This is a genomic window from Arcicella aurantiaca (genome assembly GCF_003148625.1).
GTDB classification, from domain to species: domain Bacteria; phylum Bacteroidota; class Bacteroidia; order Cytophagales; family Spirosomataceae; genus Arcicella; species Arcicella aurantiaca.
In genome coordinates this window covers 57672-115342 of record NZ_QGGO01000014.1, presented here as the reverse complement: position 1 = coordinate 115342, position 57671 = coordinate 57672, and the positions used below count along the sequence as shown (strand labels likewise).

Here is a 57671-nt window from a genome sequence, read left to right as displayed (position 1 = left end):
ATTGGCAAACCAACCATCATCTAATAAAAATAAATCAACGCCTAATTTTTTACCATCTTTAAATAAACCTGTTAATTTTTGTTCATCAAAGTCGAAATAAGTGGCTTCCCAGTTGTTTAAAAGTGTTAATCTTGAACCTTCACCGTCTAAAATTCGATATTTTCTTGCCCAATTGTGCATATTTCTACTGGCTTCGCCTTTTCCATTATCTGAAAAAGTAGAAATAAATGACGGTGTTTTAAATTCTTGATTTGGAGCAAGAGAATATTCAGAAGCGTGAGGGTTAATACCTGCCAATAATCTTAAATTATGATAAGAATCAACTTCAAAATCAATTTTGAAATTACCTGACCAAGCTAACGTTCCTAACATTACCTTACCTTCATCTTCAGTAGCCTGACGGTCGAATGAAAGCATAAAAGTTGGTGGTTGAAATAAATTGGCTCTTGTTCCTAATTTTGAATCCAAAGTTTTAATCCCTGCTGTCAAAAGGGTTTCTTCGGTTTTCATTTCTTCAGCCCAACCACCATGATAATGATGTAACACGTAATTATCAGCCGAGAAATACATATTTGCCGAAGCATATTTTTGCATCAAAATGTTCTTTTTCTCCTGATGTTTTATTAAACTCCATTGCTCAATTACATTTTCTTTGGCATAAACTTTATAACAAAGCGTTACTTCAACAGGATAATTGGGGTCTTTCAATAAAATATTGGTTTGCGTTACGTTATCATCGATTTTTATGGTTTGATGACTCACATATTTTAATTCCAAAGACGAATTTCCATCTGCGTGCGTTATTTGAATGGCAGGTTCTACCAAATTCCAAGTTCCGCTTGGCGTGTACGGAGAGTTATAAATTCCTGCGTTTGAGTCATTGTAACGCAACTCTTGCGAGATAAGGGCATTGTCGGAAGTTTTAAGTAATTTTTTTCCAAAATGAACAATTCCTAAACGATTATCCTTATCAGTTTGTAAGACTAATGAATTTTTAGCGGTTTCAATCGGAATGGTAACATTTTGCTGGGCTTGCACAAAATAATTGGTACAAGTGAAGGCAATTAAGGAAATAAAGAGTTGGGATTTTTTGAACATAGTTTTGATTTTGAGAGTCATTGGATTTTAATTGACCCGAAATTACGATATTTTATCCCATTCTTTATCTGTGTTTAATTAGATTATTGTAGGAATAATTGTAACAAAATCTCAGCGACCTAAATGAGAAAAGTCATATTAGTTAGTTAATCATTCATAAAGAATTATTGATTTCTTGGCTTTATCTTTGGGGAAATATCAAGAATTATTGAAAATGGTAAGGACTTTAGATAAAATATTTGAAATTATACAGGAGAACGCCAACGAAAAAGAACTTGCTTGGCTCAATGAAAAAATAAGCAATGCAAAATCTACCCAATTGGCATTTGTATCAGCTCCAAGATTTATTGGGAAACGATTGATAAGTTTTGAAATTGAAGGAAATCAAACCCAAAATTGGACATTTGACCGCTTGGTGAGAGTTTATTTGTTATTGAAATTAGAGGAAATGAATCCAGAAGGTTTTGAAGAACAAATAAATATGCTTTTTGATACTGCCGAAATCCACGAATCTATTGCTCTTTATTCAGCTTTACCATTGTTTCAAAACCCAGAAAAATGGCTTTTAAGAGCAACTGATGCGGTTCGTTCAAACGTAGGAGATATTTTTGATTCAATTGCTTTCAATAATGTTTATCCCGTAAAATACTTTTCTGAATTAGCATGGAATCAATTGGTTTTGAAGTGTATTTTCAATGAGAAACCAATTCATCAAATTATTGGATTGGATTCACGAGCTAATCAACATTTAGCTGATACACTTTCAGATTTTGCCCATGAACGTTGGGCGGCAGGACGAAGAATTCCATCACAAGTTTGGCGTTTGGTAACTAATTTTTTAAATGAAATTATTATTAAAGATTTAGAAAGTTTATTTCTTTCAAATGACCTTCAAAATCAAATTGCTGCCACTTTAGTTTGTTCCCAAACGACAAATTCTGAAGCGAAAGATTTACTAAATAAATATTCATTAGCGATAAATCCAGAAATGTTGTCTTGGGAATATTTAGAAAATCAATCAGCTATTTGTTATGGGTAGTTCAGTTTTGAATGAGTGAATTGTGAGTTAGTGATTTATTCACGAACGTATTAGAAGTTTTTATTTTTCTCAGTTTTTCGTGATTTTTTCTGTTTGAGGACAACTTCTCGAAAGTTCTAAAACTTTCGAGAAGTTTCTTATCCGAGTTGAAACTGGAAATTCTTTGAGTTTTAAAACTTTCGTAAAGTTACTATCTCAAATATGCTAAACTGACCCAACAATCATAAATAAGGTCATAAATTATTGCAAAAAATATCATCTTTGAACTTTCGTTAAAACGTGTTTGGTAGAAATCTACGAAGGTTTAAATAATCATGAAATGCTTTTTGTTGGAATGTTCGTTATTCGCAAAATTGCTATTTCTTTTAAAATAAAATAATCATTACAATGTGTCTTAATCACGATGAAATAAAGCAGAATCCTTCACATTTTGAAGAATCGCAAGCCAATATAATTTCTTCCAATACTGAATTTAGTAATTACAAGGATTTAATTGCGGACATGAAGTTTTTTGACCCGCATATCCACATGACTTCCCGTACTACCGACGACTATCAGGCGTTGGCAGATGCAGGTGTTGTGGCAATTATTGAACCTGCTTTTTGGTTGGGTCAGCCACGTACAGGTTTGGCTACTTTTAAAGATTATTACAGTAGTTTGGTAGGTTGGGAACGTTTCCGTTCTTCGCAATTTGGTATTAAACATTATTGCACTATCGGATTAAATTCTCGTGAAGCTAATAATGAAGCATTGGCGGAGCAAGTAATGGAAATATTGCCATTGTATTTGATGAAAGAAGGCGTTGTGGGCGTTGGTGAAATTGGTTTTGACGACCAAACGGCTGCCGAAGAAAAATACTACCGCTTGCAGTTAGAATTAGCCAAAGAAATGAGTTTGCCTGTGCAAGTTCACACGCCACATCGTGATAAAAAGAAAGGAACAGAACGCAGTATGGCAATTGCTTTGGAACATGGAATCGACCCTAAAATGGTTATCATCGACCATAATAATGAAGAAACCGTAAAGTCGGTACTTGACCAAGGATTTTATGCAGCTTTCACGATTTATCCATTTACCAAAATGGGTAATGAACGCATGGTGGAAGTGGTAAAACAGTACGGTTCAGAGAGAATAATGATTAATTCTGCCGCAGATTGGGGCATTAGCGACCCATTAGCCATTCCGAAAACGGCTGCTTTGATGAAATTGAAAGGAATTTCAGATGAAGATATTCGTTTGGTAACTTACCAAAATGCCATTGATGCTTTTGCCCAAAGTGGACAAATAAATGTGGCAGATTTTGAAGAACCTGTGGTGATTGACCAAACGCAAAAATTCAACGGAAATACTATTTTAAGAGGAGGACAACAACCAAGAATCGACAAAGATGCGATTGTGATTCGATAAGAAATTAAGAAATGAAATATTACTTACAACTGATGCGACCAGCCAATTTGATTACGGCTATTGCGGATATTATGGCAGGTCTTTCAATTGCAAAATTTGTGTTTTCGACAGATGCTTTATCACTTCAAACTATACTTTTACTAAGTCTTTCAACGGTTGGTTTATATGGTGGAGGCGTTGTTTTTAATGACGTTTTTGATGCTGAATTAGATGCTATTGAACGCCCCGAAAGAGCAATTCCAAGTGGGAAAGTTTCCAAACAAAATGCTACACTTTTAGGTAGTATTTTGTTGATTTTAGGCGTGTTTTGTGCCTTTTTAGTAAGTTTCAATAGCATGGTAATCGCCATTGTAGTAGCCATTTTAGCGTTAGTTTATGATAAATTTGGAAAACATCATGCTTTTTTAGGACCAATCAATATGGGGCTTTGTCGGGGAGGCAATTTGCTTTTGGGTATGAGTGTCATCATGTCGTCCTTTCAAGATTGGTGGTGGATTGGTATTTTTCCTGTTTTGTACATTGCTGCCATTACCATGATTAGTAGGGGAGAAGTTCACGGAGGAAGTAAATCAATTTTATATTTTGCTGGCTTTCTTTATAGCATTGTGAGTATTTCACAAATAGCTTTGTCTTATCAATTCGGGAATGTTCTCATAACACTTCCTTTTGTGCTTTTACACATTTATCTTATTTTCAAACCGCTATTTACGGCTATTCAAAATCCAATTGGGGCAAATATTGGCAAGGCTGTAAAAGCGGGCGTACTTGCGTTAATCGTGATGGATGCGGCTTGGGTAAGTGTTTCTGGTAACTATCTTGTGGCAATTATGGTTTTGTTATTATTACCTTTGTCCATTAAAATCGCAAAACTTTTTGCGGTAACTTAGTAAAGGTTTTAGGTTTCTGGTTTTAGTTTTCTGTAACTATTTTAGACATTCTATTGTAGAAAATTCGAAATACTAACCACTAACCCCTAAATCCTAATCCCTAATATAAAATTCAACAATGACTCAAATACAACAATCATTTCAAGTGCCATTTACGTATAATGTTATTTTTACGGAAAATATGTTTTCACTTGAAAATGAGACTTTTATCAACTTTTTGAAAAATTTTGGCAATGCCAATTTCCGCAAGAAGATATTGTTTTTAGTAGATGCAGGAGTAGCTGAAAACCACGAATATTTACCCGAAGCCATTAAAAACTATTTCGCTAATCAAGATGCTTTAACTTTAGTACCTGAGATTTTAGTTTTTGAAGGTGGCGAAAAAGTAAAAAATGACCCACAAGTTTTAGAAACTATTTTACAAGCCATTGACAAACATGGTATTGACCGTCATTCGTTTGTGGCTGCCATTGGTGGAGGAGCATTTTTAGATGTTACAGGTTATGCTTCTGCCATTGCCCATCGTGGAGTAAAACATATCAGAATTCCAAGTACCGTTTTGTCGCAAAATGATTCAGGTGTTGGCGTAAAAAATGGCGTAAACTACTTCGGGAAAAAGAACTTTTTAGGCACATTTGCACCCCCAATTGCAGTATTTAATGATTCCAATTTCTTGCGAACACTCAGTGATAGAGATTGGCGTTCTGGTATTTCAGAAGCGATAAAAGTGGCTTTGATTAAAGATTTAGCTTTTTTTGAGTGGTTGGAAGGGAATGCAGAGGCAATGGCAAAACGTGATGAAGCAGTGATGTTTCATCAAATTTTTAGAAGTGCGGAGTTACACGTTCAGCATATTTCAAGTGGCGACCCTTTTGAATTAGGTTCTGCCCGACCCTTAGATTTTGGACATTGGGCGGCTCATAAATTGGAATATTTAACCAATTTTGAAATTCGTCATGGAGAAGCCGTAGCCATTGGAATTGCCCTTGATTCAGTTTATTCGCATTTAAAAGAACAAATTACTGCCGATGAACTCGCTCGAATCATCACATTATTAAAAACTTTAGGCTTTGAAATTTATCATCCTGCATTGGCAGAAAATGATAAAATAAATCTTTGGAAAGGACTTCAAGAATTTCAAGAACATTTAGGTGGAGAATTGACAATTACCCTTTTAGTAGCACTTGGAAAAGGCGTAGAAGTTCACGAAATCGACTTTGAATTAATGAAACAATCTGTTGATATTTTGAAAATCTCGTAGTTTAGGGAAATTTTAAGATTAAAAGTATCATTCGACGCTGAACTTCCCGAAAGTTTTAAAACTTTCGGGAGGTTTGCCCAAGTCAATTATGGTGCGTTTTTTTGAAAATCTCCCTTCAAATAATATTACAAACCCTCGGAAGGGTTCTTCAGAAACCATGCAAACTCCCTTTGGACATTTAACTTATTGTAGTAACATTCATACTGGCGAAGACTGGCAACATCATTTTGCTGTTTTGCAAGAAAATATCCCTAATATCAAGGCGAAAGTCTCTCCTGATGCTCCAATGGGAATCGGTTTGAGATTAGCAAACTTGGCAAGTATTGACTTATTCGACCCTAAAAATTTTGAATTATTCCAAAATTGGTTGACTGAAAAAGATTGCTACGTCTTTACAATGAATGGTTTTCCGTATGGTGGATTTCATGACGTAGTCGTAAAAGACCAAGTTCACGCTCCCGATTGGACGAGTGATGAACGTGTTGCCTATACCATAAGAATGTTCCAATTATTGTCAAGATTATTGCCAAACCACTTGACTGAAGGTGGAATTTCTACTTCTCCATTATCGTATCGTTTTTGGTGGAAAGATGAAACGGCTTTGACGGAGGCTATTCAAACGGCTACGCAAAATATGCTTACTGTGGTGGATGAATTGCTTTTGATTGCACAGGATACAGGTAAAATTCTTCATTTGGATATTGAACCCGAACCCGATGGAATTTTAGAAAACTCTGCCGAATTTCTGGATTGGTACCAAAATACCTTAATTCCGATGGCAATTGAACATTTTGCTCAAAAGTCGATTTCGGAAGAAAAAGCCATTGAAATTATTCATACGCACATTCAATTATGCTACGATATTTGTCATTTTGGCGTGAGTTACGAAGAACCACAACCAGCCATTGATAAATTAAATGAGTTAGGAATTAAAGTGGGTAAAATTCAGATTAGTTCTGCTATAAAAGTCGATTTCACAAGTGATGCACAAGCGAAATTACAAGCAATTGCCCAATATGACGAACCAACTTATTTGCATCAAGTTGTGGCTCTTCGTTCAGATGGAAAATATGATAAATTCCCAGATTTGAAACAAGCCATTGATGGTTTTGAAGAAGGGAAATATACCCAATGGCGAGTACATTTTCACGTGCCTTTGTTTTTGGATACTTATGGATTATTAGACTCAACACAGTCTGAAATTATAAAAACCTTAGCTATCCAAAAAGCACAACCATTTACCAATCATTTAGAAATAGAAACTTATACTTGGGGCGTTTTACCTTCAGAAGTTCAAGTGCCTTTAAATGAGTCGATTATCCGTGAAATTGCTTGGGTTCAAAGCATTTTGAAGTAACTCAGACTTTAGTCTGAAACACAATAAAACTTAACTTACAGACTAAAGTCTGTGGTACACACTCATCAACTATTATGCAAAAAACAGTAGTTATAGATATTGTCGGGCTAAGTACCAGTGTCATTGGTGAACATACACCATTTATACAAAAATATCTTGCAGAACATCAATTAACACATATAAAACCAGTTTTTCCTGCCGTTACCACAACTGCTCAAAGTTGTTATGTGACAGGGAAAAATGCTGATACTCACGGAATTGTAGGAAATGGTTGGTACGACCGTGATGAAAGTGAAGTGAAATTTTGGAAACAATCTAACAAATTGGTAAAAGCAGAAAAAATTTGGGAAGCCGCAAAAAAACAGAATCCTAAGTTTACTTGTTCCAAAATGTTTTGGTGGTATAATATGTATTCTTCGGCTGATTTTAGCGTTACGCCACGTCCGCAGTATCACGCAGATGGCGTTAAAGCTCCTGATTGTTATTCATATCCAGCAGATTTACGAGATAAATTACAAGCCGAATTAGGTACATTTCCATTGTTTAGTTTTTGGGGACCCAATGCCAATATTAAATCTTCAAAATGGATTGCAGATGCTTCAATTTGGGTTGATAAAGCTGAAGACCCCACTTTGTCGCTCATTTATTTGCCTCATTTAGATTATTGTTTACAGAAATTTGGCGTTGATTTTTCAAAAATTAGTAAAGAATTAGGGGAAGTCGATAAATTGGTGGAGGATTTGGTAAAACATTATCAAAGTAAAAATGCCAAGATTATTTTACTTTCTGAATATGGTATCAATAACGTAAATCGTCCTGTTCATATTAATAGAATTTTACGAGAAAACAGTTTGATTTCCGTTCGTATTGAACAAGGTTTAGAACTTTTAGATGCAGGTGCTTCAAAGGTTTTTGCTACGGCAGACCATCAAATTGCACATATTTATTTTAATGATTTGTCTGAAAAACAACGAGTTAAAACTATTTTAGAAAATACCGCAGGCATTGCTTTGGTTTTAGACGAAGAAGGAAAAAAAGAATATAATCTTAATCACGAACGCTCAGGAGATTTAGTAGTAATGGCAGAAGCTGATTCATGGTTTACGTATTATTATTGGTTTGATGATGCGAAAGCACCAGATTATGCGAGATTAGTGGATATTCACCGAAAACCGGGTTATGACCCTGTTGAAATGTTTATGAATCCGAAAAATCCATTTATCAAACTTCGTGCAGGATACAAATTGGCTCGTAAATTATTAGGTTTCAGATATTTAATGGACGTAATTCCTTTAGATGCTACTTTGATAAAAGGTTCACATGGTGGAACTTTAGCTGCTAAAGAATATTATCCAATTCTAATTTCAGATGAAAAAATAGGAGAGGGCGATATTCAAGCAACAGACGTTTATGAGGTAATTTGGAAATCTGTTTTTGGAAAAAACTAAAGTTTTTGTTTAATAATTAAGATAGAAACGACCGAGTAAAAAATTACAGGAATCCACAAAATTGAAATACTGGTAAAATAAAAAGCCGTTATTCCTCCCAAAACAAAGCCCAAAATATTTAATGTTTTAGTAATGAAAGAAGACCTAATCGTCTTCTTTATTGCTTTTGTAGCGTCTGAAAAGAAATATTTGGCAAAATCCAATCCCGAAGCCATCACCACCCCTGTTATTTGCGAAGGTCTGATTTCATTTTTACTATGATTGGCTCCAAATGAATTTTGTATGCTCGTAGCCAAGAAAAATAATGTTATTGGTAATGTGCCTGTAAAAATTGTAAATAGCATCAAACCCAAATTAATTAAGGTAGGAATTGCTTTTATAATTGATTTTTCTCTTCTATTGCCCAAAATAAAGCAAGTTGATGCAAAGACAGAGCCTAACCAATAAGTAACAATATATCCTAAAATTCGGAAGGAGTCATGCCATATTTCTACGCCAATTTGTTGAACTAAGCCACTGTAATGTCCTGTCACATTTGTTAAAACTACGCCAAATAATTTCAAACCTAAAATATTAATTATTCCAGGAATGAAAGAAAAACATAAGGCTGAAATATAAGTTTGCTTTGCGGTCATTTATTGTTTCTGAATTTTAATACAAATATATGATAATATTTTCATGTATTGTTTTTTATGTCAAAAAATGCCTTAAAATAATTCTGAAAGGCTTTTTTATAATTATTTAGAAAAAATAATCAATATTTTTTTCCTTATGATGGAACTTGGTGAAAGCCCATTTAGTTATATATGAAAATATTGTCATATATTTGTTTAGTTATTTAAAACAAGACCAAAATGACTACTACTGAAATAAGTGAAGAGCGTCTAAATAAAGCAGCTTACATTTTAAAAGCTGTTGCTCATCCTGTTCGTCTCGCCATTCTTGAGTTGTTGAATGTGAACGAAAAAATGGGCGTTTTAGAAATTTGTAATGCTTTGAAATGTGAACAATCTCTGATGTCGCATCACTTGATAAATCTAAAATTGAAAGGGATTTTAGGTTCAACAAAAGAGGGCTTGAATGTCTATTATTGGCTAAAAGAGAAAGAAGTTATCAAGTTGATAAAATGTATTGAAAATTGTAATTGCAATATGTGATTGTTGAAAATCACGATAGAAATCTAAAAGAAATCATTAACAAAAATTAAAAAATGGTAATCGAACAAATTTATACAGGTTGTTTAGCTCAGGGAGCGTATTATATTGAGTCAGAAGGTGAGAGTGTAATTATTGACCCACTTCGTGAAGTACAACCTTATTTGGATAAAGCTGAGAAACAAGGTTCTAAAATTAAATATATTCTTGAAACGCACTTCCATGCAGATTTTGTTTCGGGTCATGTTGAATTATCAAAGAAAACGAATGCCCCCATTGTTTTTGGACCGACTGCCAAACCAAGTTTTGAGGCTATTATTGCTACCGACGGACAAGTTTTGGAAGTAGGAAAAGTGAAAATTAAAGTTTTGCATACACCTGGACACACAATGGAATCTTCGTGTTTTTTATTAATTGATGAAAATGGAAAAGATTATGCTTTGTTCTCAGGCGATACACTTTTTATTGGTGATGTTGGTCGTCCAGATTTAGCACAAAAATCTGATTTAACTATTTATGACTTAGCGGGCTATTTATTTGATTCTCTTCGTAATAAAGTAATGACTTTGGCGAATGACGTGTTGGTTTATCCTGCACACGGAGCGGGTTCTGCTTGTGGTAAAAATATGAGTAAAGAAACTTTTGATACGCTTGGCAACCAAAAAATGTTCAATTACGCTTTACGTGCCAATATGTCTCGTGAAGAATTTATCAAGGAAGTAACAGATGGCTTAGAATTAGTGCCTCCGCCGTATTATTTCCCACAAAATGTAATGATGAATAAATCGGGGGCAAAAGATTTATCGTTAGTATTAAAAGATGCACAACCACTTTCTGTACAAGCTTTTGAAGCCGCTGCTAACGAAACAGGAGCTTTAATTATTGATACTCGCAAGGCAGATATTTTCAAAGAAGGTTTTATTCCAAACTCAATAAATATTGGCATTTCTGGCGATTTTGCTCCTTGGGTTGGTACTTTGGTCACTGATATTAAACAACCACTTTTACTTGTTGTTGAAGATGACAATTTGAACGAAGCCATTACTCGTTTATCGAGAGTGGGTTATGATAATGTCATTGGATATTTAGAAGATGGTTTCCAATCATGGGTTGAAGCTGGCAAAGAAATAGACATAATCCAATCTATTTCTGCGGAAGATTTTGCGTTAAAGTTTAAAGAATCAGAAGGGAAATTGATGGTAAAAGACGTTCGTAAACCAACTGAATATATGGCAGAACACATAGAGGAAGCCATGAATATTCCCTTAGCGAATTTGAGCAAGAATATGGTAGAATTTTCTAAATCAGAACCCAATTATATTCATTGTGCAGGAGGTTATCGTTCAATGATTGCGTGTTCCATTTTAAAAGCAAGAGGTTTTGATAATATTGTTGATGTAGCAGGCGGTTTTGCTCAAATTGCTAAAACTGATATTCCCAAAACGGATTTTGTTTGTCAATCAAAAATGAAATAGAGAATAGTTGATAGAGAATAGTTGATAGAGAATAGTTGATAGAGAATAGTGGATAGAGAATAGTGGATAGAGAATAGTGGATAGAGAATAGTGGATAGAGAATAGTTGATAGAGAATAGTGGATAGTGGATAGTGGATAGTGGATAGAGAATAGAGAATAGAGAATAGAGAATAGTGAATAGTGAATAGTGAATAGTGAATAGTGAATAGTGAATAGTGAATAGTGAATTATACCCCATATCCATACCCAATACCCAATAACCAATTAACCAATTAACCAATACCCAATAACCAATTAACCAATTAACCAATAACCAATTAGCCAATTAACCAATAACCAATTAACCAATAACCAATAACCAATTAACCAATACCCAATAACCAATTAAAAATCCCCACAAAATATGTTAGAATTAATTCGTCAGCCTTGGCACTGGGCTTTTGCAGGCGTCCTTATTGGGCTTACTGTGCCAACTTTATTACTGATTGGTAATAAATCATTCGGAATTTCATCAAGTTTACGTCATATCTGTGCGGCTTGTTTACCTGCCAATATTCCTTTTTTTAAATACGATTGGAAGAAAGAAGCATGGAATTTATTTTTTGTTTTTGGAGTCCTTTTAGGCGGATTTATCGCAACCAATTTTTTGTCAAATCCTAATCCAATTGTGGTCAATCCTGCCACAGTACAAGATTTAAAAGCTCTTGGCATTACAGATTTTAATCATTTAATGCCACAAGATTTATTTAGTGTAGAGAATATTTTTACCATAAAAGGACTAATATTCTTTGTGATTGGTGGTTTTATGGTCGGTTTTGGAACACGCTACGCAGGAGGTTGTACTTCGGGTCATGCCATTATGGGAATTTCCAACTTGCAAGTTCCTTCAATCATTGCTACTTGTTGTTTTATGATTGGTGGCTTTATGATGACCAACTTTTTTTTACCATTAATTTTTAAATTGTTTTAACATGAAAAATACACAAATAGAACACCCCATTGAATGCGAAGCACCCAATGAACAGGTTAAATCAGAAAGTTTTACGTCAAATCTGAAATATGCGATAGTTGGAACAATTTTCGGAATTGTTTTCGTAAAAGCCGAAATCATTTCATGGTTCAGAATCCAAGAAATGTTTCGTTTGCAGTCGTTCTTTATGTACGGTGTAATTGGCACAGCGGTTGTGGTAGGAATGATTTTAGTTTTTTTGATTAAGAAATTGAATATCAAAACCTTAGATGGTGAAAAAGTGGTTTTGCACGACAAGACTTTCAACAAAGGACAAATTTATGGGGGCTTAATTTTTGGACTTGGGTGGGCAATTACAGGGGCTTGTCCCGGTCCATTATTCGCACAAATCGGGAGTGGCTTTTTAGCAGTTTTTGTGACATTTTTAAGTGCTTTGGCAGGTACTTGGACTTATGGATATTTAAGAAATAAACTACCTCATTGATTATGGAAAATTCATTAAAAGCACATTGGGAAACTGTTTTTACAACAAAACAATCTCATGAAGTAAGTTGGACGCAAGACATTCCAAAAACTTCCATTGACTTAATAAAAAGCTATCAATTGCCCAAAACTGCCCAAATCATTGACATTGGTGGAGGTGATGGTAAATTAGTTGATTTTCTATTAGCGGAAGGTTATGAAAATATTTCAGTTTTAGATATTTCTGAAAATGCTTTGGAACGTGCTAAAAAGCGATTGGGTGAAAAAGCTCAAAAAGTAAAGTGGATTGTTTCAGATATTAATGATTTTGAGCCATTGGAAAAATATGATGTTTGGCATGATAGAGCAGCATTTCATTTTTTAACAACCACTCAGGAAATTGAAAAATATGTGCGAACTGCCAGTGCTGCTGTGTCAAAATTTATGACTATTGGAACATTTTCTGAAAATGGTCCCCAAAAGTGTAGTGGACTGGAAATCAAACAATATTCTGAAGCTGATTTAGAAAACACATTATCTACTAATTTTAGTAAAATAAAATGTTTCCATGAAAATCATGTAACGCCATTTGATACAGAGCAAAATTTCTTGTTTTGTAGTTTTAAGAGAATATGACAAAACAAGTAGGTGTTGGGATTTAGGGGTTAGGATTTAGTGGTTTTATATGCTTAATTATCAGTGACTTATGAAGTTTTAAATATAGTTTAATTTTGCACGATTAAGTAATGAGACAAAATAAAACGATATTTTAAAATCTCACAAACCATTGATAATCAAGCTTATGATAATCGTAAATCGTAATTCTTAAATCGTCCTTGTACTTACTTATAATTTGATTGAAATACAAAACCCTATTTGGTAATTTTTACCATAGGGTTTTTGTACTTTAATTGTACTCCAATTTTTTGCTAATTTTTAGGCAATCTTGAAGAAGAATCTCTAACAATTAATTCGGATTTCAGAACTATATAATTGGTATGACCAATATCCATAAGTCCGTTCAAATGGTTAATCATGCTCTTTGCTGCAATTTCACCCATTTCCTTTCCGGGATAATAGACCGTTGAGAGGGAAGGAGTAATGATTTCTGTCAAAGGGTCATTGTTAAAGCCTACAACAGCAATATCTTTGGGAATAGAATATCCCATTTTTTTGAGCATGCCCATACACGTTACCGCACAAAAATCATTAGTAACAAATACCCCATCAATTTTTTCTTCGGAAAGTTTAATTGCTTGAACAACCTTTCTTCCTGCTTCAGTTGTAAGGTCTGTCTCGAAGATATTATGTTGTTTAAAAGGAACTCCAAATTCTGCAAGAGCTTGTTGGTATCCCCTCATACGGTCAGCATAAACATTACGTTTTAAATTCCCAGTTACGTGAATGATATTTTTACAACCTTGTTCCAATAAGTGTTTTGTTGCATCGTAGCCTCCCTTAATATTATCAATTACAATGTTTAAACATTCAGACTTATCAAGTGTTCGGTCAAAGAAAATAAGGGGAATATTTTTGTCAATAAAAGACCTAAAATGTTCGTAGCCTTCAGTATCATACGATACCGAAACCATCAACCCATCCACTCTACTATTGAACATGGTTTTTACATTGGAAATTTCTTTCTTGAATGACTCTAAAGATTGTGTTATCAATAAGTTATAACCTGCTTCATTGGCTACTTTCTCCATTCCTGCTAATATTGTGGACATCAAAGTACTGTTTAATCTTGGTACGATTACGCCTATCGTATTGGTTTTTTGTTTCCGTAAATTACTGGCAAATTTATTTGAGCGATAGCCCATTTCTTCAGCTTTGGCATGAATTAATGCTTTGGTATTCGTACTAATAGCATCATGATTATTTAACGCTCTACTTACGGTTGCAGGGGAAATTTTTAGAGAATTGGCAATGTCATAAATGGTGATTTCTTTACTCATGTGTATAAAATTAATTGCCTAAAAAATGGTAAAAATAGTTTTATCTTAAAACCAAATTTAAGATAAATAATCGAATTACTCCTATTTTCTTGAAGTCACTATATTTTATTTACCAAATGAAAAGTTTTCATAATCCTAAATATTAACATTATTTCATGCAATCGGTTGCAAAAAATGAAAAGTAGGTTGATATTTACATTCAAAATGAGAATAGTGATAGATTTGCCATTTTTAGATTTCATGGGTAGATAATTATTCATTAGATTTCAGTAATTATTGATACTGAATTTTGATGTTTTTAAACAAAAAAATATGATACAAACAATGCGTTGGTTTGGACCAAACGACCCCGTTTCATTAATGGATATTCGTCAGGCAGGTTGTACAGGAGTGATAAGTGCATTGCATCAAATTCCTGTTGGTGAAGTTTGGTATGAAGAAAACATTTTAGAAAGAATTAATATTATTCAGGCTGATAATGAGCAATTTACGCCATTGACTTGGGATGTGGTTGAAAGTTTACCCGTTCATGAAGATATTAAAAAAGGACTTCCGAGTCGTGAAAAATATATTGCTAATTATAAAGAATCGCTTAAAAATTTAGCCAAATGTGGCATTAAAACGGTTTGTTATAATTTCATGCCTGTTTTAGATTGGTCACGGACGAATTTGAATTACCAAATGCCCGATGGTTCATTGGCTTTACGTTTTGTTTGGGAAGATTTTGCCATTTTTGATTTGTACATTCTCAAAAGACCAAATGCTCAAAATGATTATACCGAGGAGGTACAAGTTTCTGCAAAAAAGAAATTTGACTCTATGGCACAAGCCGAAATTGAAACTTTAAAGAATACGGCATTATTGGGTTTACCAGGTTCTGAAGAGGCTTTTGAATTAGATAAATTTCAAGGACTTTTAGATAATTATAAGCATATTGGAGACGCTGAATTAAGACAAAATTTATACTATTTTATTCAACAAATAGCTCCAACTGCACAAGAATTAGGTATAAATCTGTGTATTCACCCCGATGACCCACCGAAGCCTTTATTGGGCTTGCCAAGAGTGGTCAGTACCGAAAACGATTTGGCACAACTGATGGAAGCTTATAATCATCCCGCCAATGGAATAACTTTTTGTACAGGTTCTTTGGGTGTCCGTGAGGATAATAATTTACCGCAAATAATCAGACGATTTGGTAATAGAATTCATTTTATCCATTTAAGAAGTACCAAGCGAGAAGAAAATCCTCTTAATTTTCATGAAGCTGACCATTTGACTGGCGACGTGGATATGTATGCGGTTATCAAAGAGTTGGTTTTGGAAGAAAATAGACGAAAACAAAATGGAAAATCGAATTTTTCAATCCCGATGCGACCAGACCACGGACATCAAATGATGGATGATTTGAAAAAAAATACTTACCCCGGATATTCTGCCATTGGGCGTTTGAAAGGTTTAGCGGAGTTAAGAGGTTTAGAATTAGGAATAATCCGTAGTTTGGAAGAATCATCAAATAATTAAGAATATGCTCAAGAAAGGAATCATTTTATTTTTGTCAATTTTATCTTTTCACGTTAAAGCTGACGATGGTTATAAACTATGGTTGAAATATGATTTATTGAAAAATAATACTAAAGTCGCTGAATATAAACGCTTTAGTGATTTTATTGATGTTCAGTTTCCGATAAGCCCAATTATACAAACTGCCGAAAAAGAATTGAAAAAAGGCTTGTCTGGATTGGTAGGAGCGACAATTACTAAAACGGTAAAAACTTCGGGAGGAATTGTTTTTCAGAAAGATAATGCTCTTCCAAAAGAGGGTTTTAAAATAGTTGCAAAAAATGGTAATATTGTCATTTCTGCACAAACAGATAAGGGTATTTTATATGGTTCGTTTGAATTATTGAGACAAATTCAGACAGAAAACTCCATTGCTTCAATCAACCTTTCAAGTTCTCCGAAAATCCAACTCCGAATGTTAAATCATTGGGATAATGTTTTAGGAACAATCGAGCGTGGCTATGCGGGTTCTTCCTTGTGGAAGTGGTACGAATTACCCGAAAACATAGACCCACGTTACGTAGAATACGCTCGTGCCAATGCCTCAATTGGTATCAACGCAGTAGTTTTGAACAATGTAAATGCCAGTGCGAGATTTTTGACGAAAGAATATTTAGAAAAAGTAAAAGCTTTGGCAGACGTTTTTCGTCCGTATGGCATTCAAGTTTTTTTGTCTATAAATTTTGCCTCACCGAAAATTTTAGGAAAACTAAAAAATTCTGACCCGCTTGAACCCGAAGTAAAAAAATGGTGGAATGATAAAGCGAAAGAAGTTTATAGCTTTATTCCTGATTTTGGAGGTTTTTTGGTAAAGGCAAATTCAGAAGGAGAACCCGGCCCACAAGAATTTGGTAGAACTCACGCAGATGGAGCCAATATGTTGGCGGAGGCGGTAAAACCGTTTAATGGTTTGGTCATTTGGCGTGCATTTGTGTATGGCCCAAATCCGAAAGGAGATAGATACAAGGAGGCTTTCAACGAATTTAAGCCTTTGGACGGTCAGTTTGCGAAAAATGTTATCGTACAAGTTAAGAATGGTCCCATAGATTTTATGCCACGTGAGCCATTCCATCCGCTTTTTGGGGCAATGCCCAAAACACCTTTAGCGATGGAGTTTCAAATTACTCAGGAGTATTTAGGTTTTTCTACTAATCTGGTTTTCTTACCATCACTTTTTAAAGAAGTCTTAGAATCAGATACTTACGTCAATGGCAAAGGCTCGACGGTTGCCAAAGTTGTGGACGGTTCAGTACATGATTATCCCTTAACGGCTATTGCTGGGGTTGCCAATACAGGTTCTGATAGAAATTGGACAGGGCATTTTATGTCGCAAGCTAATTGGTATGGATATGGGCGTTTGGCTTGGAATCATGAGATTTCACCAGAGCAAATTGCTGAAGAATGGACGAAAATGACGCTTACCAAAGAAGCAAATTCTCAGAAAATCATTCGTAATATGCTTTTAACTTCCAGAGAAACTTATGTGAATTTTACCAATCCGTTGGGTTTACATCACATCATGGGACAGAATATCCATTTTGGAATGGAGCCTTGGTTAGAAAAAAGTGCAAGACCAGATTGGACTGCCATTTATTACCATCGTGCTGATTCTGTGGGTATTGGTTTTGACCGTACTGCCAATGGAAGTAATGCTTTGGGATTGTACTCAAAAGACGTTCAAAATCAGTGGAATAATCCTCAAACTTGTGATTTGAAGTATTTGTTATGGTTTCATCATGTTTCTTGGAATCAAAAACTTTCTACGGGAAAAACCCTTTGGGACGAATTATGCACCCGTTATTACACAGGTGTTACGGAGGTTGAAAAACTTCAAAATGATTGGTTGAAGGTAAAAGGAAATGTTGACGAAGAAATTTTTGAAGATGTTAAAGGAAGGTTAGCTGCACAACACCGTGAAGCCTTAAATTGGCGTGATGCTTGTGTTTTATATTTTCAAACGCATTCAAAGCAACCCATTCCAACGCCTTTTGTGAAACCAACAAGAACTTTGGAAGAAATGAAAAAAATCGTAGAAATTTATCAATTGAAATAAGTTATTGGTTACTGGTGAATTGGTTATTGGTTAATTGGGAATTGGTTACTGGTTAATTGGGAATAGGTTACTGGTTAATTGGGAATAGGTTACTGGTTAATTGGGAATTGGTTACTGGTTAATTGGGAATAGGTTACTGGTTAATTGGGAATAGGTTACTGGTTAATTGGGAATAGGTTACTGGTTAATTGGTTACTGGTTAATTGGGAATTGGTTACTGGTTATATATATCCACATACTAAAAAGTATAGTTAAAGGAATTGACAATGATAATGATTAGCAAGGATTAAATAATGATTAGCAAGGTTTAAATATATTCCCAGCTCACGAATACCAATAACCAATTAACTAATTCCCAATAACCAATAACCAATTAACCAATAACAATTAACCAAAATACAGGTATCAAAATATTAAAAATAAACATAAATAACATTAGAAATAACGTGGATTCAATAGAAAATAATAACTCAATTTTTGCTAATATTTTTTCATTAAATGGAAAAATTGCTTTAATTACAGGTGGTGGTAGCGGTATAGGTTTCGACATTGCAGAATGTATGGTCGCTTCGGGGGCTACTGTTGTCATTACAGGAAGAAGAGAATTTGCTTTAAAGGAAGCAACTGATAAATTGGGTAAAAACGCTCATTATGTTGTGAATGATGTAACCGAATTAGATAAATTAGAAGGCTTAGTTACTGAAATTGAAAGCCGATTTGGAACAATTGATATTTTGGTAAATAATGCTGGAATTAACATGAAAAAACCTGCATTAGAAGTTACCGATGAAGATTTTAATCGAATTATTCATACAAATTTAAGTGCGGTTTTCACCTTGACACGTGCCGTTGCCAAAGGAATGGTTGCTCGTCAGAGTGGGTCAATTTTAATGATTTCTTCAATGGCGGCATATTATGGTATCGACCGTGTGGTGGCTTATGCCGCTTCAAAGTCGGGTGTGGAGGGAATGGTAAAAGTCTTGGCTTCTGAGTTTTCAAAATTTAATGTGAGAATTAACGCTATCGCCCCAGGATTTATCGAAACAAGTATGATGAAAACTGCTATGGGAAGCGACCCTGACCGTATGAATCGTGCCTTAAATCGTACTCCAATGGCAAAGTTTGGTAAACCTGCCGATATTGGTTGGGCAGCCGTTTTTTTAGCTTCAGAAGCCGCAGCTTATATTACGGGTGCATCTTTGCCTGTTGATGGTGGAAATTCTATTGGATTCTAAAATAATGCCTGTTGAGTTCTTATTTCTTAAAACTTAATACCCAGTTTCAATGAAACAAACTTGTTTATCTCTTTTATCAATAATATTACCGCTAAGCCTAAACGCTCAGCAAGAAGGTAGAAAACCAATTTCACAACCTTTGGTAAGCCATATTTTTACTGCTGACCCATCTGCCCATGTTTTCAATGGGAAAATTTATGTGTATCCATCACATGATATTGAGTCGGGTGTAAAAGCTGATGCAGACGGTAATCATTTCGATATGAAAGATTTTCGTGTTTTGTCGATGGATAAAATTGGAGGGAAAGTGAAAGATAATGGCGTTGCTTTGTCAATTAAGGATATTCCTTGGGCAAAACGCCAGCTTTGGGCTCCTGATGCAACTTTCAAAAAAGGAACATACTATTTGTATTTTCCTGTAAAAGATAAAGATGATATTTTTAGAATTGGCGTAGCAAGTAGTAAAAATCCAGTAGGACCGTTTAAAGCTGAGTCGTTGCCAATTGAAGGAAGTTATAGTATTGACCCAGCCGTTTTTAAAGATTCAGATGGAAGCTATTATATTTATTTTGGAGGAATTTCTGGAGGACAATTACAAAGATGGAAAGACAATCAATATCAAGCCAACGCAGAAGGAGCAAAGAAGGAAGAATTGGCTCATTTGCCCAGAATTGCCAAACTGTCGCACGATATGAAACATTTTGTGGAGGGAGTGAAAGAAGTAAAAATTGTAGATGATAAGGGAAATTTATTTAAAGAAGCGAATAATGATAAACGTTTTTTTGAAGCGGCATGGGTACACAAATACAATGGTAAATATTATTTTTCATATTCTACGGGCGACACACATAATATTTGTTATGCCATTGGCGACAATCCGTATGGACCTTTTACTTATAAAGGGGTAGTTCTAAAACCTGTTCAAGGTTGGACAAATCACCATTCTATTATCGAAAAAGATGGAAAATGGTATTTGTTTTATCACGATGTTCAATTGTCTGGTCAAACACATTTACGAAATGTAAAAGTGACAGAATTGAAATATAACCCCGACGGAACAATACAGACTATTGATGCTTATAAGTAAAAGTTATGCTGTTTAAATACGAAAAACCAACTTTTATGAGTTGGTTTTTCGTATTTAAGATATGAAAACTCTTCTTATTTTAACGCTAATTTTTTAGCAAATTTTTGAGCTTTTAAAGATAATTCAGTGGCTAAAAAACAATGCTCTTGCGTCATCGCAGTTTCAGTTCTATTCACAATATCATCTACTAATTGCCCACCAAAAGGTAAAGTGTCTCCATTACAATCAATATATTTGGTTTCTTTGTTATTCACCAAATAAAGATTACTTCCATTATCACGATTGGCAATATCTATATTTTTACGAATTTCAATATAGCCTTCTGTTCCCAAAATTGTTAATCTACCATCGCCCCAAGTTTTTAGTCCATCAGGTGTAAACCAGTCAACTCTGATATAACCTGTTCCTTTATCACCTCTCAACATCAAGTCGCCAAAGTCTTCAAAAAGAGGAAATTCTGGGTGATTTACATTGCCAATTTGTGAAGAAACAACTTCTGCCTTTGTTGAACCTGTAAAGAATAAAAATTGGTCGCATTGGTGAGAACCAATATCTGTGATAATTCCACCAAATTTATTTTTATCAAAAAACCATTCTGGACGACTCTTCGTATTCATTTTATGAGGACCCATACCAATAGTTTGTACAACTTTACCAATGGCTCCTGCTTTTACCAACTCACCTGCTCTCACAGTCGCTTTGTTTTCAAAACGCTCACTGAACATAATTGAATAAATACGTTTGGTAGCTTTTTGTACTTTTCTAACTTCTGCCAAATCTTCAAGTGTGGTAATGCCAGGTTTGTCTGATAAAAAGTCTTTTCCGTTTTTCATGGCTCTAATACCTAATTGAGCTCTTTTACTGGCAATTCCAGAAGTTAAAATCAATTGAATTGAATTATCTTCCAAAATTTCTTTTTCATCTTTGACCTGTTTTACTTGAGGATATTTCTTAACAAAATTTGCTAATAAATCAGCTTCTTTCGCATAAACAGCCACTAACTCACCACCACCACGACTAACGGCTTCTACCATTCCATAAATATGGGAGTGATTGATACCAATTACTGAAAATTTAATTCTTGGAGCAATATTTTTGATAATATTGGGTACTTCAATTTGTGTCGATTTTGCCGAAATATCTTGAATAATACTTGGAGAAAGTACAATTCCTGCCGCACCTGTTAAACTGTTTTTTAAGAAATTTCTACGATTATTTTCCATGTTATTTTTTTCCTTTTTGAGCCATTTTTAAGGCTTGAGTTGTTGTGTAATATTTGGCAATCATATTTGGTACTTCCCAACTTGGTAATTTACCTTTCTTGAGATATTCGAAATATTTCTCGGTTACTCTACCAAAATGTGCCTCATGACCTTCTTTGTATTTTTCGGGGATTTCTACTTCCCAACCTTTCTCGTTTTTCTTTAATTCAATACCTTGGAACTTCGCTTGAATGAGTTTTAAATTTTGCATTAACTCATTTTCATATTGTTGAGAATTAGCAATCGGTTCGATGTACAATGTTGGCTTATAGTTTTGCTCCTTTCCTTGACGAATTACCAAATTTGCTTTTGTACCACGCATAATTGAATAATGCGTGTCACCTCCGCCTTCTGGTGCTTTAAACGACCAAATTACTGATGCTTTTGCATGAACTCCTTTTAATTGATAGTTAATTTCTCCGTTTGAAAATACTTTTAACAAAGTATCCTTCACAACATCTTTCTTTAAATAATCAGGGAAATTTTGCGTTTTTGTGATACTCTTAAACTGACTTAAAGTCATGTCTGTCGTCCAATGGTGGGCTTCGTCTATTTTAATATCTTTTTGATAATCAATTACTTGGTTCGGGAAACATTCCCATTGAATTAAATCTACTAAGTGAGTAGTAACATCGACAATTCCTTCGCCTTGTTGATTCACATCCATAAACCATGATGGACGAGTGAGAACACTCCCTGAAACATATTTATAGAAATGGTGAACACTTTCTTTCGTAACGGCAGGATTTTCTAAAGTTCCTTTTTCAAGTTTTCCAAACACAGCAGATAGTAATGAAAATTCACGTTGAAGCATGGTGCTAATTTCATAACGTTCTGTCATAATATCGTACAATAAAACCTTTTTCTGAGCAGCATCTTTGAATGTTTTTTTCAATTTTTCAAAATCCTTCCCATTGATAATCATAGGTTTATCTGCCAAAACGTTAAATCCTGCATTTACTGATTTTTCCAAATAGTCAGCTTTGATGCGATTATTGCCAGCTATCACGACAATGTTTCCTGCCTTTTCTGCTAACATTTTTTGAAAATAATCGCTACCAGTATAAACTTTTTCTTGCCAATTTGTTGGTTGCTCTTTTCGGCTATTGTAGGAGTTGATTCTGTCTAAATGAAAATTGACATCTGCACCCGCAGGGGCGTAAACGTGTACCTGCGGATTAACTTCTGGGTACATATTTTTCTGAACCAATGCCGCATGAAAATGCCCTGGGTCGAGCGTAATTAATTTGAACTCTTTTATGGCTTGGGAATATCCTACCGTTGAAAGTAAGGATAATCCCAAAGTTATTTTGCTTGAAAATTTAGTCATTATATTTTAAAAGGAAAGTTATTTTTTCTTGGCAGTTTTTGCCACTTTAATGGCATACGGAGCTCTCTGTTCTCTGGCTAATAATTTATTGGCTTCATCGTCATTTTTGAATTTTTCAGTTTTAGGATTCCAATAAAGTTTACGATTTAGTTTCATGGCAGCATGGTGCAACAAACAAGCTGAACATGAACGATGACCAATTTCAGCGGGAGCGAGGGGTTCTCGTCTGGTAACGATGCTGTCAAGCCAATTACCATGATGGTCATTGCTTTCTGGCAAATGAATTTCGTTTGGTCCAATTACAGAAGTTAATAATTTCGGGTCGCTTGCATCTAATTTCTTAGCGGCGTTTTGTTTAGCAATTGGGTCGCTTGTGGTTACGGCTGAATCACCACGAGAAACAAAAATCCAACCTTCAGTTCCTTCAAAACGGATTCCATTGGCAATTTCGTTCGTTACCGTCATTTGTACGCCATTTTCGTAAAGTGCTTCTGTTCTGAAAATTCCGTGAACATTCCATAAACCACTTTTAGGAAAATCGGCTTTCCCCCAAATTTCAACTGGCCCTGTATATTCTGTATTCATAGCCCAGTGGGCAGAGTCGATATGGTGAGCCCCCCAACCCGTAATCATTCCTGCACCAAATTGTTCACAACGTAACCAACCGGGGCGGTCAAATCCTACATTTGGGTGAACTCTTTTTTCGGTATAATACACTTCTGGCGTTGTTCCCAGCCACATATCATAGTTTAGATTTTTAGGAATTGGCATTTGTGGCTCTTCATCTCCTGATGGGTCACCGGGTAAGCCAACATAGACTCTTTGTAATTTCCCAATTCTACCATTTCTTACTAATTCTGCCGCATATCTAAATTGATAAGCAGAACGTTGCTGACTACCCACTTGAACAATTCTTCCCGATGCTTTAACGGCATCCGACATCATTCTGCCTTCTGCGATGGTCAATGAAGCAGGTTTTTGCATATAAACGTCTTTTCCTGCACCAACTGCATGGATTACGATAGGAGCGTGCCAATGGTCGGGCGTACTTACTAAAACAGCGTCAATATCTTTGTTCGCTAATAAATCTTGATAATGGTCGTAGCCCTTTACGCCTTTAAAATCTTTACCTGTTTTTTTTGTATAATACCCATTCACTAAATCTTGAGCAGATTTTACACGATTACTATCCAAATCACAGACTGCGGTAATTTGTGCATTATCATATTTCCAAACTCCCGGCATATCATGTCCACGTGAGATTCTACCAACGCCAATTGCACCGATATTTATCCGATTGCTTGGAGCATTTTTACCAAAAACAGAGGCAGGTAAAATAGTTGGGAATCCACTTATAATGGCACTGCTTGCTAAAATTCCTTTCGTGCTTAAATCAAGAAATTTTCTTCTTGATATGGCGTTATTGGGGTCTTTATTCATAATTATTTAAGATTATTAAGTTGGATTTACTTTTCAAGAAGTGGAATTTAAACCGATTGCATAAATATTGCAAATGATTGTAAATATAGAATATTAAACCAAAAAAACAATCCTGTTTTTTTTAGATTAAATTATCAATCAAAGAATAAATATGAATTATTTTATAAAACTTGAAAGAAGAATGAGCCAATAATTTACTCACTTGTATTAGACAAAAGAGAATAAGCCAGTTAAATGTTACTTACACTATTATAGCTAAAGATTTATTTTGTAACTAAAACCGTGTTTTTCAAAGCCTAAATTTTCGTAAAATTGATGTGCCTCAATTCGCTTTAAATTGCTTGATAATACCATTTTGTAGCATCCAAATTGCCGACCTTTGTTAAGGGCAAAGTTCATCATTGATTTTCCAATTCCTTGACCTTGAAAATCGGTATCGACCACCACATCTTCAATGATTCCTGACGGAGTACCAATGTGAGCAAGATTATCCATAATTAATAATGCAAAAGTGCCAACAACTTGATTGTCAATTTCGGCTACGTAAATTTTATAATTTGGATAATCTGCCATTTTATCAAATAGCTTTTCCGCATCAGTAATTGAAAGAACTTCGCCTTTGTCTAATACTTCTGCGTATAGACGCAATATTTGAGGTAAATGTTTTTTAGAGGCTTCAAGAATAGTCATGGTAATATCTTATTTTTGTGAGTGTTCAATTCTGATTCAGCATTGAACCATTTTAAAAATGAGTAAGTTGAATATGTATCAAATGTCCTAAAAAAAACGTTAAACTCAAGTATCAAAATATAATGAAAATGACATCAATTTTTAACAAATTCAAAATTTACTATCTGATTCTTCCAATTGCCTTTGTTCTACTGAATGGTTGTGGAAAAACGTCAGACCCAACTCCTCAACAAAATCAATATTTGGTAAGTAGCACTCTGATAGGAGAGTATTCCAAAACCGCTTTACAGACTCGGGCTAATGCTTTAGATTCAGATTTAAGTAGTCCTGAAATAACATTTTTTGTAAACTCTCTCTTGAAATATAATATTAAGGCTTACAAAATCATTTATAAGACAAAAAATATTGATGGGACTGAAATTCAAGCTTCGGGGGCTTTAATTATTCCTTCTACTTCAGAAGCTCTGCCAATGATAAGCCAACAACATGGAACTATCAGAACTGACACGCAAGCACCCTCAAACTACCAGCCAAGTAGCGAAGCCTATTCAATTGCTTCAATTTTTGGCTCAAACGGATATATCATTGCTTGTCCCGACTATATTGGTTATGGAGTTTCCAAAAGTATTCAACATCCTTACGAACATCGTGAAAGTTTGGCACAAGCCAGTTTAGATATGATTAGAGCATCATCTGAATTTTTAGCGAACGAAAAGGTAAATTGGAATAAAAAACTGATGATTACAGGATATTCTCAAGGTGGTTTTGCCACAATGTCTTTACAAAAAAAGATTGAAGAGCAATTTCCGACAGAGTTTAATTTAGTTGCATCTTCTTGTGGAGCAGGGGCTTACAATAAATCTCAGTTTATGAAAGACTTGTTTAACACTACAACTCATGCCATTCCAGCATACAATCAATTGTATATTTGGGTTACTCAAACGTATAACCGAGTTTATGGATTAAATCGTTTGATGAATACCTATTTCAAAGAACCTTACGCTACTGATATTCAAGCGAATGGAAATAACGCAAATGTAGGTGTCAGTTTTAATTTAGCTATCAATGAGACTTTCAAAAAGGCAGTCAACGATGGAACAGATACCGCTTTTTTAAATGCGGTGAAAGACAATGATGTTTTTGACTGGGCTCCCCAAACCGAAACTCAATTATATCATGGTGACGCTGACCAACAAGTTTTTTACAATAATTCTGTCACTGCCGAAAAAGCTATGAAAGCAAAGGGGGGGAAAGTTACTTTATTTACCACAAAAGGTGGTACACACGGTTCAACACTTCAATATTACGCCATCGGAACTTATACTTTTTTTACAGGAAAAAGATAATTTTTGTATCACGGGAAAGATTCCCGTGTTACAAAAAAACGTCGATAAGCCTTAAACTTATCGACGTTTTTTGTTAATCAAACTTTATTTTATTGTAATGTACTCAAATATTCTACAACGTCTCTGATTTCTCTTTTAGAAAGTAAACTTCCCATTGGAGGCATTCCAGATGCTACGTTTTCTCTTTTCTTGATTCTTGCCACTGGCACAACTAAAGGTTCTGCTTCATTGGTCGTAATGGTCAATTCTGTGGCAGTTTCTTTTGCCAAGATTCCATTCACTTCTTGTCCGTCAATAAGTGTTAAAATTACACTTCCATAACCGGGAGAAAGTCTTGCACTTGGTTCTACAAGAGCTTGTAAAATTTGTTCTCTTGTTAAAGTGCTGGCGATTTTAGTCAATGGAGGACCAACCGAACCACCTTCTCCGCTACCAATTGTATGGCAACGAACACACTGAGCAGTACTGTTATAATTGAAAATGTTTTTTCCTTCCTGTCTGTTTCCACCATGAAGCGATTCTGCATATTCACCCAAGAATGAATCTGCTTTTTTCAAACCTGCAATTTTTGCTTTTAATTCTTCGATTCCCGAAGCATCAACCGTTTCTTTTAACTCTAAAGAAAGACTTGGAGAAATTTTATTATTCTTCAATTGCTCAATCAAATCTGATAAAATCACTTTTGTTTTATCAGCTTCCATTTTACCCAAAACGGTCAAAAGTTGTTGTTGTTCTTTGATTCCGCCTTTTGTGAAAATAGTATTTACTAAAACAGGTAAATTCTCTTTTGAAACATTGTTATTGTTCAAAAGTCCGATTGAAGTAGTCCTAACTGATTCTGTTTTGTCGTCCATTCCGCTCTTAATAACGTCCTCCATTCCTTTGTATTTCAACTGATTAAGAGCTGGTAAAATCGCCACTTTAACTTTTTCGTTTGAGCTTTCAGCATAGATTTTCGCCAATTGGTCGTTGGCTTCCGTCATATTCAATTCTGAAATTAAACCAGCCATAGCAATAATGGTTTCTGGATTAGTTTCCTTCAAGAAATTGCTTACATGAGGCTTGATTTTCGCTTTTACCAAAGCCACATCACGTTTGATAACGCCACGATAACGACCGTCAACTCTGTCGGTAGGAGATGGGCTTACCCAAGTTCCTAAAGTAGCAATTGCTTCAGATTTAATGTTGTCATCAATGTCAGTTCTTGTAGAAAATGCAATTAAAGCATCTAATTCTTTCTCTCCACCAACTCTCAAAGCTGCATTGATTGCTCTTCTTAAAAGTGGTTCAGTCGTAAATCTTTTTTCGTTTAGAACAGATGCAAGTGCAGGTAAAGCTGCCGTAATCGACAAATCATCGTTAATTCCACGAGCCGCTTCTGTAACAATATATTCGTCTTGGTCTTTCAAGAAAGTAGCAATATTTGGATTGCCTAATCTTCTCAACACTAAAACTGCTGCCGTTCTCAAAGCCTTACTTGAATTATTTGCCAAAGCTAAAATTGGTTCAACTTTTCCAATTTTCGATAAAGCTAAAACACCCGCATGACGCAAATACAAATCTGTATCATTATTGGCAGAAAGCATATCAATCAAAGGCTGAACTGCATCTTGTTGAGCCGTTTTTCCTAATGCCTCCGCACTATAAAATTTCACTCTTGGATTATCATTTTTCAAAAGAGCAATTAAAGTACTTCCTGCTCCTGTAATTTTAGCATCACCAATCATTTTGGCAGCTTGAACGATAATTTCAGCATCTTTATCACCTAAAAGTCCAATCAAAGTTGGAGCAACACTTTTATCTTTTCTTGCAATTTGTCCAACACCCCAAATACCGTGAATTCTTGCTAATTGATTGTCAGTTCGGGCGTCGCTACGCTGAGCGATTGCTTTTTTCAAAACTGCTAAACCTGTTGCACCTCTTTCAACCAATTCAAACTGTGCTTTCTGACGAATACGCATATCAACATTGCCGAGCAAAGTAAACAGCATATCAGTTGTTTGTTTAGCATAATCCAACTGAATTAAACGTTTTGTTTCGGTTCTGAGAGCTTCTAAATCATTTTTATCATTGGTAACATCAACTTTCCAAACTCTTCCGTAATTCTTTGTGTCCCAGCCATTTATCCAGTCAGCGGCGTATAATGCTCCGTCTGGACCAAATCTGATACCTGTAGGTAAAATACCGCTTACAATGTCTTTTTCACCATCTAATTCAAAAGAAGCTCCTTTAGGTTTTAAGCCAAAAGACCAAATGTGTGAACGAGTTGGCGTTCCAACAAATTCAACTAAGAAGAATTTATTTTTCCAATCTGAACCCAAGGCTGTTCCGGGATTGTACACCATTCCCGTTGGACCATTATGATAATTCATGATTGGCGGAACGATGTACGCTGCTTGTCCGTCCCAACGTGGTTTGAAAAGTTTTTCATTCATCCAAACGTTGTATTTATTGTTCTTAGGGTCGGTGTATTTACCATATTGCCAGTTTGAACGCCAACCTGCATCTGAACCTTGAACGACGTGTACTAAACGCTCGCTTTCACCGGGGTAATCGCCGTCGTTATCTGAAGAGATTAAGTTTCCGTAATCGTCAAAAACGAATTCGTGCGTATTTCTTAAACCCGAAGCAAAGATTTCAAAATCACTACCATCTGGATTTGAACGGGCAATTATTCCTGAATTCGGGTGTTCAAATTTCTTACCATCTGTTGTGGTAATATTTGCTCCAATATCGCCAATATTCCAATAAAGTTTTCCATCTGGACCTTCAATCAAACCAGACATACCATGTCCACTAAAACCAATGTGAACGCCATACCCGTGACTAATTGATGTTTTTTGGTCATAAACACCGTCACCATTGGTATCTTTCAAACGCCAAACGTCTGGAGCAATACTGATAAATGCGTCTTTTTTACGGACTAAAATACCTCCTGCAACGTCCGTAATTTCATCGTTAAAATCATTCAAAACTCTGGTTGAAGTCTCGGCAATGCCATCGTTGTTTTTATCTTCAATTTTCCAAACTTCGTCTTTTTCAACTTTCAAGTCCTTCCAATCGTGAACGCCATCTTCATTTAAGTCTTTCAACCAACCATTTTTGTCGCTTTTATCAGAAGCGAAGATTTTTCTCAAAAATGCACGTCTATCTTCAACTGTTTTTAAGCTGATAGATTCTGTCATCCAATCACGGTGACCACGAATATCAAATTCTGAGTTTTTCTGACGATTGGTTCTAATTAAATAGACTTTGCCCCAATCATCAATCGACATAGCAACTGGGTCAGGAGCAAGGGAATCTGATGCCCAAAGGCTTACTTGTAAACCATCGGCAACTTTGATGGCAGTTTTCTCACGAATTTCTTTTGCTTTGGAAAGTACCGTTTTGGGGTCTTCACGAACTACCATTGGTTTTACGACAGGAGCTTTTTTCTGAGCAACGGCAGTATTGACAATTGTTAAAGCAGATGAAATCGCAAGAATTGAAATTCTGCAAATAGGAGATTTCATGTACATGGATTGTTAAATAGTAATATTATGTTTAAAAGGTTGTACGCTTGATTTTTTACTGACGAGTTATTTGAATTCAGATTGACGTTTATTATTCCGACCATCGAAAAGCCAAAATTGAACATCGAAATACAATCATCGAAAATCAATAAGGCGAAACGCCTACGGAAGTCCAACCGCCATCAATCACTAAACTTTGTCCCGTAATTTGTCGGGACAAAGGAGAAACCAAAAATACAGCAGCGTTGGCAATATCCTGTACGGTTGATGGCCTGCCTGTGGGGGTAATACGTGACCATGTAGAAATATATTCTGAATCTTGGAGGGTTCTTTCGGTTAAAGTTGCCCCAGGAGCAATGGTATTGATGTTGATTTGATGAGGAGAAAGGTCAATTACTAAGTTTTTAGCTAATTGTTCAATGCCTGCTTTGGTCATGCCATAAGCTGCTAAATTTTCGTGAGCTTGGTGGGCAGTTACGGAAGACGTTAATAAAATACTGCCTCCATTGCCTTGCAAAACCATTTGTTTGGTAGCCGCTTGCGTTAAGAAAAATGTACCAAATAAATTCACTTGCAAGAGTTTTTGCATGGATTCGGGGTGATATTCCAAGAAATTACCAAAGGTGGTAATGCCCGCATTGGCAATTAAAATATCTAATTGCCCGAATTTTTTAACGGCAAAAGCTACAATGCCATTAATGACATTTATTTCAGAAATATCTCCGCCAAATGCTTCACAAATACCGCCTTGTTCAATGATTTTTTGACTGGCAATTTTTGCTAAAACATCATCAATATCATTTAAAACTACTTTTACCCCCAAAGAAGCCAATTGTCGAGCGACTTCAAAGCCAATACCGATTCCCGCACCTGTGACGATAGCTACTTGATTTTGAAAGGAATTATTTGTCATTTTTGTTGGATTTCTTTTTTTGGGTGATTTTTAAATTGTTGTGTATTTCTTTACTTGGTCGTTAGAACCACTCCGTCCCGTGGCTGCGTCTCCTGACCAGCCATTGTGCGAAAGCAAATCCTTCCTGCCGTTGTCTGTGTCTCCACAGACGATACATTGGGGTCGTCTGTGGAGACACAGACAACGGCAGGAGATGGTGAATTTCCTATTTATGATTGATTCATTTATTTGGAAAACTAACGAATTGCTTTCGCACGAGTGGACTGGTCGAGAGACCATCCACGGAAGTAGGAGATTCGCTAATTTTCAAAAATTAGTTAATCTCCTGATAAGGAATCTTTTTAAATTTCAGCAAGCAAAGGAGCGGAGGCTTGAGCTCCCATTCGAGTTACGGAAATGGAGGCAACTTTGCAGGCGAATTCTATCGCTTGTTCTAATACTACATCTTTAGAAAGTGCCACGGTTAATGCACCATTAAAAACATCTCCAGCCGCAGTTGTATCAACGGCTTTTACAATAGGAGAGGAAATCAATTTTTGTGTTTTTGAATTATGCAGAAATGCACCTTTTGAGCCTAAAGTGATGATAACATTTTCAATACCTTTTTTATGGAATTCTTCTGAAGCTAACTTAGCAGTTTCGAGGTCAGTTACTTTTATGCCAGTTAATAATTCTGCTTCTGTTTCATTTGGCGTGATAAAAGAAATATATGGAAAAACTGATTCATCTATTTTTTGAGCAGGAGCAGGGTTTAAAATAATCGTTGCTTTTTTATGATGACAAAATTTGATAGTTTCTTCAATGGTCGAGATTGGAATTTCTAATTGAATCAAAACAATATCTCCTTCTGTGATATTTTGAAGGGCTTTTTCAACTTCTGGAAAATGTAAATTTGCATTTGCACCCGACGCTACCGAAATACTGTTTTCGCCTTTTTCATCTACTAAAATAAGGGCAATTCCCGATGGATTTTTATCATCCACAAATACGAAATCGATATTGATTCCCACTTCTTCAAAACCCTCAATAGCTTGTTTCCCAAAAATATCATTTCCGACTTTACTGACAAAAATAATGTCTCCACCTAATTTTGCCGATGCCACTGCTTGATTTGCCCCTTTTCCTCCCGCATTCATCAAAAAGTCTTCTCCAATAATAGTCTCTCCCGCAGCAGGTAATTTACTTGATTTAATAACCATGTCAGTATTTGAACTCCCAATTACATAAATCTTTTTTTGCGTCATTATTTTATCTTTTTTGAGTTTGAATATACGCTTATTGCAAATAAAATACAATCTGAAATTAATATTAACCTAAAAAAGGTATTGCGTATCTGAGTCTCAACGGAAGTCGTCGTTTTGAACGACGACTTCCGTAAAGTACGCATCAAATCTTTAAAATTGGTATAATATTATACTATTCTATATGTTAAGGGAAAATAAAAAACCTTGCTTGAAGACATCAAACAAGGTCGTTTTTTAGTAATACTCAGTGATTTTTACAATAAAGCTCTGTCGAGGTGCGTATATCCACCGTCCACATAAATAATTTGTCCCGTTGTATGGCTCGAACGCTTCGACATCAAGAAAGCTACCATATTCGCAATTTCCTCCGAAGTTGTCATTCTTTTTCCCAACGGAATTTTATCGGTAATTTTTGCTAAAGTTTCTTCTGGATTTGGTAAAGTTTTTATCCAACGGTCGTACAATGGCGTATAACATTCTGCTACAATTACGGCATTTACACGAATACCATATTGGAGTAATTCCACTGCCCATTCACGGGTTAGAGCATTACGTCCACCATTTGAGGCAGCATAAGCGGATGTTCCACCCTGACCAGTTTCAGCGGTTTTTGAACCAATATTTACAATTGCTCCTTTAGATTCTTTCAAATATGGCAAAGCATGATGAGCCAATAAATAATAGTGAATTAGGTTGCTATGAAGAGATTGTACAAATTTTTCATACGTACCATTTTCTAAACCAACGCCATCATTTACACCTGCGTTATTGACTAAACCATCTATTCTTCCAAATTTTTCTACCACTTCAAAAACTGCTTTTGCACATTCATTTGGGTCGGATAATTCTGCTACAAATGACCATGCTTGTCCGCCCGCAGCTTGTATTTTATCAATCGCTTTTTGATTGTCAGCTTCGTTTCTTCCAACAATCGCAACATAAGCTCCCTCTGTTGCCAAAACACCCGAAATGCCTTCGCCGATGCCTTTTGCACCTCCTGAAACAATAATTACTTTTTCTTTTAGTCCTAAATTCATGATTAATTTAAGTGTTGAGGTAAGGTTATGTACTTATAATTTGTAAAATTTAACGGCATTACCGCCCATAATTTTCTTCTTTTCTAAAGTTGAAAATGAAGAAAAATATTCTTGTACAATATTTAGTTGTTCTTCATAATTTCCCGCTACTAAACAAACTGGCCAGTCAGAACCGTACATTAATCTTTCTGTTCCGAAAGCTTTTACAACGGTATCAAGATAAATTTTAAAATCGGCATTTTTCCAACCTTTCCATTCTCCTTCAGTTACCATGCCCGAAACCTTGCAATAAACATTTTGATGCAAAGCCAATTTTTTAATATTGGTCTGCCATTCAGCATATTCACCCGACTTAATATCTGGTTTGGCAATATGGTCAACAACGAATTTTTGCTCAGGGAAAAGTTTGGCTAAATTGATGGCTTGTTCCAACTGAAAGTGATAAATCAAAATATCATACGTAAAATCGTAAGCTCCTAATTCAGTAATTCCATTCTTAAATTTTGGACGCAACATGAATTCAGAATCGCTTTCACCTTGAACAATATGTCTAAAACCTTTAACTTTTTCAAATTGAGAATAATGTTCTAAACTTTCGTAAACATCGTCGGCTAATAAATCAACCCAACCAACAACTCCTTTTATAAAACTATTTTTTTCAGCCAATTCAATCAAAAAATCGGTTTCAGCTTCACTTTGGTCAGCTTGAACAGCCACACAACCGTCAATATTATTTTGTTTTAAAATTGGTTCTAAATCAGCAGGTAAAAAATCACGTTGAATAATGCTCATATCATCTGTTATCCAATCGTGAGTTTGTGCATTGTATTTCCAAAAATGTTGATGCGAATCTATGGTCATATTTGAATAATTATAGTAACACAGACTTCAGTCTGTAAGAAAAAATATAGGCTAAAGTTTGTGTTACTTATACAGATTGAAATCCGTGTTACTTGCTATAATTTACTGCTTTTTGTTTCTGAGTTCCAAGTCCGTCGATACCTAATTCCATGACATCACCTTCTTTCAAATAGATAGGTGGTTTGAAGCCTAAACCTACGCCATGTGGAGTTCCTGTTGAAATAACATCACCAGGAAGAAGCGTCATGAATTGGCTTAAATAGGAAACTAAAGTTGGGATTTTGAAAATCAATTGGTCGGTATTACTAACTTGAAACTGCTTGTCATTTACGTTAAGCCACATTTTTAAATTATTAACATCTTCAATTTCATCTTTAGTCACTAAAAATGGTCCAAGTGGTGCAAAAGTATCGCAACCTTTTCCTTTACTCCAATTTCCTCCTCTTTCTAATTGAAATTCTCTTTCTGAAAGGTCATTGTGTAAGCAATATCCTGCCACATAATCCATGGCATTTTCTTCTTCAACGTACTGAGCTTTTTTACTGATAACGAAAGCTAATTCAACTTCCCAGTCTGTTTTTACAGAATTTTTAGGAATAATTACGTCGTCATTTGGTCCTGATAATGCCGTGGTTGATTTAAAGAAGATGATTGGTTCTTTAGGAATTTCTGCACCAGTTTCACGAGCGTGGTCAGCAAAGTTTAGTCCAATACAAACAATTTTTGAAGGACGAGCCACACATGAAGCAATGCGTACTCCCGCAGGAATTTCCGTTAATGCAACATTACCGTCTTTTAAAGCTTGAGCAAGTGTTGAAAGTCCATCTTTTTCAAAAAAAGATTCGTTATAATCTTGTACATAAGAAGAAACGTCATACATCTTTTCGTCGATGCAAATACCGGGTTTTTCTTCTCCAATTGCTCCAAATCTGAATAATTTCATAATATTATTTAATAATTAAAGGTAACATTTTCTCGGCTACAAACTGATTGCCTAAATCGTTTAAATGTACTCTATCGGTTGTTAAAATCCCTTTTTCTTTGTTCTCCGGGTTATTTTTTGAGTTATAATCTTGAAATTCTTTTCTCAAATCGCAAAGAGCAAGATTATTTTTTGAAGCCAAATTTCTGATAATTTTACTGTATTGGTTCAAATCCCCGTCTTGTTGGTTACTCGCATCATTTTTCTCACCAATGGCAGCAGGCGTACATAAAATAAGCGTAATGTTATTGGCTTTGATTTTATTGATTAATGCTTGGTAAAATCTTTCAAATTTGTCTGGGTCAGTTCCTGTTCCAGAAGTAGCTTTGTGCCAAACGTCATTTACACCAACATACACAAAAACGATGTCTGGTTTTTTGCTTAAAACGTCATCTTCTAAACGTAAGTATAAATCATAAATTTTATTTCCGCCTATTCCTGCACCTACTAATTCATATTTATCTTTTAAACCTTTTTGTTCAAGCATCTGACCAAATTGTGTAATATAACCTTTTGGTTGCACACCTGCTTGTGTGATTGAATCACCAAAGAAGACAATTTTCTTAGGTTTGTCTTGGATAAAAGAAGTCATTGCAAAGAATAACGATGTAATAATTAAGAGTCTTTTCATTGTTTTGAGATTATGTGTTTTTTATCGTAACACAGACTTTAGTCTGTATTGATTTTTTTTACAGACTCGAAGTCTGCATTACTTTTTACAGACCGAAGTCTGTGTTACTTTTTTTACAGACTGAAGTCTGTGTTACTTTTTACAGACTGAAGTCTGTGTTACTTTTTTTACAGACTGAAGTCTGCGTTACTTTTTTACAGACTCGAAGTCTGTGTTACTTTTTACAGACTGAAGTCTGCGTTACTTTTTACAGACTGAAGTCTGTGTTACTAATTATTCAATCGAGTAAATCCTCCGTCAATTGGGTAGTCGCATCCTGTAACAAAACCTGCTTCGTCTGAACATAAGTACAAGGCCAAATGAGCAATTTCTTCAGGTTTTCCCATGCGTCCAATGGGTTGTGATGCCGAAAGTTTATCAAACATTTCGTCGATGTTATCAGGATAATTTTTGGCTAAAAAACCATCAACAAACGGCGTATGTACACGTGCAGGAGAAATACAGTTACAACGAATATTACTTTTCAGATAGTCTTTTGCGATAGATAAAGTCATGGTTAAAATTGCTCCTTTGGACATTGAATAGGCAAAACGGTCTGAAATTCCAACACTTGAAGCCACTGAAGCCATATTTAAAACTACTCCACCGCCTTGTTCTTTCATCATCGGGATTGCCACAAAAAGACAATTGTAAGCACCTTTTACATTAACTTGATAAATTCGGTCGAAATCTTCTTCAGAAGTATTTTCAAGATTGCCCACATGAGCAATTCCTGCATTATTTACTAAAATATCTACCCGTCCAATTTGCTGAAATACTTCCAAAACTTTACCCTGATTTACAATATTGCAGGCATAAGCTTTTGCTTGTCCGCCTTCTTGCAAAATTTGAGCAACCGTTTCATCGGCAGCCACTTGATTGAGTTCAATGATGTTGACAAATGCCCCTTGTTTGGCAAATAATAATGAAATTGCTCTACCAATGCCAGAGCCACCACCTGTAATAATTACTGATTTATCCTTTAATGAAAACATATATTAATGTAGCCAGAGGCTTTAAATTGATGAATACAAAAATTATATCTCGAAAATCTTATCCATAAGCATCCATTTTTCACCATTTTTTGCGGTTGGTAATGCTTGTTGATATTTCCACATGAGTTCTTCCCATTCTTGAACTTTAGGATTTGACGCATCCATTTTTCCTTTTTCCTCAAAACTGAAATAATCCTCAGTTTCCATGAGCATCATCATACGTGTTTGTAAACGATAAATTTGCATTGAAATAATACCAGAATCTTTGATGCTTTTGAGGATTTCAGTCCAGACATTTTGGTGGTAGGCTTCGTATTCGGAAATTAATTGCGGATTGTCTTTTAGGTCAAGCGTTAAACAATATCTTTTCATCGTGTATTTATGATTTTATTGACAAAGAGAACAAAAAACTGCTTATACTCAAAATTTTTAGAGAAAATATTAAAATTTCCTTATATCATATCATTTTAAAATCAGATGCTCTGATAATGTAATCATCCTGTGTTATCTTCGTGAGTATATTTTTTAACATTATTATTCTTAGTATGGATTTTTTGCATCAAATTTTTGGGGAAGACTTAGGGGCGGCAGCTTTAATTATTGGTAATTTAATTTTAATAGAAAGTCTTCTTTCTGTTGATAATGCGGCTGTTTTGGCAACAATGGTCATGGATTTATCACAAGAGGAAAGGAAAAAAGCCCTCAAATACGGTATTTTTGGTGCGTACTTTTTTAGAGGTCTAAGTTTGATTTTTGCATCTATGTTAGTCAAAATTTGGTGGTTAAAACCTATTGGCGGTTTTTATTTATTGTATCTATGTTATGATTATTTTAAGGGAGAAACTACCCCAGAACAAGACGATGATACGCTTGATAAAAAGACCAATTGGTTTTACCGTAAAACAATCGGAGCTTTTGGTCCTTTTTGGGCAACAGTCGCTTTGGTTGAAGTAATGGATTTGGCGTTTTCAATTGATAATGTTTTTGCTGCCGTAGCTTTCACCGATAATTTATACATTATTTGTATAGGCGTTTTTATTGGTATTTTAGCTATGCGATTTGTAGCTCAAGGCTTTGTGAAATTGATGGAACGTTATCCATTTTTAGAAACGGCAGCTTTTTTAGTAATCGGAGTTTTAGGACTTAAACTTTCATCATCTGCATTTTGTCATTTCTACGATGAGAATTTTCTCTGTAAGTTTCTTGAAAGTGAAACTGCCGATATGTATATTTCGCTTATTACCGTTGGGATTTTTGTTGTTCCAATGATTACCTCTTATTTCTTTAATTTTCCTCATCACAAAAAGGAAAAATAGTCATGTCAAAGATTTTTATTGCTATTTTCAGAATTTATCAAGCAATAGTTTCTCCATATTTTCCAAACGCTTGCCGATATACCCCAACTTGTTCTCAATACATGATTGAAGCCATACAAGTTTGGGGATTTTGGAAAGGTTTTCAAATGGGATTAAAACGTATGTCCACCTGTCATCCTTGGGGCGGGCATGGTTATGACCCTGTGCCAAAGAAATAAATCTATCAGAACAATCAACAAACCGATAATAAATTCATCATGAAGAAAAACTCTAACACAAAACTATTTTATGTAGCTTTTTTGCTGACATTCCTATTTCAGTCGAGCTTAATATTTTCACAAACTGCTGTACAAACGCCAGAAGAATTTTTGAATTTCAAAAAAGGTGACCGTTTTTTGCGTCATCACCAAGTGGTAAGTTACTACGAATATATTGCCAGTAAATACCCGTCACAAGTAAAAATCGTAAAGTATGGTTCAACCAACGAAGGTCGCCCTTTAATGGTTGCCATTATTGCCTCTCCCGAAAATTTTAGCCAATTAGAAGAAATTAGAACCAATAACTTAAAGTCAATCGGTTTGATGGAAGGGAAACCTACCAAAAAACAACCTGCCATTGCTTGGTTAAGTTATAATGTTCATGGTAATGAATCTTGTAGTTCAAACACTGCACCATTTACCATTTATGAGTTGTTAAATCCTGCCAATAGCCGTTCAAAAAATATTCTTGCCAATACAGTGGTTATGCTTGACCCATGTATTAATCCAGATGGATACGACCGTTATGTAAATTTTTACAATCAAAAAGTAGGAGGAACGTACAATCCAACACCATCGGCAATTGAACACAATGAACCTTGGCCTGGAGGAAGATTTAACCATTACTTGTTCGATTTGAACCGTGATTGGGCTTGGCAAGTTCAAAAAGAAACGCAGGAAAGAATGGCTTTGTATCGCCAATGGATGCCACATCTTCACGCAGATTTCCATGAGCAAGGTGTTGAAAATCCATATTATTTTTCGCCATCTGCAAAACCTTATCATGAAGATATAACGCCTTGGCAAAGAGAATTCCAAAAGATTTTGGGAGATTATAACAAGAAAGATTTCGATAAAAATGGTTGGTTGTATTTTTCAAAAGAACGTTTTGATTTGCTTTACCCTTCTTATGGCGATACTTATCCAACTTACAACGGGGCTTTTGGCATGACTTACGAACAAGGTGGTTCGGGACGTGCTGGTTTGGGAATTACCAAAAGAGACGGTGATACTTTGACGCTTAAACAAAGAATTGACCACCATTTCAGTACGTCTTTTGCTTGTATGGAGGCAATTTCTAATAATGCTGATAAGACGGTGACAGAATTTATTAAATTTTTTGATAATGCTCAGAAATTTCCAGTTGGACCATACAAATCTTTCGTAATCAAAACGAAAGGTAATGAAAGTCGGGTACGTGAATTTTTGACGTTTTTAGACCGTGAAAACTTCCAATACGGAACGGCAGGAAAAGCATTAATGGCTTCAGGATATAGTTATCAAGACGATAAAAATGAAACGTTTGGTATTGATGCCGAAGACATCGTTATCAATTTATATCAACCACGTTCAACGTTTTTAAAGATTTTATTAGAGCCAAAAACGATGGTTGAAGATTCGCTTACTTATGATATTACGTCTTGGTCGCTTCCTTATGCTTATGGCTTAAATACCTTTGCGATAAAAGATAGAATAAATCCAGCGGGTAAACCAACCTTTACAATGGCAACGGCTAAAGTTGAAAAGCCTTATGCTTATTTAGTAAAATGGCAAGCATTTAGCGAATTGAAATTATTAGCTTCATTATTAAAGAAAGGGATTAAAGTTCGTTCTGCTGCAAAAAGTTTTGAAGTTGAAACTCAATCTTTTAATGAAGGAACTTTAGTGATAACACGTTCGGGAAATGAAAGATTAGGTGACCAATTTGATAAAATTATTAAAGAAGAAACCGAACGTTTGCAAGTTAATTTATTTGCCGTTTCTACGGGAATGGCAACCAAAGGTTCAGATTTTGGTTCGGATAATGTTAGTTATTTGAAACCTCCAAGAATTGCCATTTTATCAGGTGACGGTGTTTCTCCAACTGCTTTTGGAGCAACTTGGCACTTTTTCGATAAGCAAATAGAATATCCTTCAACAGTCTTAGGAGAAAGTTATTTTGCTAATACAGATTTGTCAAAATTTGATGTTTTGATTTTAGCTGATGGTAATTATGGCAAAATTTTAGAAGATAAAACTCTCAACAAAGTGAAAGAGTGGGTGCGTGCAGGTGGACGTTTAGTGGCAGTGCAAGGTGCTTTAAATGCTTTGGCTGGTAAAGATGGGTTTGAATTGAAACATAAAGAAGAAGAAAAGAAAAAAGTATCGGATGCAGAGAAATTAAAGGTTTTTGGGAATGCTGAAAGAGAATCGATTTCAGAAGAAACTCCGGGAAGTATTTATCGTGTTGTGATGGACACTACTCATCCATTAGCTTTTGGATTTGAGAAGAACTATTTTAGTTTAGTCTTAGAATCTTCTGACTATCAGTATCTTAATGAAGGTTGGAATGTAGGTGTTATCAAAGAAAAATCTTTATTAGCAGGATTTGCAGGTTCAGTTGCTCAAGAAAAATTGAAAAATTCTTTAGTTTTTGGAACACAAGATATGGGAAGAGGACAAGTAATTTATTTAGCAAACGACCCAGTTTTCAGAGGTTTCTGGCAAAATGGTAAACTACTTTTTGGTAATGCCGTTTTTGTAGTAGGTAATTAAAAAAAAATATGAGTTATGAATTAAAAATTATGAATTTTGGGAACTATGCTTATAAATTCATACTATTTTTAACTCATAACTCATAACTCATAACTCATAACTCATAACTCATAACTCATAACTCATAAATTCTACTTCAAAACATATCTAAAAGCCGTTCCTGATAAAGTATAACCTGTTGTTTTGGCAGTTGAAAACACTTTGTAATTGACATTCATTAAACCACTTGCACCTAAATCTTGAGCCTGAGCTACCATTCTGTCTAAAAGAGCTTTCTTTTGCTGTTGGTCGTTTCCACGATTTAGCATTGTTCCTTTATATACTTGATTCGGCTGAATTGGGCTTTCATCTGAAATGGTTAATTTCTCAATTTCTTGCACCGTAGTTTGTGGTTGTTCATTCCCAATAAGAATTTCAATCGGATATTTATCTGGAATTTGAAAACCTAAACCCGATTTTTGTTCATATCCACCACTTTGATAATTGGGCTGATAATAGGAAGTTGTCTGAAAGTTTTTATTTGATTTACAACTCATCATTGAACTGCTCAATAATAAACACCCTCCCAAAAATAAACTTAGGGTTTTTCCACTCAATATTCTAAACTGTTTCTGAATCATAAATTAATACCTTTTCCCAAAGGTGGTTACATTCTTCCACAAATTTAACGTGTATCGGGTGGTCTTGGTATAAATCATGTCCAGCGAGGTCGTTAAAAATTGTTAATTCACAATAATCATAACTACGTTCAATGATAGGTCTATCGGTATCAGCAGGTTTGCCTACATTAAAAGTTACAAGCGACTCGATAGCACCAAGCGACTTAACACCATCTACAAATTGTTGACGCTGAGCGTCAGTTAGGTCTTTTTTTAACCAAAAATTTACAACGTGAACGAACATATTGGTAAATATTTTTTAAAATTATAAATTATCTTTCGCTAAAATTACTTCCATTCTTTCTCCCAATTCTTCAGAGGCTTTCACTAATGGTAATCTTACATCAGAAGAACAAAGTCCTTTGATTTCTAAGATTTTCTTAACGCCTACTGGATTTCCTTCTTCGTATAAAAGTGGGTCAATCGCTAAAAAGTCTCCTAAAACACCTCTTGCTTTGGCAAAATCTCCATCAAGAGCAGCATGAATCATTCCTGTGAATTTTGCAGGAATCGCATTAGCAATAACAGACATTACACCAACGCCACCCAAAGCAATAATTGGCACAGCTTGCACATCATCACCCGAAATTATCAAGAAGTCTTCTGGTTTGTCTTTGTAAATTTCCATTACTTGTTCAATGATACAAGAAGCCTCTTTAATACCAATAATATTTGGATGTTGAGCCAAAGTCAAAGTGGTCGCAGAAGACATATTGATACCCGAACGTCCAGGAATATTGTACATAATTACAGGTACTGGACACGCATCAGCAATGGCTGTGTAATGAGCAATTACGCCTCTTGCACCGGGTTTATTATAGTATGGGCAAACAGACAAAATAGCGTCAATTCCTGTAAAATCAGTTTCTTTAATGTATTCCAAAACCTCAGGTGTGTTGTTTCCACCGAGACCGTAAACGATTGGTAAGTTTTTCGGATTGTTCGCTTTAACAAAGTCGAGAATAGCCTTTTTTTCAGCCTTACTCGTCGTTGCCGACTCACCAGTTGTTCCTTGAACAACCAAATAATCAACGCCTCCTTCACTTACGTGGTTAAGAAGGGTTTTCAATCCGTTAAAATCAATACTCCCATCCGCTAACATCGGAGTTACTAAGGCTGGAGCTACGCCATGAAATTTTGGTCTCATTATTAATTGTATAATACGGATTTTATCCGAAACTGTTAAATTATATTTTCCAAACAAATGATGTTTGTGTGGTTTTCATATTAGACTTCCAACATGGTAATAAATTCTTCTTCTGAAATGATTTGAACGCCCAATTTCTGAGCTTTTTCTAATTTAGAAGGTCCTGCTTCAGAGCCAGCTACAAGGTAATTTAGTTTACCCGAAACACCACTTAATACTTTTCCGCCGTTGGCTTCAATCTTGATTTTTAAATCGTCACGTTCAAAGTTTTGAAAAGTACCCGAAATTACGAAAGTTTTTCCTGCTAAAGTGTCACCCTCCACAACTATTTCAATTGCTTCATGAGTAAATTTTAATCCTGCCGATTTCAGTCGAGCAATATATTCTTGATTATCAGCATTTTGAAAGAAATCAACCACACTTTGGGCAATACGTTCGCCAATTTCTGGCACTTGTAATAATTCTTCTTGAGTTGCTTTTGCCATTGCATCAATATTATTGAAATAACTCGCTAATTTTTCTGCCACTGTTGCTCCAACAAAACGGATACCTATCCCAAAAAGGACTTGCTTGAAAGGAATCTCCTTTGATTTTTCTACCCCCTTTAAAATATTTTGAATAGATTTTTCTTTAAATCCTTCCAAACCGCCTAAATCTTCACGCTTTAAATCATATAAATCGGCGGGACTTTTTACTAAACCTCTTTTATAAAATAAGTCAATCGTTTCTGTTCCTAAATTTTCAATATTGAGTGCTTTTCGTTGGATGAAATGCTCAATTTTGCCTTTAATTTGTGGAGGGCAACCTTTTTCGTTAGGACAATAATGATTGGCTTCGCCTTCTTTTCTGATTAGTGAAGTCCCACATTCTGGACAATTCTCTGGGAAAATGACTTTTTCAAGATTGTCCTTTCTTTTGCTTAAATCTACGTTAGTAATTTTCGGAATAATTTCTCCACCTTTTTCTACAAAAACATAATCACCCAAGTATAAATCTAAGCGTTCGATTTCGTTGGCATTGTGAATACTCGCACGTTTTACCGTTGTACCTGCCAAAAGTACAGGTTTCAAATTGGCAACTGGTGTAATATTGCCTGTTCTACCAACTTGATAACTGACTGATTCTAAAAGTGTTGATGCCGATTCTGAAGGGTATTTGTAAGCAATCGCCCATCTTGGAGATTTTGCGGTATATCCTAAAACTTCTCTTTGAGCAAAAGAATTTAGTTTGATAACAATGCCGTCCGTATTGAGGGGTAAATTGTGTCTTTCAGTGTCCCAATGATTGATAAATGCTAAAACTTCTTCAATATTATGGCATTTTTTCCAAGTTGGAGAAACGTTGAAACCCAACTCTTTCATCTCAATTAGACTTTCTTCATGCGTAGCAAATATTTCGTTTTCGGATAGAAATTGATAGATATAACAATCCATTTTGCGTTTGGCAACTACCCCAGAATCTTGCATTTTGAAAGTGCCAGAAGCGGCATTTCTTGGATTTGCCAATAATTGTTCGCCAATATCTTCTCGCTCTTTATTCAAATTTTCAAAAGAACTTAGGGGCATAAAGCCCTCTCCACGGACTTCAAAGCTAACTGGCATATTTTTTGCTTTGATATTCAGTGGTAATGTTCTTATTGTTTTTACATTGGCAGTAATGTCGTCGCCTCTAACTCCATCGCCACGAGTAACACCACGAGTCAGGACGCCATTTTCAAACCACATAGAAAGAGCAACGCCATCAAATTTTAATTCACATATATACTCGTAAGGTTCATCGTTTAGTCCTTTACGAACTCTTTCATCAAAATCCGCCAATTCTTGAGCATTGTAAGTATTTCCCAAAGAAAGCATAGGGAAACGATGCGTAACTGATTCAAATTCTTTCGAGATAGTTCCACCTACTCGATGAGTTGGCGAGTCTTCACGTACAAAATCTGGATGAAGTTTTTCTAAATCACTCAGTTTTTCCAAAAGTTTATCAAATTCAAAATCCGAAATTTCGGACGTAGCTGTTTGATAGTATAGAAAACTATAATGATTTAACTGGTCTGTCAGTTGATTAATCTGTTCTTGAGGATTCATATAAAAAAATAAATTTTGGCTAATTTACCGCCAAATAATAAATAACGATAAGTATTTTCTTAAAATAAAACTAATTTTACGTTTACACGTCCCTAATTTTGTGAATCATGAAAAAATCCTTTACTGCTCAAATATTCAAAGTATTTATTGTAGGACTACTAATTACTTTAACACACACCACATTTTCACAGTCAAATATCAGATTTGGAATTAGAGGTGGAGCTCATGCAGGTACGCAATGGGGGAGAAACATCATTTACAATCCACAAGGAACTTTAGTTGGTTTTGAAGGTGGGGTTTTTGCAAATATTGCTCTTTCAGAAGATATTTCATTGTGTCCAGAAATTGCTTTTTCTCAAAAGGGTTTTAAAATTGACACTTCTCAAATCACTTCAAATTACATAGAAGTTCCGTTGTTATTAAAAATTAACATGGGTGACGAAGGACTTTATACCGTAATTGGACCTTATGCGTCATATTTGCCAACTGTAAACGATAAAGTATATAATGAAGAAGCACTTGGTTGGGGTGGAATTTTAGGATTCGGTGTTAAATTAGGAGAAAACGCTTTTATAGAAGGACGTTATAATTTTAGTGCCAATATTTGGCGATTAAGCAATGATGTTACTAATCCTTATGGTTTTAGAAATACAACCATTGGTTTGTCATTAGGCTATTTATTTTAGACAAAAAAATAATCAAACGATTCACTTTATTGCTTAGGGCAATATTTCATCATATTTTTGTATCGAATTTCAAAACACGGAATTTTCTTCCGTGTTTTTTATTTTAATCCATATCAAATGACTCTTTCCCGTTACGCATATTTACTTCTCACCTTTATTGTTATTCTGGCATTTAGTTTAAGAGTTTATAACCTCGACAAACATGGTATTTTCTATGATGAAAAAGCCTCTGTTTTGGTAAGTCAGGGAATGGCAATGGAAGGAAATTCTCAGAAGAATTGTTTTCATACTGAAGGCAAAAATACTTTCACGCCTAAAGAATTTTGGGCTGATAAGAATCTTGAAGATTATTACGACAGTATCCGCAGAAGTGACATTGGGAACAGTCCATTTTATTATGTTATTCTTCATAATTGGATAAATTTCTTCGGAATATCCGATTTTGCTACCCGTTTTTTATCAGTTTTGTTTAGTTGTGCTACGCTTTTACTCTTATTTTTCTTCATCAAAGAGCATTTTAATAACGTCATTTTAGCATTATTAGCGTCTTTTCTGATGGCAATTGAACCATTTTTTATTGCATACAGTCAGCAAGTTCGCAATTATTCATTGAGTTTCTTTTTGACACTTTTAGCAACGCATATTTTTCTGAAAATTATCAAAAATGAAGAGAAAAACGTTAAAAATAACGGCTTGTATATTTTTTATGGCATTCTTTCAGCCATGTGCCTTTTGTCGCATTTTTTGACGGCTACTGTTTTTATGGGACACGGATTATATGTTTTGTTATTTGTCAGAAAAATGCGTCCGTGGATATTGTTGCCCTTATCACTAACTATTGGAGCGGCAGCTTTTGGATATTGGATAACTTTTGGAGGAGGCAATTACACTTTTCAAACACTTGGTTATCAAGCGAAGATTTACTACAAAGAAGCTCATGCAGTTCCTAATTTACACGCTGGTTATATTGACCCCGCAACGGTTGGCAATGTCTCGAAAAAATCGCTACCCATTTTTACGGATTTATTCATTAGTAGCAACGGTTTAGCGAGTACCATTGCTGGGAAAAAGAATTTGATTTTAGCTTTTCTTATTTCAATTTTCTCGGTTTTTGCATTAATAAAATACCGACAAGGCAAGAATTTGAAGTGGTTGCGAGTTGTTTCAATTTTTTGTGTTTTTGCCTCTATTCTTGCATTTAAGGGGCAAAGCATTTCTTATTTAGAAGTGATAAATTGTGGGCTTTTGTTTTATTTGCTTACCGAATATTGGAAAGATACCAAAGGTGAAATGCAAAGAAAACAGAATTGGTTTTTATTGATTTTGACCTTTTTGCCAACCGTTTTTCTGGTTTTGGTAACTTTTAAAAATGGACATACTTTCGGACTAACTCAACGTTACTCTGGTTTTTCATTTCCCTATTCTATCATTTTGGTTAGTTTGGCATTGATTCAAGCAGGAATAAAGTCAAAACCTGTAAATTATGCTATTTGGGCAGTTTTTGTAATTCATTTGTTTACTTTGACACAAACAATTCAACAAGTTTTGGGTGATGAATCATTAAAATATAATTACCGAGACAAAGCAAGAGGCGAAAATCCTTATCCAAAAGTGGCAGAAAGTCTAACTAAAATGTACCAAACTGGAGACACAATTGTTTATCCGTCTTACAGTAAAGAAGTCTATAAATCAGATGTTTATACTGCCAATATTAAGAAATCGGTTTTAGATGCACAGTACGTAAATTTGTATTTACCAAAAGATGCAGAATATATCCAAACTGTTGATGCACAAGAACGTGATAAAGTGTTTTTAAAGAAAAAAGACGGTAGAAAAATACAAATCTTTGATTTTAAAGGTGATACGTTTAGGTATTAACTTCAAGTACCACAGACTTTAGTCTGTAATTATAATAGCTCGACAACAGACTAAAGTCTGTGTTACAATTTTTTAAATTTTCAAAATAGTACAAATGAATACTACAATAATTGCCCCATCAGTGCTTGCTGCTGACTTCGCTAACCTTCAAAGAGATATTGAAATGGTTAATAATTCTCAAGCAGATTGGTTTCATATTGACGTAATGGACGGACAGTTTGTTCCAAATATTTCTTTTGGTATGCCAGTAATTGAAGCCATTAAAAAGCACGCAAAAAAGCCATTAGATGTGCATTTAATGATTGAAAAACCAGAAAGATACATCGAAACTTTTGCCAAAATTGGGGCTGATATTATCACTGTTCACCACGAAGCAACGGTACATTTGCACCGTACTTTGAAGCAAATTAAAGATGCTGGTTGTAAAGCAGGAGTGGTATTGAATTTATCAACGCCTGTGTCGGTTTTAGAAGACATTTTACCTGATTGTTACATGGTTTTGTTGATGTCGATTAACCCGGGTTTTGGTGGACAGAAGTTTGAAGAAATGACTTATGCAAAGGTGAAAAAACTTCGTAAAATGATTGATGAGCAAGGTTTGGACACTTTAATTGAAATTGATGGTGGTGTAAATAACGTAACTGGCCCAAAATTAATTGAAGCAGGTGCAGACGTTTTAGTAGCTGGAAGTTATGTTTTCAATGCTGAGAATCCAACAGAAACTATTGCTCATTTGAAGACTTTTAAGCGATAGAATGGCAACTTCCCGAAAGTTATTTCTACTTTCGGGAAGTTAAAATGAAAGATAGTTCAGACCAATATGCCGCTAAAAATATGCTCCAAATAGCGTACTCGCCCATTTATCAGCATCCTTTGCCCGAAGGACACCGTTTCCCGATGATAAAATATGAGCTAATTCCCGAACAGCTCATTTATGAAGGAACTTGCACCACTGATAATTTCTTTACTCCCCAACCTGTTGATGAAAAATGGATTTTGAGAACTCATTCCAAAGATTATTGGGAAGATTTGAAAAACTTGAAAATTGACCCAAAAATGATTCGTAAAATAGGTTTTCCATTATCAAATGAGTTGGTTCAGCGTGAGATTATTATTGCCCAAGGAACGATTGATTGTTGTCACTTTGCTTTACAATTTGGCATTTCTTTAAATGTTGCAGGAGGTACGCACCATGCTTATTCAAATCGAGGAGAAGGTTTTTGTTTGTTGAATGACGTAGGAATTGCGGCTAACTATTTGTTGGATAATCAATTAGCAAAGAAAATTTTGGTAGTCGATTTAGATGTTCACCAAGGAAATGGCACGGCTGAAATTTTCCAAAATGAAGAACGTGTTTTTACTTTTTCGATGCACGGAAAAGAAAATTACCCTTTGCATAAAGAAAAATCTGATTTAGATATTGAGCTACAAACCTACACCCAAGACGAAGCATATCTTTCTATTTTATACGCAACTTTACCACAAATTATAGAAAACCAAAAGCCTGATTTCTTATTTTTTATCTCAGGAGTAGATATTTTGTCAACGGATAAATTGGGCAAATTGAGTGTTTCAACACAAGGTTGTTATCGTAGAGATGAATTTGTTTTTGAGCAAGCCCTAAAGAATGAATTGCCAATTGTAGTATCAATGGGAGGAGGGTATTCTCCGCAAATTAGAGATATTGTTGAGGCACATTGTAATACCTTTCGTTTAGCAGAAAAGATGTTTTTTTAGAAATGTTAAATTCGTAAATTACAGTTCAAATCAACAAAACTTATTCATCATGAACAAACGATTACCACTAATATTTAGGCTTTTTAAATTAGAATAGCCAACTTTTTGAAAAGTTGGCTATTCTGAAATTTATAAAACACTCTTAATACGTTTTACAGCTTCTTCCAAAACTGATTTTGGACAGGCAAAATTGAGTCTCAAAAAGCCTTCACCCATAAATACGTTTCCATTCATAAGTCGTACACCAGCTTTTAATATTTTCTCTTGAATATCTGCAATTCCTGTTTCTTTGGCATCAATCCAAGCCAAATAAGTAGCTTCGAGGGGAAGCATTTTCAAGCCTTTATAACCATTTAATTCTTGATACAAAAAATCGTGATTTGTTTTCAAATAATCCACTAATTGCAAACGCCAATCTTCACAATCACGATAGGCAACCAATGCCGCCACCAACGAATGACGAGTAAGCGGAGGGAAGAAACCATTTTTGGCATCTTCAAATTTCTTTCGCAATTCAGGATTTGGAATAACTGCAACTGAACAACCCAATCCTGCAATATTAAAAGTTTTAGAAGGAGCTAAAAGTGTTATAGTCATATTGGCTGCTTCTTCACTCAAACTGGCAATTGGAATATGTTTTTTTGATTCGTCCAAAATCAAATCGCAATGAATTTCGTCTGAACAAATGACTATTTCATGTTTTTTACAAATCGTAACTAATTGTTCCAATTCTTCTTTTGTAAAAACCGTTCCTGCGGGATTATACGGATTACAAAGCATAAATAGCTTAGTATCAGATGTGATAGCTTTTTCAAGAGCCTCAAAATCAAACGTCCAACGGTTATCAACTTCTTTCATTGGGAACGTTTGTAGCTTTTTTCCAACATAATTTGGAGCCAAATGAAAAGGATGATAAACAGGAATTGAGGTCATTACTCCTTCTCCAATTTCGCCAATAGCTCTACAAGTTGCAGTAATGGCAGGTACTAATCCCGGAATCCAAACTTGCCAATCTTTTTCAGCTTTCCAACCATAAAGTCTTTCTAAACGCTCCTGAAAAACGTCTCGTAACACTTCTGGAATGACGGAATATCCAAAAACGCCATGTTCAGTAACTTCCCTTAATGCCTCCAAAATGGGTTCAGCACTTCTAAAATCCATATCAGCCACAGGCATTGGAATAGTCCCTTCTGGGTCGTTGAAGAAATCCCATTTAAAAGAATCAGTATTTTTTCTATTAATAACTTCGTCGAAATTGTATTGCATAAAGTTCTAAGAATTGATTTTGTTTACGTAAGCTCTGAATTTTATGGAAATGAAAAACACAAAAATCATCAAACTTGCATTTATTAAAAATGGCACTTGGTAAGAATTTTCTAAATTATAAATTTTTGCGGTAAGAAATGGCCCTAAAAATGAACCTCCGCCTTCAAACATACTAATTGTTCCGTTGATTTTTCCTGCCTCTTTTAGTCCAAATGTTTTCACAGCGATTAAATTGTAAAGGGAGTAAATTCCGCCCCAACTAATTGCCAAAAGCAAAATGGAAGGTAAAATAAAACTGGTATTCATTGTTCCAAAACCTAAAAGCCCGACAATCATAATTAAGCAACAAACCGTAAATACAAGGTAAGGATTAATATAGTCAGAAAAGATAGAAACAACTAATTTGCTTAAACCTGCTACTAAAAAATAGATGGTTAAAAAATAACTCGCATTATGTTCGGTATATCCAGACTCTACAACGTGTAAAAATGTATTAGCAATTGTGCCGACTAAACTATAAAATGTACAGAATCCACAAATACAAATAAGCCAAAACAAATGAGTTTTTGATGCTTCTTTATAGCTCATTCCCTGATTTAATAAATCAGAATCAGGAATATTATTGTTTTTTGAAGGATTCCCTAAGGCAAATATTCCGATATTGGCAGGAGAGTTGTGTACGAAGAAATAAATGTAAACGAATAAAATAGCAGGAAAAATTGATAAGATTTTAAAGGCTTCTCGCCACCCATAATTGCATAAAAGGTGCATATTTAATGGTGAAAAAATAGCACTTCCCAAACTTGTGCCTACCAAAACAATACCCAATGCTAAACCTTTTTTTTCATTGAACCATGAAGAAACCAAAATGATACAAGCCACTGAACCAGCTGTAATCATGGCAATGCCAAGAAAGAAATGAGCAAAATATGCTTGGTATTTATTTTGAACAAAACTGTAACCAAGTAAAGTAAATGCTAAAGTAAATGTCCCGAAAAGTAACATTTTTTTGACCCTTATTTTATCAATGATTAAACCCGAAATAAAGATGAAAAGTAGCGTAATACTGTTAGTAACAGATTCACGAAGTTTAAGTTCTTCACGTGTCCAATGAAATTCCGATAAAAAAGCGTTATCAAAAACTGAAAGTGAAGTAGTTGTTAATCCATTGATAACAATCAAAATCAGTAGCCCTGAGAAACAAATTATCCACGGGTAATATTTTTGTTTCCAGTTTGGGGTTATTATTTGCGTTTGAATATTTTCTTGAAACATTCTAATTATCTATTGGTTTGCTTATCAGACTTATTTTATTAACTATCAATATGGTTTATGGGTTCAAGAACAGCCAAAATAAGTTGATTTACTTCCAATTTGCATAATATTTTAGCTCAAATGGATTAGTTGTTCAATGATTGCTTTTCGTTAACTGGAAAACTTGGTAAATTGCACGCAATCCCTAAGTTTCCCCCTAACCGATGAAAATATTTAAGTTAAATCTCATATTATTGGTGTTTTTGGCTTTCCCAAATTTTGCTCAAAAACCAATCATGCTCGACAATATTCACTATACTGTTCGTGATTCTGCGTCGAAAAAAATGGCTACTGATTTTTTTAAAGTATTCTTCAATGCCAAACAGATTTCGGAAGAAACCGAAAATCCTTTGACATTTATGGATATTCTAACCCTAAATTCTCACGAAACAACTATTAATATTTCTTTTATTGATTCTTCAAAGATTGAAACTGAGATGAAGCCCCAAAATTTTTCACCGATTTATGGTGTACATTGGTTGGCAATCAATACAAAAAGTATCAGGAAGAGTGTTAAAGCACTGTTAAAGCGTGGGTATAATTTTGCAGCTGAAGATTTTACACTTCCCAACGAACCAGACGTTAATGCAGTAGCAATGTATGGTTTTGATAACAATATAATCGTTTTGGTTGAACGTCCGCATTTGAAAGTAAAAACATCTTTTAGCATCGACCACATTCAATTAATTGTTAAAAATTTAGAGAATAATGTCAAATTTTATCAGGATGTTTTAGGAGCGGAGGTTGTTGATAAAAAAGACCGCTCGACGGTTTTGAAAATAGGAAATCAGAAAATTGTTTTGTCAGAACCAGAGGCACTTGGTTTAGTCAGAGAACAAGTTTTGGAAAGAGATACCACCAAATTTACTTCCCATATCGACTATCTTGGTTTTTTGTATGATGAAGTAGAACCTGCTTTTTATGCTGCTAAAGCCAATAATTATACCATTCTTTCAGAACCTAAAGCCTTGATTTTTAATGAGAAACTGACGCCATATACAATTTGTACAGTTTTAAGTCCTGATAATTTAGAGATTGACCTAATCCAAGAAGAGGGAAGAACGGCTGGACGAACTTTTGTGAAAGTAAAATAATGCAAGGAGAAAATATTAAGTAGGTATTAGGATTTAGTATTATCATAATGTTGTTACAAAATAAAAATAATACAGCCTTTAGTCTTCTGTAAGTTGAATAACAGACTAAAGGCTGTGTTACTTTATCTCATAAAATTTGCTAAAAGCTCCAAATCATCTGTCCCAATATAATCAACGCCCAAATTCTTCAAAGTTTCAAATCCTAAAACTGTATTCGGGGTTGCCCATAACCTCACTTTCTTACCTTTACTGTGATTTTCCTCCACAAATACGCTGATTTTTTGAGCGATTTCTTCCGATAATGGCGTTTTGCCTGCCCAATATTTTCCAAAATCACTCATACTCGAACTCACGATTGTCACTCTTTTGTACTCATTCGTCGAATAAATTTGCTCTTTTCTCCCATCAAATGAAAATATATTGTCAAAGTCTTTAAATTCGCTTGGCTTTGGCATATCTCCGCTAATTGTAATGGTTACGTATTTTAGAGCTTTTTTGTGAGGTTTTAATTTTTCCGTGAGAAGTATGAGAATCTCCTTTCCATCTTTTTTTAAGTCAATTAATAAATGTAGAGACTTTTTATTAGGATAAGGATAGCCGTTATTTTCTTGTATTTTCTGCAAAATAGGATTTATGTAGAGAGTCATTAACGTGCGGTCTGGCGAGATTTTATCCCAATCATGTGCCACATAAAGCTCATTATTTTTGAGGTAAACATCTGCTTCGATAGAATTAAATCCTAAATTATATGCCGCAAAAAACGGTTGTTTCTGCTCATAATCATTGTGTGAATGAGTTAATTGTGCCGATAATTTGAAACACAACAGAAACAAAATAGTTAAATTGAGATAACGCATAATTAAAGGTTTTATGAAAAGTAAAGATAATTCTTCCCTGAGATTTTTATATTAATCTGAAGTTATTTATTAGACATTTAACAATCAGTTTTGTCATAATCGTAAATCGTAATTCATAAATCGTCACTTTAAACAATCATATCCACAAACATTAAAATCTTACAAATGAACCGCAGAAATTTTATTCAAAACTCAGCTCTCACGCTTGGGGCATTTACCTTGCTCCCCAATGGAATATGGGCAAAATCGAAACTTGATACTCCTTATAAAATTAAAGAATTGAGAGGAGGTGTTAGTGTTTTTACCGAAAAAGGAGGAACGATTGCTTATTTACAATCATCAAAAGGCATGGTTGTCGTTGATTCTCAATTTCCAGAACAATCGCAACATTTGATTGATGAATTGAAAAAACAATCAACGACTCCTTTTAAATTATTGATAAATACCCACCATCATGGCGACCATACTGGTGGAAATATCTCTTTCAAGGGTTTAGTTGAACACGTTGTAGCTCATGAGAACTCTCTAATAAATTCAAAAAACGTTGCTCAAAAGCAAAAAAACGAAGAAAAACAGCTTTTTGCAGACGTTACCTTTAAGGATACTTGGAAACAGAAAGTTGGTAAAGAAAAAATAAAAGCCCATTATTTTGGAGCTGGACACACAAATGGAGATGCAGTTATTCATTTTGAGAATGCCAATGTAGCACATTTAGGAGATTTACTTTTCAATCGTAGGTATCCATTTGTGGATAGGTCAGCAGGTGCAAATATCAATAGTTGGATTAACGTTTTGGACAAAATTCATCACACCTTTGATAACGAAACAATTTTTATATTTGGTCATGCCTTTGACCCTGAAAAAATTACGGGCAATAAAGAAGACATCAATGCTTTTAAGGATTATTTAGAAAAACTATTAGTGTTTGTTGATTCCGAAATTAAAGCAGGAAAATCGAAAGAAGAAGTCATGAAAGCTACCTCAGTTCCTTGCGTTACTGAATGGAAAGGTGATGGGATTGTTCGTAGTTTGCAAGCTGCCTACGAGGAATTGACGGAGAAAAAGTAAGTACAAAGACGATTTAAGAACACGTATTGGAATTAGATTTGACAACTTTTTTGAAAGTTGTCAAATCTGAACAAACTTAGCAAAGGTGCTTTTTGTTTAAAACATCTCATTAGTAAAAAATATTTGTCAAGCCCTAAAAACTTCATAGCTTTGCATAAACTGAATTTTCTTTTCATTCTATGCAGAAATCAAAAACTTTTATACTCATTTTATTTCTTTTTGTCGTGGCTTTGGTGGGGGCTTTATATTGGTTTGAAAACCAAGAATCGAGCATTGAAGAAAATGAGTACATAGCCCTTCCTGATAGTTTAATTCAGCAAATAAAGACCAATGATTCACTTGAAAAAGCTGAATTTTTGAATGTATCTCCACCTAAACTGCATGAAACTACAAGTAATGAAAAGTTTTTTGAGCAAAAAAAAGAGGCTTATACCTTTCAACTTTTTAGAGATTCAACGGGGGTGAAATTAGTGGTTTTATTTGGTACGCAAGTAATTGGTGAAAGTCATGATAAAAGCCTCTCAAACGCAAACAGAGCAGAAACAAGTGATTTGAATTCTGATGGTTATCCCGAAATATTAGTCTATTCAAAAAAAAATTCTAAACTCACTTTTATAGGCTTTGAAGCACAAAATGGACTTCAAAAATTTGTCCTTCCCCAGTTGATGGGCAGGCAGTCATTTGGATATGCAGGACAGGATACGCTCTTCATCGAAAACAACAATCTTGTACGCCGATTTCAATTCAGAAATGCACAGTTTTCAGCATTTCCTTCTGGTACACGTACCTGTGAGTACGCTTTAGGACATGATTTGAGATTCACAATGGTACGAACTTTAGACACCGAGTAATCATGTACGACAGGTTTCCAACCTGTCATTAAGATAAATCGACGGTTTTGATACGTCAAAAAATAAACTGACAGACTGGAAATCTGTCTTACTTTAAAATCTCAAAATGGAAAAATTACGCTCACAAAATTGGTTCGGTAAAACGGGCAAAGATGGTTTTATTTATCGTGCATGGATGAAAAATCAGGGAATTCCTGATGATATGTTTGATGGTCGTCCTGTAATTGGAATTTGCAATACATGGTCTGAACTCACACCTTGTAATGCACACTTTAGAGATTTGGCGGAATCTGTGAAAAAAGGAGTTTATGAAGCAGGTGGTTACCCTGTCGAATTTCCCGTAATGTCATTGGGAGAAACTTTAATCAAACCAACAGCCATGTTGTACCGCAACTTGGCAAGTATGGATGTGGAAGAATCTATTCGTGCAAATCCTATTGACGGAGTAGTTTTACTTTGTGGATGTGACAAAACAACACCTTCTCTTATTATGGGAGCTTGTAGCGTAGATATTCCAACTTTGGTAATTTCGGGCGGGCCAATGTTGAAAGGACATTGGAGAGGTAAAGACATTGGAACTTCTGATGTTTGGCGTTTTGCGGAGGCTTTTAAATTGGGAGAAATCAACGAAAAGCAATTGGTAGAGGCGGAGGGTTGTATGGCTCGTACACAAGGGCATTGTGCCGTAATGGGAACTGCCTCTACAATGGCAACTATGGTGGAAGCTTTAGGACTTTCGTTACCAAATAATGCGGCTATTCCTGCGGCAGATGTTCGTAGAAAAGTGATTTCTCAATTGTCAGGAAGACGTATAGTTGAAATGGTTAAAGAGGACTTGACTCTCTCTAAAATCTTGACAAGAGAAGCATTTGAGAATGCCATTATGATAAATGCAGCGATTGGAGGCTCAACAAATTTTGTGATTCACTTGTTAGCAATTGCAGGTAGAATCGGAATTGAATTGAACATTGAAGATTTTGATAAATTTTCACATAATATTCCTTTAATTGCTAATATTCAGCCTTCCGGAGTACATTTTATGGAGGATTTATATTATGCTGGAGGACTTCCTGCGGTGATAAAAGAGCTAAAATCGGTGCTTCATAATGATGCTCTGACGGTGAACGGTCGTTCAATTGGGGCGAATTCTGAAGATGCAGAGGTATTTAGTAGAGATATTGTAGGTACGATGGAAGAACCTTTCAAAGAAAACTCAGGTATTGCAGTTGTGAGAGGAAATCTTGCCCCGAATGGTGCAGTAATTAAGCCATCTGCGGCAACTCCAGCATTGATGATTCATAGAGGAAAAGCAGTGGTTTTTGAAACTATTGAAGACTATCACGCTCGTATTGATGACCCCAATTTAGAAGTAGATGAAAATTCAGTTTTGGTGCTAAAAAATGTAGGGCCAAAAGGTTATCCAGGAATGGCAGAAGTTGGAAATATGGGCATTCCGAAAAAACTTTTAGAAAAAGGAGTTCATGACTTAGTAAGAATTTCTGATGGACGAATGTCTGGAACGGGCTTTGGAACAGTTGTTCTTCACGTTTCTCCAGAAGCCGCAGCGGGAGGAAATTTAGCTTTAGTTCAAAATGGTGACATTATCAGTTTAAATGTTCCAGAAAGAACTTTGCATTTAGAAGTATCAGATGAAGAACTTGCTGAAAGACGTAAAAATTGGCAAGCTATCGACCTAAATATCTCTCGTGGCTATGTAAATTTATATATCAATCACGTAGAACAAGCCCATTTAGGTGCAGATATGGATTTCTTGAAAGGAAAATCTGGAAGTGTCGTAACGAGAGATTCTCACTAAAATAAACTTTATTAGACTTCCTGCGAAAGTGTTTTATGATTGAAAAATGGTATATTTTCGAGTGAAAATAGCGGGAATTTTGAAAGCATATCAGAGAAATGGGGGGATGCCCAATCTTGAAAAATTTTCGCTATTTGTAGCCGAAAAGATGTTGTTTTACGACTTAAAACACTTTCGCAGGAAGTCTATTTGTAAAAGCAGATTTATGGATAGTTTATTAAATCCGTAAATCTGCTTTTTGCGTATATATGTATGGAGAAATAAATGGTTGAAATATAGAAGATTAATTATGCTTTTATAGAAGTAACCATGAAATTTTATTTTTATTCCTCACTAACCGTTGAGATATTTATGCTTTTCTACAAATGA

The 57671-nt window shown here is 35.0% G+C and carries 50 protein-coding genes (1 of these 50 only partly in view); 27 read left to right on the top strand and 23 right to left on the bottom strand.

Annotated features, from left to right (window positions below; genetic code table 11):
• Positions 1-1098, bottom strand: partial view of an alpha-galactosidase gene (locus LV89_RS14180; RefSeq protein ID WP_109743600.1) — the beginning only. It extends 1113 nt beyond the left edge of the window; the window shows 1098 of its 2211 coding nt (coding positions 1-1098); it begins with the start codon at positions 1096-1098; its stop codon lies beyond the left edge, outside the window.
• 175 nt (positions 1099-1273) lie between these two features.
• Between LV89_RS14180 and LV89_RS14175 the strand changes: the two genes are divergently transcribed.
• From LV89_RS14175 to LV89_RS14150, 6 genes are all read left to right on the top strand, one after another.
• Positions 1274-2137, top strand: a complete 864-nt coding sequence (locus LV89_RS14175) for an EboA domain-containing protein (protein WP_229201522.1) — start codon at positions 1274-1276, stop codon at positions 2135-2137.
• A gap of 387 nt (positions 2138-2524) precedes the next feature.
• On the top strand, positions 2525-3544 hold the full coding sequence (locus tag LV89_RS14170) for a TatD family hydrolase (protein ID WP_109743563.1): 1020 nt from the start codon (positions 2525-2527) through the stop codon (positions 3542-3544).
• A gap of 11 nt (positions 3545-3555) precedes the next feature.
• A complete protein-coding gene (gene eboC / locus LV89_RS14165) occupies positions 3556-4431 on the top strand; it encodes a UbiA-like protein EboC (protein ID WP_109743562.1) in 876 nt (291 codons plus the stop codon).
• Between the two features lie 118 nt (positions 4432-4549).
• Positions 4550-5692, top strand: a complete 1143-nt coding sequence (locus LV89_RS14160) for a 3-dehydroquinate synthase (RefSeq protein ID WP_109743561.1) — start codon at positions 4550-4552, stop codon at positions 5690-5692.
• A 157-nt stretch (positions 5693-5849) separates the two neighbouring features.
• Complete coding sequence (eboE, locus tag LV89_RS14155; protein ID WP_109743598.1) at positions 5850-7049, top strand: metabolite traffic protein EboE; 1200 nt, start codon at positions 5850-5852, stop codon at positions 7047-7049.
• Positions 7050-7123: 74 nt separating this feature from the next.
• On the top strand, positions 7124-8497 hold the full coding sequence (locus LV89_RS14150) for an alkaline phosphatase family protein (protein WP_109743560.1): 1374 nt from the start codon (positions 7124-7126) through the stop codon (positions 8495-8497).
• Here the strand turns inward: LV89_RS14150 and LV89_RS14145 are convergent.
• Positions 8494-9132 carry a DUF1275 family protein gene (locus LV89_RS14145; protein ID WP_109743559.1) on the bottom strand — a complete coding sequence of 213 codons (639 nt, stop codon included), beginning with the start codon at positions 9130-9132 and terminating at the stop codon, positions 8494-8496. The two genes, LV89_RS14150 and LV89_RS14145, sit on opposite strands and share 4 nt — an antisense overlap.
• A gap of 219 nt (positions 9133-9351) precedes the next feature.
• Here LV89_RS14145 and LV89_RS14140 point away from each other — a divergent pair, with 219 nt between their 5' ends.
• The 5 genes from LV89_RS14140 to LV89_RS14115 all read left to right on the top strand — a co-directional run bounded on the left by LV89_RS14140 (position 9352) and on the right by LV89_RS14115 (position 13195).
• On the top strand, positions 9352-9654 hold the full coding sequence (locus LV89_RS14140) for an ArsR/SmtB family transcription factor (RefSeq protein ID WP_109743558.1): 303 nt from the start codon (positions 9352-9354) through the stop codon (positions 9652-9654).
• A 53-nt stretch (positions 9655-9707) separates the two neighbouring features.
• Positions 9708-11126, top strand: coding sequence for an MBL fold metallo-hydrolase (locus tag LV89_RS14135; RefSeq protein ID WP_109743557.1), 1419 nt, complete (start codon positions 9708-9710; stop codon positions 11124-11126).
• Between the two features lie 404 nt (positions 11127-11530).
• Positions 11531-12097: a YeeE/YedE family protein gene (locus LV89_RS14125; RefSeq protein WP_109743555.1), complete on the top strand. Its 567-nt coding sequence runs from the start codon at positions 11531-11533 to the stop codon at positions 12095-12097.
• A 1-nt stretch (position 12098) separates the two neighbouring features.
• Entirely contained in the window at positions 12099-12581 is a 483-nt protein-coding gene (locus LV89_RS14120) for a YeeE/YedE family protein (protein WP_109743554.1), read from the top strand.
• A 2-nt stretch (positions 12582-12583) separates the two neighbouring features.
• Positions 12584-13195, top strand: a complete 612-nt coding sequence (locus LV89_RS14115; protein ID WP_109743553.1) for a class I SAM-dependent methyltransferase — start codon at positions 12584-12586, stop codon at positions 13193-13195.
• Between the two features lie 293 nt (positions 13196-13488).
• Here LV89_RS14115 and LV89_RS14110 read toward each other — a convergent pair whose 3' ends face one another.
• Positions 13489-14517 (bottom strand): LacI family DNA-binding transcriptional regulator, encoded by a 1029-nt coding sequence (locus LV89_RS14110; protein WP_109743552.1) that lies wholly within the window; start codon positions 14515-14517, stop codon positions 13489-13491.
• Between the two features lie 312 nt (positions 14518-14829).
• On the opposite strand from LV89_RS14110, the gene uxuA reads away from it, so the two are divergent.
• The 4 genes from uxuA to LV89_RS14090 all read left to right on the top strand — a co-directional run bounded on the left by uxuA (position 14830) and on the right by LV89_RS14090 (position 20455).
• The gene (uxuA, locus tag LV89_RS14105) at positions 14830-16041 is read left to right on the top strand and encodes a mannonate dehydratase (protein WP_229201521.1); all 1212 of its coding nucleotides are present in this window, start codon (positions 14830-14832) and stop codon (positions 16039-16041) included.
• A 4-nt stretch (positions 16042-16045) separates the two neighbouring features.
• Positions 16046-18133: an alpha-glucuronidase family glycosyl hydrolase gene (locus tag LV89_RS14100; protein ID WP_109743550.1), complete on the top strand. Its 2088-nt coding sequence runs from the start codon at positions 16046-16048 to the stop codon at positions 18131-18133.
• A 446-nt stretch (positions 18134-18579) separates the two neighbouring features.
• Positions 18580-19368: an SDR family NAD(P)-dependent oxidoreductase gene (locus tag LV89_RS14095; RefSeq protein WP_229201520.1), complete on the top strand. Its 789-nt coding sequence runs from the start codon at positions 18580-18582 to the stop codon at positions 19366-19368.
• 49 nt (positions 19369-19417) lie between these two features.
• Positions 19418-20455, top strand: coding sequence for a glycoside hydrolase family 43 protein (locus tag LV89_RS14090; RefSeq protein ID WP_109743549.1), 1038 nt, complete (start codon positions 19418-19420; stop codon positions 20453-20455).
• A gap of 74 nt (positions 20456-20529) precedes the next feature.
• Here the strand turns inward: LV89_RS14090 and LV89_RS14085 are convergent, their stop codons facing one another.
• The 4 genes from LV89_RS14085 to LV89_RS14070 all read right to left on the bottom strand — a co-directional run bounded on the left by LV89_RS14085 (position 20530) and on the right by LV89_RS14070 (position 25177).
• Positions 20530-21678: a Gfo/Idh/MocA family protein gene (locus tag LV89_RS14085; RefSeq protein WP_109743548.1), complete on the bottom strand. Its 1149-nt coding sequence runs from the start codon at positions 21676-21678 to the stop codon at positions 20530-20532.
• Between the two features lies 1 nt (position 21679).
• Complete coding sequence (locus LV89_RS14080; protein ID WP_109743547.1) at positions 21680-23047, bottom strand: putative oxidoreductase C-terminal domain-containing protein; 1368 nt, start codon at positions 23045-23047, stop codon at positions 21680-21682.
• Between the two features lie 18 nt (positions 23048-23065).
• The gene (locus LV89_RS14075; protein ID WP_109743546.1) at positions 23066-24487 is read right to left on the bottom strand and encodes a Gfo/Idh/MocA family protein; all 1422 of its coding nucleotides are present in this window, start codon (positions 24485-24487) and stop codon (positions 23066-23068) included.
• Positions 24488-24742: 255 nt separating this feature from the next.
• Positions 24743-25177, bottom strand: a complete 435-nt coding sequence (locus LV89_RS14070; RefSeq protein WP_109743545.1) for a GNAT family N-acetyltransferase — start codon at positions 25175-25177, stop codon at positions 24743-24745.
• Positions 25178-25305: 128 nt separating this feature from the next.
• On the opposite strand from LV89_RS14070, the gene LV89_RS14065 reads away from it, so the two are divergent.
• On the top strand, positions 25306-26523 hold the full coding sequence (locus LV89_RS14065; RefSeq protein WP_109743596.1) for an alpha/beta hydrolase family protein: 1218 nt from the start codon (positions 25306-25308) through the stop codon (positions 26521-26523).
• A gap of 89 nt (positions 26524-26612) precedes the next feature.
• Here the strand turns inward: LV89_RS14065 and LV89_RS14060 are convergent, their stop codons facing one another.
• The 9 genes from LV89_RS14060 to LV89_RS14020 form a co-directional block, all read right to left on the bottom strand.
• Entirely contained in the window at positions 26613-30035 is a 3423-nt protein-coding gene (locus LV89_RS14060) for a DUF7133 domain-containing protein (RefSeq protein ID WP_109743544.1), read from the bottom strand.
• Positions 30036-30180: 145 nt separating this feature from the next.
• Positions 30181-30948: an SDR family NAD(P)-dependent oxidoreductase gene (locus LV89_RS14055; RefSeq protein WP_109743543.1), complete on the bottom strand. Its 768-nt coding sequence runs from the start codon at positions 30946-30948 to the stop codon at positions 30181-30183.
• 341 nt (positions 30949-31289) lie between these two features.
• Entirely contained in the window at positions 31290-32192 is a 903-nt protein-coding gene (gene rbsK, locus LV89_RS14050; RefSeq protein ID WP_109743542.1) for a ribokinase, read from the bottom strand.
• Between the two features lie 254 nt (positions 32193-32446).
• Positions 32447-33229, bottom strand: a complete 783-nt coding sequence (locus tag LV89_RS14045) for an L-fucose dehydrogenase (protein ID WP_109743541.1) — start codon at positions 33227-33229, stop codon at positions 32447-32449.
• A gap of 33 nt (positions 33230-33262) precedes the next feature.
• Entirely contained in the window at positions 33263-34090 is an 828-nt protein-coding gene (locus LV89_RS14040; protein WP_109743540.1) for an amidohydrolase family protein, read from the bottom strand.
• An 88-nt stretch (positions 34091-34178) separates the two neighbouring features.
• Entirely contained in the window at positions 34179-35033 is an 855-nt protein-coding gene (locus LV89_RS14035) for a fumarylacetoacetate hydrolase family protein (RefSeq protein WP_109743539.1), read from the bottom strand.
• A 4-nt stretch (positions 35034-35037) separates the two neighbouring features.
• A complete protein-coding gene (locus tag LV89_RS14030) occupies positions 35038-35703 on the bottom strand; it encodes an SGNH/GDSL hydrolase family protein (protein WP_109743538.1) in 666 nt (221 codons plus the stop codon).
• Between the two features lie 269 nt (positions 35704-35972).
• Positions 35973-36737 carry an SDR family NAD(P)-dependent oxidoreductase gene (locus LV89_RS14025; RefSeq protein WP_109743537.1) on the bottom strand — a complete coding sequence of 255 codons (765 nt, stop codon included), beginning with the start codon at positions 36735-36737 and terminating at the stop codon, positions 35973-35975.
• A gap of 42 nt (positions 36738-36779) precedes the next feature.
• Positions 36780-37109 carry an L-rhamnose mutarotase gene (locus LV89_RS14020; protein WP_109743536.1) on the bottom strand — a complete coding sequence of 110 codons (330 nt, stop codon included), beginning with the start codon at positions 37107-37109 and terminating at the stop codon, positions 36780-36782.
• Positions 37110-37282: 173 nt separating this feature from the next.
• Between LV89_RS14020 and LV89_RS14015 the strand changes: the two genes are divergently transcribed.
• Genes LV89_RS14015 through LV89_RS14005 form a run of 3 tightly spaced genes read left to right on the top strand, consistent with a single transcriptional unit; the run spans position 37283 to position 40845 of the window.
• A complete protein-coding gene (locus LV89_RS14015; RefSeq protein ID WP_109743535.1) occupies positions 37283-38053 on the top strand; it encodes a MeeY/MeeF family manganese export membrane protein in 771 nt (256 codons plus the stop codon).
• A 2-nt stretch (positions 38054-38055) separates the two neighbouring features.
• Positions 38056-38271 (top strand): membrane protein insertion efficiency factor YidD, encoded by a 216-nt coding sequence (gene yidD, locus LV89_RS14010; RefSeq protein WP_109743534.1) that lies wholly within the window; start codon positions 38056-38058, stop codon positions 38269-38271.
• A gap of 39 nt (positions 38272-38310) precedes the next feature.
• Entirely contained in the window at positions 38311-40845 is a 2535-nt protein-coding gene (locus tag LV89_RS14005; protein WP_109743533.1) for a M14 family metallopeptidase, read from the top strand.
• A gap of 131 nt (positions 40846-40976) precedes the next feature.
• Here LV89_RS14005 and LV89_RS14000 read toward each other — a convergent pair whose 3' ends face one another.
• The 4 genes from LV89_RS14000 to ligA all read right to left on the bottom strand — a co-directional run bounded on the left by LV89_RS14000 (position 40977) and on the right by ligA (position 44735).
• A complete protein-coding gene (locus tag LV89_RS14000) occupies positions 40977-41465 on the bottom strand; it encodes a hypothetical protein (protein ID WP_109743532.1) in 489 nt (162 codons plus the stop codon).
• Positions 41446-41748, bottom strand: coding sequence for a Dabb family protein (locus tag LV89_RS13995; protein WP_109743531.1), 303 nt, complete (start codon positions 41746-41748; stop codon positions 41446-41448). The genes LV89_RS14000 and LV89_RS13995 overlap by 20 nt, the downstream gene beginning before the upstream one ends.
• Positions 41749-41769: 21 nt before the next feature.
• The gene (gene dapA, locus LV89_RS13990; RefSeq protein WP_109743530.1) at positions 41770-42651 is read right to left on the bottom strand and encodes a 4-hydroxy-tetrahydrodipicolinate synthase; all 882 of its coding nucleotides are present in this window, start codon (positions 42649-42651) and stop codon (positions 41770-41772) included.
• Positions 42652-42731: 80 nt separating this feature from the next.
• A complete protein-coding gene (ligA, locus tag LV89_RS13985) occupies positions 42732-44735 on the bottom strand; it encodes an NAD-dependent DNA ligase LigA (protein WP_109743529.1) in 2004 nt (667 codons plus the stop codon).
• 107 nt (positions 44736-44842) lie between these two features.
• On the opposite strand from ligA, the gene LV89_RS13980 reads away from it, so the two are divergent.
• The 4 genes from LV89_RS13980 (at position 44843) to LV89_RS13965 (ending at position 49036) form a co-directional block, all read left to right on the top strand.
• Positions 44843-45421, top strand: a complete 579-nt coding sequence (locus LV89_RS13980) for a porin family protein (RefSeq protein ID WP_109743528.1) — start codon at positions 44843-44845, stop codon at positions 45419-45421.
• Between the two features lie 117 nt (positions 45422-45538).
• Positions 45539-47299, top strand: coding sequence for a glycosyltransferase family 39 protein (locus LV89_RS13975; protein WP_109743527.1), 1761 nt, complete (start codon positions 45539-45541; stop codon positions 47297-47299).
• A 94-nt stretch (positions 47300-47393) separates the two neighbouring features.
• Positions 47394-48053: a ribulose-phosphate 3-epimerase gene (gene rpe, locus LV89_RS13970; RefSeq protein WP_109743526.1), complete on the top strand. Its 660-nt coding sequence runs from the start codon at positions 47394-47396 to the stop codon at positions 48051-48053.
• 80 nt (positions 48054-48133) lie between these two features.
• A complete protein-coding gene (locus tag LV89_RS13965; RefSeq protein ID WP_109743595.1) occupies positions 48134-49036 on the top strand; it encodes a histone deacetylase family protein in 903 nt (300 codons plus the stop codon).
• Positions 49037-49165: 129 nt separating this feature from the next.
• Here LV89_RS13965 and LV89_RS13960 read toward each other — a convergent pair whose 3' ends face one another.
• Both LV89_RS13960 and LV89_RS13955 read right to left on the bottom strand, forming a co-directional pair.
• The gene (locus tag LV89_RS13960; protein WP_109743525.1) at positions 49166-50302 is read right to left on the bottom strand and encodes a MalY/PatB family protein; all 1137 of its coding nucleotides are present in this window, start codon (positions 50300-50302) and stop codon (positions 49166-49168) included.
• A gap of 6 nt (positions 50303-50308) precedes the next feature.
• Positions 50309-51577: an MFS transporter gene (locus LV89_RS13955; protein WP_109743524.1), complete on the bottom strand. Its 1269-nt coding sequence runs from the start codon at positions 51575-51577 to the stop codon at positions 50309-50311.
• Between the two features lie 203 nt (positions 51578-51780).
• Here LV89_RS13955 and LV89_RS13950 point away from each other — a divergent pair, with 203 nt between their 5' ends.
• Positions 51781-52710, top strand: a complete 930-nt coding sequence (locus LV89_RS13950; RefSeq protein ID WP_109743523.1) for a VOC family protein — start codon at positions 51781-51783, stop codon at positions 52708-52710.
• Between the two features lie 122 nt (positions 52711-52832).
• Here LV89_RS13950 and LV89_RS13945 read toward each other — a convergent pair whose 3' ends face one another.
• Complete coding sequence (locus LV89_RS13945) at positions 52833-53567, bottom strand: PI-PLC domain-containing protein (RefSeq protein WP_109743522.1); 735 nt, start codon at positions 53565-53567, stop codon at positions 52833-52835.
• Between the two features lie 165 nt (positions 53568-53732).
• On the opposite strand from LV89_RS13945, the gene LV89_RS13940 reads away from it, so the two are divergent.
• From LV89_RS13940 to LV89_RS13930, 3 genes are all read left to right on the top strand, one after another.
• Positions 53733-54635 (top strand): MBL fold metallo-hydrolase, encoded by a 903-nt coding sequence (locus tag LV89_RS13940; RefSeq protein ID WP_109743521.1) that lies wholly within the window; start codon positions 53733-53735, stop codon positions 54633-54635.
• 179 nt (positions 54636-54814) lie between these two features.
• Positions 54815-55486 (top strand): hypothetical protein, encoded by a 672-nt coding sequence (locus tag LV89_RS13935; protein ID WP_109743520.1) that lies wholly within the window; start codon positions 54815-54817, stop codon positions 55484-55486.
• 106 nt (positions 55487-55592) lie between these two features.
• A complete protein-coding gene (locus LV89_RS13930; protein WP_109743519.1) occupies positions 55593-57302 on the top strand; it encodes an IlvD/Edd family dehydratase in 1710 nt (569 codons plus the stop codon).
• The last annotated feature ends 369 nt before the right edge of the window (positions 57303-57671 follow it).

Coding starts and splice junctions, on each gene's coding strand:
- LV89_RS14075 (WP_109743546.1), bottom strand. CDS start 24,487: ATGAATAAAGACCCCAATAACGCCATATCAAGAAGAAAATTTCTTGAT.
- yidD (WP_109743534.1), top strand. CDS start 38,056: ATGTCAAAGATTTTTATTGCTATTTTCAGAATTTATCAAGCAATAGTT.
- LV89_RS14000 (WP_109743532.1), bottom strand. CDS start 41,465: ATGATTCAGAAACAGTTTAGAATATTGAGTGGAAAAACCCTAAGTTTA.
- dapA (WP_109743530.1), bottom strand. CDS start 42,651: ATGAGACCAAAATTTCATGGCGTAGCTCCAGCCTTAGTAACTCCGATG.
- rbsK (WP_109743542.1), bottom strand. CDS start 32,192: ATGACGCAAAAAAAGATTTATGTAATTGGGAGTTCAAATACTGACATG.
- LV89_RS14145 (WP_109743559.1), bottom strand. CDS start 9,132: ATGACCGCAAAGCAAACTTATATTTCAGCCTTATGTTTTTCTTTCATT.
- LV89_RS14060 (WP_109743544.1), bottom strand. CDS start 30,035: ATGAAATCTCCTATTTGCAGAATTTCAATTCTTGCGATTTCATCTGCT.
- LV89_RS13945 (WP_109743522.1), bottom strand. CDS start 53,567: ATGCGTTATCTCAATTTAACTATTTTGTTTCTGTTGTGTTTCAAATTA.
- LV89_RS13930 (WP_109743519.1), top strand. CDS start 55,593: ATGGAAAAATTACGCTCACAAAATTGGTTCGGTAAAACGGGCAAAGAT.
- LV89_RS13965 (WP_109743595.1), top strand. CDS start 48,134: ATGCTCCAAATAGCGTACTCGCCCATTTATCAGCATCCTTTGCCCGAA.
- LV89_RS13960 (WP_109743525.1), bottom strand. CDS start 50,302: ATGCAATACAATTTCGACGAAGTTATTAATAGAAAAAATACTGATTCT.
- LV89_RS14030 (WP_109743538.1), bottom strand. CDS start 35,703: ATGAAAAGACTCTTAATTATTACATCGTTATTCTTTGCAATGACTTCT.
- LV89_RS14160 (WP_109743561.1), top strand. CDS start 4,550: ATGACTCAAATACAACAATCATTTCAAGTGCCATTTACGTATAATGTT.
- LV89_RS14115 (WP_109743553.1), top strand. CDS start 12,584: ATGGAAAATTCATTAAAAGCACATTGGGAAACTGTTTTTACAACAAAA.
- LV89_RS14170 (WP_109743563.1), top strand. CDS start 2,525: ATGTGTCTTAATCACGATGAAATAAAGCAGAATCCTTCACATTTTGAA.
- rpe (WP_109743526.1), top strand. CDS start 47,394: ATGAATACTACAATAATTGCCCCATCAGTGCTTGCTGCTGACTTCGCT.
- LV89_RS14150 (WP_109743560.1), top strand. CDS start 7,124: ATGCAAAAAACAGTAGTTATAGATATTGTCGGGCTAAGTACCAGTGTC.
- LV89_RS14025 (WP_109743537.1), bottom strand. CDS start 36,737: ATGTTTTCATTAAAGGATAAATCAGTAATTATTACAGGTGGTGGCTCT.
- LV89_RS13940 (WP_109743521.1), top strand. CDS start 53,733: ATGAACCGCAGAAATTTTATTCAAAACTCAGCTCTCACGCTTGGGGCA.
- LV89_RS13955 (WP_109743524.1), bottom strand. CDS start 51,577: ATGTTTCAAGAAAATATTCAAACGCAAATAATAACCCCAAACTGGAAA.
- LV89_RS14005 (WP_109743533.1), top strand. CDS start 38,311: ATGAAGAAAAACTCTAACACAAAACTATTTTATGTAGCTTTTTTGCTG.
- eboC (WP_109743562.1), top strand. CDS start 3,556: ATGAAATATTACTTACAACTGATGCGACCAGCCAATTTGATTACGGCT.
- LV89_RS14035 (WP_109743539.1), bottom strand. CDS start 35,033: ATGAAATTATTCAGATTTGGAGCAATTGGAGAAGAAAAACCCGGTATT.
- LV89_RS14070 (WP_109743545.1), bottom strand. CDS start 25,177: ATGACTATTCTTGAAGCCTCTAAAAAACATTTACCTCAAATATTGCGT.
- eboE (WP_109743598.1), top strand. CDS start 5,850: ATGCAAACTCCCTTTGGACATTTAACTTATTGTAGTAACATTCATACT.
- LV89_RS14090 (WP_109743549.1), top strand. CDS start 19,418: ATGAAACAAACTTGTTTATCTCTTTTATCAATAATATTACCGCTAAGC.
- LV89_RS13980 (WP_109743528.1), top strand. CDS start 44,843: ATGAAAAAATCCTTTACTGCTCAAATATTCAAAGTATTTATTGTAGGA.
- LV89_RS14125 (WP_109743555.1), top strand. CDS start 11,531: ATGTTAGAATTAATTCGTCAGCCTTGGCACTGGGCTTTTGCAGGCGTC.
- LV89_RS14140 (WP_109743558.1), top strand. CDS start 9,352: ATGACTACTACTGAAATAAGTGAAGAGCGTCTAAATAAAGCAGCTTAC.
- LV89_RS13950 (WP_109743523.1), top strand. CDS start 51,781: ATGAAAATATTTAAGTTAAATCTCATATTATTGGTGTTTTTGGCTTTC.
- LV89_RS13995 (WP_109743531.1), bottom strand. CDS start 41,748: ATGTTCGTTCACGTTGTAAATTTTTGGTTAAAAAAAGACCTAACTGAC.
- LV89_RS14040 (WP_109743540.1), bottom strand. CDS start 34,090: ATGACCATAGATTCGCATCAACATTTTTGGAAATACAATGCACAAACT.
- uxuA (WP_229201521.1), top strand. CDS start 14,830: ATGATACAAACAATGCGTTGGTTTGGACCAAACGACCCCGTTTCATTA.
- LV89_RS14100 (WP_109743550.1), top strand. CDS start 16,046: ATGCTCAAGAAAGGAATCATTTTATTTTTGTCAATTTTATCTTTTCAC.
- LV89_RS14135 (WP_109743557.1), top strand. CDS start 9,708: ATGGTAATCGAACAAATTTATACAGGTTGTTTAGCTCAGGGAGCGTAT.
- LV89_RS14080 (WP_109743547.1), bottom strand. CDS start 23,047: ATGACTAAATTTTCAAGCAAAATAACTTTGGGATTATCCTTACTTTCA.
- LV89_RS14055 (WP_109743543.1), bottom strand. CDS start 30,948: ATGACAAATAATTCCTTTCAAAATCAAGTAGCTATCGTCACAGGTGCG.
- LV89_RS14120 (WP_109743554.1), top strand. CDS start 12,099: ATGAAAAATACACAAATAGAACACCCCATTGAATGCGAAGCACCCAAT.
- LV89_RS13935 (WP_109743520.1), top strand. CDS start 54,815: ATGCAGAAATCAAAAACTTTTATACTCATTTTATTTCTTTTTGTCGTG.
- LV89_RS13975 (WP_109743527.1), top strand. CDS start 45,539: ATGACTCTTTCCCGTTACGCATATTTACTTCTCACCTTTATTGTTATT.
- LV89_RS14085 (WP_109743548.1), bottom strand. CDS start 21,678: ATGGAAAATAATCGTAGAAATTTCTTAAAAAACAGTTTAACAGGTGCG.
- LV89_RS14015 (WP_109743535.1), top strand. CDS start 37,283: ATGGATTTTTTGCATCAAATTTTTGGGGAAGACTTAGGGGCGGCAGCT.
- LV89_RS14065 (WP_109743596.1), top strand. CDS start 25,306: ATGACATCAATTTTTAACAAATTCAAAATTTACTATCTGATTCTTCCA.
- ligA (WP_109743529.1), bottom strand. CDS start 44,735: ATGAATCCTCAAGAACAGATTAATCAACTGACAGACCAGTTAAATCAT.
- LV89_RS14045 (WP_109743541.1), bottom strand. CDS start 33,229: ATGAATTTAGGACTAAAAGAAAAAGTAATTATTGTTTCAGGAGGTGCA.
- LV89_RS14110 (WP_109743552.1), bottom strand. CDS start 14,517: ATGAGTAAAGAAATCACCATTTATGACATTGCCAATTCTCTAAAAATT.
- LV89_RS14020 (WP_109743536.1), bottom strand. CDS start 37,109: ATGAAAAGATATTGTTTAACGCTTGACCTAAAAGACAATCCGCAATTA.